The organism is Rhizobium sp. 05N49 (assembly GCF_056396805.1).
The window spans coordinates 275756-331601 of record NZ_JBFTME010000001.1; the positions used below are offsets into that span (position 1 = coordinate 275756).

At 61.6% G+C, this 55846-nt stretch carries 60 protein-coding genes (2 of these 60 cut by a window edge); 21 read left to right on the forward strand and 39 right to left on the reverse strand.

Annotation, left to right across the window (positions count from 1 at the left end):
- From AC1DF8_RS01460 to AC1DF8_RS01470, 3 genes are all read left to right on the forward strand, one after another.
- A protein-coding gene (locus AC1DF8_RS01460; RefSeq protein ID WP_112969382.1) for a L,D-transpeptidase family protein crosses the window boundary here: on the forward strand, window positions 1-1305 show its 3' portion. It extends 183 nt beyond the left edge of the window; 1305 of the gene's 1488 nt are visible here — the last part of the coding sequence; its start codon lies off the left edge, out of view; the stop codon is at window positions 1303-1305.
- Between the two features lie 259 nt (window positions 1306-1564).
- Window positions 1565-2065, forward strand: coding sequence for a DUF4405 domain-containing protein (locus AC1DF8_RS01465; RefSeq protein WP_477994747.1), 501 nt, complete (start codon window positions 1565-1567; stop codon window positions 2063-2065).
- 73 nt (window positions 2066-2138) lie between these two features.
- Window positions 2139-3104, forward strand: a complete 966-nt coding sequence (locus tag AC1DF8_RS01470; protein WP_477994749.1) for a DMT family transporter — start codon at window positions 2139-2141, stop codon at window positions 3102-3104.
- A 25-nt stretch (window positions 3105-3129) separates the two neighbouring features.
- Here AC1DF8_RS01470 and AC1DF8_RS01475 read toward each other — a convergent pair whose 3' ends face one another.
- Complete coding sequence (locus AC1DF8_RS01475; protein WP_477994750.1) at window positions 3130-3750, reverse strand: TetR/AcrR family transcriptional regulator; 621 nt, start codon at window positions 3748-3750, stop codon at window positions 3130-3132.
- A gap of 168 nt (window positions 3751-3918) precedes the next feature.
- On the opposite strand from AC1DF8_RS01475, the gene AC1DF8_RS01480 reads away from it, so the two are divergent.
- Window positions 3919-4950: an aldo/keto reductase gene (locus AC1DF8_RS01480; RefSeq protein WP_477994752.1), complete on the forward strand. Its 1032-nt coding sequence runs from the start codon at window positions 3919-3921 to the stop codon at window positions 4948-4950.
- Between the two features lie 149 nt (window positions 4951-5099).
- On the opposite strand, the gene AC1DF8_RS01485 is transcribed toward AC1DF8_RS01480, so the two are convergent.
- Entirely contained in the window at window positions 5100-5840 is a 741-nt protein-coding gene (locus AC1DF8_RS01485; RefSeq protein ID WP_112969378.1) for a gamma-glutamylcyclotransferase, read from the reverse strand.
- A 204-nt stretch (window positions 5841-6044) separates the two neighbouring features.
- Between AC1DF8_RS01485 and AC1DF8_RS01490 the strand changes: the two genes are divergently transcribed.
- The 3 genes from AC1DF8_RS01490 (at window position 6045) to AC1DF8_RS01500 (ending at window position 7492) form a co-directional block, all read left to right on the forward strand.
- Complete coding sequence (locus AC1DF8_RS01490; RefSeq protein ID WP_477994754.1) at window positions 6045-6791, forward strand: phosphotransferase family protein; 747 nt, start codon at window positions 6045-6047, stop codon at window positions 6789-6791.
- A gap of 77 nt (window positions 6792-6868) precedes the next feature.
- The gene (locus AC1DF8_RS01495) at window positions 6869-7057 is read left to right on the forward strand and encodes a hypothetical protein (protein WP_477994756.1); all 189 of its coding nucleotides are present in this window, start codon (window positions 6869-6871) and stop codon (window positions 7055-7057) included.
- Between the two features lie 168 nt (window positions 7058-7225).
- Entirely contained in the window at window positions 7226-7492 is a 267-nt protein-coding gene (locus AC1DF8_RS01500) for a hypothetical protein (protein WP_018113951.1), read from the forward strand.
- Between the two features lie 33 nt (window positions 7493-7525).
- On the opposite strand, the gene AC1DF8_RS01505 is transcribed toward AC1DF8_RS01500, so the two are convergent.
- From AC1DF8_RS01505 to AC1DF8_RS01515, 3 genes are read right to left on the reverse strand one after another with little or no spacing between them, the layout of a single operon-like run.
- On the reverse strand, window positions 7526-7924 hold the full coding sequence (locus AC1DF8_RS01505; protein WP_477994759.1) for a Fur family transcriptional regulator: 399 nt from the start codon (window positions 7922-7924) through the stop codon (window positions 7526-7528).
- Window positions 7921-8736, reverse strand: coding sequence for a zinc ABC transporter permease subunit ZnuB (gene znuB, locus AC1DF8_RS01510; protein ID WP_112546870.1), 816 nt, complete (start codon window positions 8734-8736; stop codon window positions 7921-7923). Before znuB ends, AC1DF8_RS01505 begins: the two co-directional genes overlap by 4 nt.
- Window positions 8729-9706, reverse strand: a complete 978-nt coding sequence (locus AC1DF8_RS01515) for an ATP-binding cassette domain-containing protein (protein ID WP_477994761.1) — start codon at window positions 9704-9706, stop codon at window positions 8729-8731. Before AC1DF8_RS01515 ends, znuB begins: the two co-directional genes overlap by 8 nt.
- A 102-nt stretch (window positions 9707-9808) precedes the next feature.
- Here AC1DF8_RS01515 and AC1DF8_RS01520 point away from each other — a divergent pair, with 102 nt between their 5' ends.
- The 3 genes from AC1DF8_RS01520 to AC1DF8_RS01530 all read left to right on the forward strand — a co-directional run bounded on the left by AC1DF8_RS01520 (window position 9809) and on the right by AC1DF8_RS01530 (window position 12911).
- The gene (locus AC1DF8_RS01520) at window positions 9809-10804 is read left to right on the forward strand and encodes a zinc ABC transporter substrate-binding protein (RefSeq protein ID WP_477994763.1); all 996 of its coding nucleotides are present in this window, start codon (window positions 9809-9811) and stop codon (window positions 10802-10804) included.
- Between the two features lie 177 nt (window positions 10805-10981).
- On the forward strand, window positions 10982-12187 hold the full coding sequence (zigA, locus tag AC1DF8_RS01525; RefSeq protein ID WP_477994765.1) for a zinc metallochaperone GTPase ZigA: 1206 nt from the start codon (window positions 10982-10984) through the stop codon (window positions 12185-12187).
- 424 nt (window positions 12188-12611) lie between these two features.
- On the forward strand, window positions 12612-12911 hold the full coding sequence (locus AC1DF8_RS01530) for a hypothetical protein (RefSeq protein ID WP_112546865.1): 300 nt from the start codon (window positions 12612-12614) through the stop codon (window positions 12909-12911).
- A 26-nt stretch (window positions 12912-12937) separates the two neighbouring features.
- Here AC1DF8_RS01530 and AC1DF8_RS01535 read toward each other — a convergent pair whose 3' ends face one another.
- Window positions 12938-14059 (reverse strand): HPP family protein, encoded by a 1122-nt coding sequence (locus AC1DF8_RS01535; protein ID WP_112969368.1) that lies wholly within the window; start codon window positions 14057-14059, stop codon window positions 12938-12940.
- A gap of 45 nt (window positions 14060-14104) precedes the next feature.
- On the reverse strand, window positions 14105-15001 hold the full coding sequence (locus AC1DF8_RS01540) for a LysR family transcriptional regulator (RefSeq protein ID WP_477994767.1): 897 nt from the start codon (window positions 14999-15001) through the stop codon (window positions 14105-14107).
- A 117-nt stretch (window positions 15002-15118) separates the two neighbouring features.
- Here AC1DF8_RS01540 and AC1DF8_RS01545 point away from each other — a divergent pair, with 117 nt between their 5' ends.
- Complete coding sequence (locus AC1DF8_RS01545; protein WP_477994769.1) at window positions 15119-15790, forward strand: 5-formyltetrahydrofolate cyclo-ligase; 672 nt, start codon at window positions 15119-15121, stop codon at window positions 15788-15790.
- 77 nt (window positions 15791-15867) lie between these two features.
- Here AC1DF8_RS01545 and AC1DF8_RS01550 read toward each other — a convergent pair whose 3' ends face one another.
- The 11 genes from AC1DF8_RS01550 to AC1DF8_RS01600 form a co-directional block, all read right to left on the reverse strand.
- Complete coding sequence (locus AC1DF8_RS01550; RefSeq protein WP_112546861.1) at window positions 15868-16200, reverse strand: RcnB family protein; 333 nt, start codon at window positions 16198-16200, stop codon at window positions 15868-15870.
- A gap of 379 nt (window positions 16201-16579) precedes the next feature.
- Window positions 16580-17080: a GNAT family N-acetyltransferase gene (locus AC1DF8_RS01555; protein ID WP_477994770.1), complete on the reverse strand. Its 501-nt coding sequence runs from the start codon at window positions 17078-17080 to the stop codon at window positions 16580-16582.
- Between the two features lie 6 nt (window positions 17081-17086).
- Window positions 17087-18700, reverse strand: coding sequence for a glycoside hydrolase family 43 protein (locus AC1DF8_RS01560; RefSeq protein WP_113016694.1), 1614 nt, complete (start codon window positions 18698-18700; stop codon window positions 17087-17089).
- Window positions 18701-18789: 89 nt separating this feature from the next.
- Window positions 18790-19821 carry an L-glyceraldehyde 3-phosphate reductase gene (mgrA, locus tag AC1DF8_RS01565; RefSeq protein ID WP_477994772.1) on the reverse strand — a complete coding sequence of 344 codons (1032 nt, stop codon included), beginning with the start codon at window positions 19819-19821 and terminating at the stop codon, window positions 18790-18792.
- A gap of 330 nt (window positions 19822-20151) precedes the next feature.
- Window positions 20152-21285 (reverse strand): Gfo/Idh/MocA family protein, encoded by a 1134-nt coding sequence (locus AC1DF8_RS01570; RefSeq protein WP_477994774.1) that lies wholly within the window; start codon window positions 21283-21285, stop codon window positions 20152-20154.
- Window positions 21286-21293: 8 nt separating this feature from the next.
- Complete coding sequence (locus AC1DF8_RS01575) at window positions 21294-22058, reverse strand: sugar phosphate isomerase/epimerase family protein (RefSeq protein WP_113016693.1); 765 nt, start codon at window positions 22056-22058, stop codon at window positions 21294-21296.
- 39 nt (window positions 22059-22097) lie between these two features.
- Window positions 22098-24563: a beta-mannosidase gene (locus AC1DF8_RS01580; RefSeq protein WP_477994776.1), complete on the reverse strand. Its 2466-nt coding sequence runs from the start codon at window positions 24561-24563 to the stop codon at window positions 22098-22100.
- Window positions 24564-24688: 125 nt separating this feature from the next.
- A complete protein-coding gene (locus AC1DF8_RS01585; protein WP_183877870.1) occupies window positions 24689-25780 on the reverse strand; it encodes an ABC transporter ATP-binding protein in 1092 nt (363 codons plus the stop codon).
- A 4-nt stretch (window positions 25781-25784) separates the two neighbouring features.
- Complete coding sequence (locus tag AC1DF8_RS01590) at window positions 25785-26717, reverse strand: carbohydrate ABC transporter permease (RefSeq protein WP_112969564.1); 933 nt, start codon at window positions 26715-26717, stop codon at window positions 25785-25787.
- Window positions 26718-26721: 4 nt separating this feature from the next.
- Window positions 26722-27627, reverse strand: a complete 906-nt coding sequence (locus tag AC1DF8_RS01595) for a carbohydrate ABC transporter permease (RefSeq protein WP_113016691.1) — start codon at window positions 27625-27627, stop codon at window positions 26722-26724.
- Between the two features lie 209 nt (window positions 27628-27836).
- Window positions 27837-29072, reverse strand: coding sequence for an ABC transporter substrate-binding protein (locus AC1DF8_RS01600; protein ID WP_112546853.1), 1236 nt, complete (start codon window positions 29070-29072; stop codon window positions 27837-27839).
- A 454-nt stretch (window positions 29073-29526) separates the two neighbouring features.
- On the opposite strand from AC1DF8_RS01600, the gene AC1DF8_RS01605 reads away from it, so the two are divergent.
- Together AC1DF8_RS01605 and AC1DF8_RS01610 are read left to right on the forward strand one after the other, a co-directional pair.
- On the forward strand, window positions 29527-30567 hold the full coding sequence (locus tag AC1DF8_RS01605; RefSeq protein WP_112546852.1) for a LacI family transcriptional regulator: 1041 nt from the start codon (window positions 29527-29529) through the stop codon (window positions 30565-30567).
- 539 nt (window positions 30568-31106) lie between these two features.
- The gene (locus AC1DF8_RS01610) at window positions 31107-32726 is read left to right on the forward strand and encodes a tetratricopeptide repeat protein (RefSeq protein WP_477994780.1); all 1620 of its coding nucleotides are present in this window, start codon (window positions 31107-31109) and stop codon (window positions 32724-32726) included.
- A gap of 79 nt (window positions 32727-32805) precedes the next feature.
- On the opposite strand, the gene pyrE is transcribed toward AC1DF8_RS01610, so the two are convergent.
- The 4 genes from pyrE to gndA form a co-directional block, all read right to left on the reverse strand.
- Complete coding sequence (pyrE, locus tag AC1DF8_RS01615; protein ID WP_477994782.1) at window positions 32806-33345, reverse strand: orotate phosphoribosyltransferase; 540 nt, start codon at window positions 33343-33345, stop codon at window positions 32806-32808.
- A 116-nt stretch (window positions 33346-33461) separates the two neighbouring features.
- Window positions 33462-34163 (reverse strand): lysozyme inhibitor LprI family protein, encoded by a 702-nt coding sequence (locus tag AC1DF8_RS01620; RefSeq protein WP_477994784.1) that lies wholly within the window; start codon window positions 34161-34163, stop codon window positions 33462-33464.
- A gap of 169 nt (window positions 34164-34332) precedes the next feature.
- Window positions 34333-34731: a VOC family protein gene (locus tag AC1DF8_RS01625; protein ID WP_477994786.1), complete on the reverse strand. Its 399-nt coding sequence runs from the start codon at window positions 34729-34731 to the stop codon at window positions 34333-34335.
- Between the two features lie 94 nt (window positions 34732-34825).
- A complete protein-coding gene (gene gndA / locus AC1DF8_RS01630; protein WP_477994788.1) occupies window positions 34826-36256 on the reverse strand; it encodes an NADP-dependent phosphogluconate dehydrogenase in 1431 nt (476 codons plus the stop codon).
- Between the two features lie 155 nt (window positions 36257-36411).
- On the opposite strand from gndA, the gene AC1DF8_RS01635 reads away from it, so the two are divergent.
- The 3 genes from AC1DF8_RS01635 (at window position 36412) to AC1DF8_RS01645 (ending at window position 38020) form a co-directional block, all read left to right on the forward strand.
- Window positions 36412-37194 carry a DUF6597 domain-containing transcriptional factor gene (locus tag AC1DF8_RS01635; RefSeq protein WP_477994790.1) on the forward strand — a complete coding sequence of 261 codons (783 nt, stop codon included), beginning with the start codon at window positions 36412-36414 and terminating at the stop codon, window positions 37192-37194.
- 63 nt (window positions 37195-37257) lie between these two features.
- Complete coding sequence (locus tag AC1DF8_RS01640; protein ID WP_112546846.1) at window positions 37258-37665, forward strand: SRPBCC family protein; 408 nt, start codon at window positions 37258-37260, stop codon at window positions 37663-37665.
- Complete coding sequence (locus AC1DF8_RS01645) at window positions 37658-38020, forward strand: VOC family protein (RefSeq protein ID WP_112546845.1); 363 nt, start codon at window positions 37658-37660, stop codon at window positions 38018-38020. The genes AC1DF8_RS01640 and AC1DF8_RS01645 overlap by 8 nt, the downstream gene beginning before the upstream one ends.
- On the opposite strand, the gene AC1DF8_RS01650 is transcribed toward AC1DF8_RS01645, so the two are convergent.
- The 8 genes from AC1DF8_RS01650 to hemN all read right to left on the reverse strand — a co-directional run bounded on the left by AC1DF8_RS01650 (window position 38017) and on the right by hemN (window position 45795).
- Window positions 38017-38721: a PAS domain-containing protein gene (locus AC1DF8_RS01650; protein ID WP_477994793.1), complete on the reverse strand. Its 705-nt coding sequence runs from the start codon at window positions 38719-38721 to the stop codon at window positions 38017-38019. The two genes, AC1DF8_RS01645 and AC1DF8_RS01650, sit on opposite strands and share 4 nt — an antisense overlap.
- Before the next feature lie 200 nt (window positions 38722-38921).
- Entirely contained in the window at window positions 38922-39857 is a 936-nt protein-coding gene (locus tag AC1DF8_RS01655; RefSeq protein WP_477994795.1) for a lipid A biosynthesis lauroyl acyltransferase, read from the reverse strand.
- A gap of 5 nt (window positions 39858-39862) precedes the next feature.
- The gene (locus AC1DF8_RS01660) at window positions 39863-40891 is read right to left on the reverse strand and encodes a zinc-binding dehydrogenase (RefSeq protein WP_113016684.1); all 1029 of its coding nucleotides are present in this window, start codon (window positions 40889-40891) and stop codon (window positions 39863-39865) included.
- Between the two features lie 56 nt (window positions 40892-40947).
- Window positions 40948-42234, reverse strand: coding sequence for a beta-ketoacyl-ACP synthase (locus tag AC1DF8_RS01665; RefSeq protein WP_477994797.1), 1287 nt, complete (start codon window positions 42232-42234; stop codon window positions 40948-40950).
- Between the two features lie 12 nt (window positions 42235-42246).
- The gene (locus AC1DF8_RS01670) at window positions 42247-43452 is read right to left on the reverse strand and encodes a beta-ketoacyl-ACP synthase (RefSeq protein WP_477994798.1); all 1206 of its coding nucleotides are present in this window, start codon (window positions 43450-43452) and stop codon (window positions 42247-42249) included.
- Complete coding sequence (locus tag AC1DF8_RS01675; RefSeq protein WP_477994800.1) at window positions 43453-43947, reverse strand: 3-hydroxyacyl-ACP dehydratase FabZ family protein; 495 nt, start codon at window positions 43945-43947, stop codon at window positions 43453-43455.
- 115 nt (window positions 43948-44062) lie between these two features.
- Window positions 44063-44380 carry an acyl carrier protein gene (locus AC1DF8_RS01680; protein ID WP_112546838.1) on the reverse strand — a complete coding sequence of 106 codons (318 nt, stop codon included), beginning with the start codon at window positions 44378-44380 and terminating at the stop codon, window positions 44063-44065.
- Window positions 44381-44448: 68 nt separating this feature from the next.
- Entirely contained in the window at window positions 44449-45795 is a 1347-nt protein-coding gene (hemN, locus tag AC1DF8_RS01685) for an oxygen-independent coproporphyrinogen III oxidase (protein ID WP_477994802.1), read from the reverse strand.
- Window positions 45796-45986: 191 nt separating this feature from the next.
- Here hemN and AC1DF8_RS01690 point away from each other — a divergent pair, with 191 nt between their 5' ends.
- Window positions 45987-46709 (forward strand): Crp/Fnr family transcriptional regulator, encoded by a 723-nt coding sequence (locus AC1DF8_RS01690; RefSeq protein WP_112546837.1) that lies wholly within the window; start codon window positions 45987-45989, stop codon window positions 46707-46709.
- A 5-nt stretch (window positions 46710-46714) separates the two neighbouring features.
- On the opposite strand, the gene AC1DF8_RS01695 is transcribed toward AC1DF8_RS01690, so the two are convergent.
- The gene (locus AC1DF8_RS01695) at window positions 46715-47143 is read right to left on the reverse strand and encodes a L,D-transpeptidase (protein ID WP_477994805.1); all 429 of its coding nucleotides are present in this window, start codon (window positions 47141-47143) and stop codon (window positions 46715-46717) included.
- Window positions 47144-47337: 194 nt separating this feature from the next.
- On the opposite strand from AC1DF8_RS01695, the gene AC1DF8_RS01700 reads away from it, so the two are divergent.
- Window positions 47338-47652 (forward strand): hypothetical protein, encoded by a 315-nt coding sequence (locus tag AC1DF8_RS01700; protein WP_113210650.1) that lies wholly within the window; start codon window positions 47338-47340, stop codon window positions 47650-47652.
- Between the two features lie 219 nt (window positions 47653-47871).
- Window positions 47872-48192 carry a DUF6959 family protein gene (locus AC1DF8_RS01705; RefSeq protein ID WP_113210651.1) on the forward strand — a complete coding sequence of 107 codons (321 nt, stop codon included), beginning with the start codon at window positions 47872-47874 and terminating at the stop codon, window positions 48190-48192.
- Here AC1DF8_RS01705 and AC1DF8_RS01710 read toward each other — a convergent pair.
- From AC1DF8_RS01710 to AC1DF8_RS01725, 4 genes are all read right to left on the reverse strand, one after another.
- Window positions 48155-49663: a winged helix-turn-helix domain-containing protein gene (locus tag AC1DF8_RS01710; RefSeq protein ID WP_477994807.1), complete on the reverse strand. Its 1509-nt coding sequence runs from the start codon at window positions 49661-49663 to the stop codon at window positions 48155-48157. The genes AC1DF8_RS01705 and AC1DF8_RS01710 overlap by 38 nt on opposite strands.
- A gap of 77 nt (window positions 49664-49740) precedes the next feature.
- A complete protein-coding gene (locus tag AC1DF8_RS01715; RefSeq protein WP_477994809.1) occupies window positions 49741-50652 on the reverse strand; it encodes an arginase family protein in 912 nt (303 codons plus the stop codon).
- 19 nt (window positions 50653-50671) lie between these two features.
- Window positions 50672-51127, reverse strand: a complete 456-nt coding sequence (locus tag AC1DF8_RS01720; RefSeq protein ID WP_183885812.1) for an SRPBCC domain-containing protein — start codon at window positions 51125-51127, stop codon at window positions 50672-50674.
- A gap of 1 nt (window position 51128) precedes the next feature.
- Window positions 51129-51455 (reverse strand): ArsR/SmtB family transcription factor, encoded by a 327-nt coding sequence (locus AC1DF8_RS01725; protein WP_112969351.1) that lies wholly within the window; start codon window positions 51453-51455, stop codon window positions 51129-51131.
- A 184-nt stretch (window positions 51456-51639) separates the two neighbouring features.
- Between AC1DF8_RS01725 and AC1DF8_RS01730 the strand changes: the two genes are divergently transcribed.
- Together AC1DF8_RS01730 and AC1DF8_RS01735 are read left to right on the forward strand one after the other, a co-directional pair.
- Window positions 51640-51864 (forward strand): DUF1127 domain-containing protein, encoded by a 225-nt coding sequence (locus AC1DF8_RS01730; RefSeq protein ID WP_477994811.1) that lies wholly within the window; start codon window positions 51640-51642, stop codon window positions 51862-51864.
- A gap of 101 nt (window positions 51865-51965) precedes the next feature.
- Window positions 51966-53090, forward strand: a complete 1125-nt coding sequence (locus AC1DF8_RS01735) for an MFS transporter (protein WP_477995057.1) — start codon at window positions 51966-51968, stop codon at window positions 53088-53090.
- On the opposite strand, the gene AC1DF8_RS01740 is transcribed toward AC1DF8_RS01735, so the two are convergent.
- The 4 genes in view from AC1DF8_RS01740 to AC1DF8_RS01755 are tightly spaced (at most 7 nt apart) and all read right to left on the reverse strand, a layout consistent with a single transcriptional unit that may run on beyond the window.
- Complete coding sequence (locus AC1DF8_RS01740; RefSeq protein WP_477994813.1) at window positions 53087-53443, reverse strand: hypothetical protein; 357 nt, start codon at window positions 53441-53443, stop codon at window positions 53087-53089. The two genes, AC1DF8_RS01735 and AC1DF8_RS01740, sit on opposite strands and share 4 nt — an antisense overlap.
- 7 nt (window positions 53444-53450) lie before the next feature.
- The gene (gene cbiB / locus AC1DF8_RS01745; RefSeq protein WP_112969347.1) at window positions 53451-54431 is read right to left on the reverse strand and encodes an adenosylcobinamide-phosphate synthase CbiB; all 981 of its coding nucleotides are present in this window, start codon (window positions 54429-54431) and stop codon (window positions 53451-53453) included.
- Complete coding sequence (gene cobD, locus AC1DF8_RS01750) at window positions 54428-55447, reverse strand: threonine-phosphate decarboxylase CobD (protein WP_477994816.1); 1020 nt, start codon at window positions 55445-55447, stop codon at window positions 54428-54430. Before cobD ends, cbiB begins: the two co-directional genes overlap by 4 nt.
- Window positions 55444-55846: the final stretch of a cobyrinate a,c-diamide synthase gene (locus AC1DF8_RS01755; protein ID WP_477994818.1), read on the reverse strand. Its footprint extends 905 nt past the window's final position; the window shows 403 of its 1308 coding nt (coding positions 906-1308); its start codon lies off the right edge, out of view — the gene reads right to left on this strand; it ends in the stop codon at window positions 55444-55446. Before AC1DF8_RS01755 ends, cobD begins: the two co-directional genes overlap by 4 nt.

Here is a 55846-nt window from a genome sequence, read left to right on the forward strand (position 1 = left end):
GCGTCGCTGTCGGCCCTCTTTGATTCAGCCAGCGGCAATCAGGCCAAGGTGCTGAACGAGATGGACGGCCTCCAAGTCTTGATGAACAACGACATCGCCGAGGCGGTCGAGGCCTATTACGCCCAGCCGAAGGCAAAGCTCATCTGGGTCGATGGCAAGGGACCGACCCCCAAGGCCGCGCAGGCGCTCAGCCTCCTGAAGCAGGCTGAGGACTGGGGATTGAATGCCGGCGACTATGCCGTTGCTCCTCCTCAAGGATCGGACCGCGCGAGAGCACTGGCCGAGTTCGAAGCCTCCCTCTCGGGCAAGATGCTGATGTTCCTGCAGGATAATTTCCGCGGCCGCATCGATCCCAACAAGCTGTCCAACTATTATGACTTCAAGCGCAAGCCGGTCGATCTGAGGGCGACGATCGCCCAACTCTCGGCCACGCCCGACCTCATGGTGGTCTTCGACCGCCTTCTGCCGAGCAATCCGAAATTCGCCCAGCTTGCCGCTGAGTTGCATTACCTGCGCACATCGGGCCAGGGCGGTGACACTGCCGCCAACATCAACAAGGTGATCGTGGCGATGGAGGAAATGCGCTGGCTGCCGCAGGAATTCCCGGAGCGCTACGTCTTCATCAACCAGCCGGCCTACATGGCCTATTATTACGAAAACGGCACGCTGACACTCTCGATGAAGGCGGTAATCGGACAGCAGGACCACCAGACCAACTTCTTCGACGCCTCGATCAAGACGGTCGAATTCAACCCCGACTGGGGCGTGCCGCAATCGATCATCCGCAACGAGATGCTGCCGCATCTGAAGCGCGACCCCGCCTATCTCGACAAGGAAGGCTATGTGGTCTCGGTCAAGGGCAAGACGATGCCATCGGCCAAGGTCGACTGGTCGCAGCCACTTGAGAATATCGGTGTCGTCCAGCCGCCCGGTCCCGATAATGCGCTCGGCCAGCTGAAGATCCTTTTCCCGAACTCGCACGACATCTACATGCATGATACCCCTGCCCGCGGTAAATTCGCCTCGCAGGACCGCATGTTCAGCCATGGCTGCGTGCGCCTGGAAAACCCGAAGGCGATGGCCGCCGCCGTCCTCAAGACCTCGGTCGAGTTCGTCGACCAGCAGATCGCCGATGGCGCCAAGAAGGACATGCCGGTTCCGGAACAGGTTCCGGTCTACGTCTCCTATTTCACCGCATGGCCGACGGATGATGGCGTCATCCACTATTTCGACGACATCTACGGCCGCGATGCGGAAACCTTGACGGCGATTTCAGCGACGACCGCAAGTCGCGCTCAATCGTAACTCGGCCGGGGCTGTGCCAGCCCCGCCCCTTCATCGCCAGCTGCCCCTCTGCCAATCCTCTCGTCGTCCCTGCCGACAATCGTCGGCGGATGAAGATATGTGCATTTTACACATATTAATTGACGGCATGCTCCGCCCCTGATATATGTGCATTATACACATAATGGAGTGGATATGGCACAGCAAATCTCAACCGGCGCACGCAAGTGCGGCGCCGGCGCAGCAGAACCGCGCGCGGCGATCATCGGGAGCAGCTCCGATGGCCGCTAGGATCACCACACGCAGCTGGGCGACACCCCTGACGATCGGCTCCTTCCTGCTGATGGCAGGCACGGGCGTCATGATGTTCTTCGAATGGGAACGAGGCCTGATGACCGTCGTCCACCAATGGTTCTCCTGGTTTTTCGTCATTGGCGCCATCGGCCACATTGTCGCCAACATCAAGCCCTTCCAGTCGCATCTGAAGGCGCGCTGGGGCCGCTACAGCATTGCGGTTTTCGCGACGGTACTTGCCGCTTCCGTTTTCAGCTGGGGGCAGATCACCGGGCCGCAGCTGGAGCGCCCGATCGAACAGGCGCTTGTCTACGCCCCTCTCTCGGCCCTTGCCGATGTCACCGGTCAGTCACAGGCCGATCTCCTGGCCAGGCTCAGGCAGCGGGGCATAGAGGCGGAGGCGGATCAATCCGTGGGAGATCTCGCCCGCCTGCACGGCATCGATGAGAACCGCGCCCTCGCGATCATCTTCGGCGTTGAAGGATAGGCCTGCGCCTACCGCTTATTGCCGAAAGCGCCTTCACCTGTGCGGCGCCCGGAATTTGTGGCATAACTGGGCGATGGCGATACATGTCTTGGCAGTCCATGGTGATAGTGTCGGGACGGAACGGGCGGCGGGCGGCTCGCTTGCAGGCGCCTATTCCGTGGGCGTTCTCTGCTGGCTCCTCTCAGCCGGCGTCTATATCGCCGCCAAATGGGTCTCCACCGAAATGCCGCCCTGGGCGCTCTGCTTCTGGCGCGTGCTGATCGCCTTCGCGATCCTGCTGCCGATCGTCCAACGCCATTTTTCAGAGATGCTTGCGCTGGTGCGGGCGCGCGGCCTGGAATTGCTTTTCATCGGCGGCATGGGGCTTGCCATCTGCCAGGGCATGATCTTCGTCGGCCTCGAACATGCCGATGCCACTACCGCCGGCATCATCATCGCACTGATCCCGATCATCACCATGATCCTTGCCCGCGTCATGCTGTCAGAGCCGATGGGAACCTGGCAGGTGGTCGGCTCCATCCTTGCCTTCCTCGGCATCCTCCTCATCATCGTCAAGGGCAGCCCCGATGCGCTGCTGCGCCTCGACTTCAATCCCGGCGAACTCTGGATCGTCGCCGGCGCCTTCTGCTTCAGCCTGTATACGGTGCTGCTGCGGCGCGCGAAATTCGACCTGAACCGCCTTGCCCTGCTCGTCCTGCTGCTCGGTGCCGCGGCGCTGACCGCACTGCCCTTCTACCTCTACGAGCTCGCCGCCGACGAACGCACGACGCTGAATACGAGCGGTCTCATCGCGCTCGCCTATGTGGCAATCCCCGGCGGCGCGCTCATGTACTATCTCTTCAACCGAAGCATCGAGGCACTGGGTGCCGCCCGCGCCGGCGTGCTCCTCTACATCCAGACGATCTTCATCGCCGTGCTCGCCTATCTGATCCTCGGCGAAAAACTGCAGCGCTATCACCTCGAAGGCGCGGCCCTGATCATCGCCGGGTTGCTGCTGATCATTTTGCTGAAACCGAAGGAAAAGACAGCGACGGCCTGAAGACAGGCGGCGAGGATCAGGACCCTCAGCCCTTCACGCCCGCCCCATATCGCAGCCCGTCCACCAGCAACGCAAGCATCCGCCGCGTCGTCGCCGGATCATCCCCCTGCCCGAGATTGGAAAGCTGTGCGCCGGCGCGCAGGAGTTCGCTCGCCTCGATATCGCCGCGTGCGGCTCCAGCGGCAACGGCCCTGTCCAGCAGGCCCTGCAACGCCGGGATCATGCGCTGCTCGAAATAGACGGGCAGCGCCTGATAGGCCGGATCGCCGGAATGGAGTGCCGCGGCCAGGCCGCGCTTGGCCATGATGAAATCCGTAAAGCGCAGCATCCAGCGCGACAACGCCTCTCCTGGCTCGTGTTCGGCGGCAAGCGTCACGGCGGCATCGGCGCAGGCATCCATCTCGTTGCGCACGACCGCCTTGATGAGATCCGAGCGCTGCGGAAAATGGCGGTAGAGCGTGCCGACGCCCACCCCTGCCTTGTCGGCGATCTCGCGCACCGGCGCATCCACGCCGGAAGTGGCAAATACCTCCAAGGCGGCTTTCAGCAGCGAATCCAGGTTGCGCCGCGCATCCGCCCTTACAGGCCTTTCATGGCCGCCATCAGCCTCACGCGCCTCGCCAGGGCGGTCCGTCCCGTCAGTCACATCAACACCTCTTGCAAAGCGGAACATTGTTCCGTATAAACGGAACCGCGTTCCGGATGCGCTCTTATACCTCGTTTGCCAGGACTTTGCCAGCCGCAAAGCCTGCCTGACGGGCAGCTCAAGATTCACCTGCTCCCGCGAGCAGTCCAAGATTCGAAGGAAACGAAGATGCAATACCGTCCCCTTGGCCGCACCGGCATCAAGGTCAGCCCCTATTGCCTTGGCGCCATGATGTTCGSCGCTATCGGCAATGCCGATCACGATGACTCCATCCGCATCATCCACAAGGCCCTAGACGCCGGCATCAACTTCATCGACACCGCCGATATGTACAGCCACGGCGAATCCGAGGAGATCGTCGGCAAGGCGCTGAAAGGCCGGCGCGACAATGTGGTTCTCGCCACCAAATGCTTCATCCCGATGGGCCAGGATCCGAACCAGCAGGGCAGTTCGCGCCGCTGGATCTATCGCGCCGTAGAAGACTCTCTGCGCCGCCTGCAGACTGATTATATCGACCTCTTCCAGATGCACCGCCCGGCGCCGGACACCGATATCGAGGAAACGCTCTCGGCTCTCACCGACCTGATGCGCGTAGGCAAGATCCGCGCCATCGGCTCCTCCACCTTCCCCGTCTCCGAGATCATCGAGGCGCAATGGGTGGCCGAAAAGTGGGGGCTCGCCCGCTTCCGCACCGAGCAGCCGCCCTATTCCATCCTGCATCGCGGCATCGAGCGCGAAGTTCTCCCCGCCCTCGAACGCTACGGCATGGGCGCGCTGGTCTGGAGCCCTCTCGCCATGGGCATGCTGACCGGCCGCTACCGCAGGGGTGCGGCCCAGCCGGACAGCACCCGCGTTGCCTATTTCCCGAAGCAGATGTCGAATGAGAACAGCCTCGATGCGGTCGAGCAACTCATCCCGCTCGCGGAAGGCGCCGGCATCTCGCTCACTCACATGGCGCTTGCCTTCGTCATCGCCCATCCGGGCGTCACGTCGGCGATCCTTGGGCCGCGCACCATGGCACAGCTCGACGATCTCCTGGCCGGCGCGCAAGTGCGCCTGAGCGACGAACTGCTCGACGCCATCGACGCCATCGTACCCCCAGGCACCGAAACCGGCCCGCTGGAGGCCAATTACCAGCCGCCGGCGATCAAGACCGCGAGTTTGCGCCGCCGCCCGCCCGCCGAACGCGCCGCCGGCTGATCGGCAACACAGGTTGAAGGCTCCGCTATTCCGGCGGGGCCTTCAGCACATCGGCAGTATGGTCGGGAACAAGGCCTTGTCGGCCGCAGCCAGTTCGCTGGAACCAGGTTCGGTGCATGCTTGCCGAACGATCTCGAAAATCGGGCTGATCAAAGGTCTGCGGCAGGCAATTGCTGCAGCCGGCGCTGCGCCTCTTCCACCTCGATCGCAAGCCCTTCCAGAAGCTCGTCCCACATATCGAGCGCCCGCAGGCCTTCACGTGTACGAAACAGATAATCGGCGGAACTGCCAATACTGCCTGCCGCCGTGGCAAGCCGCTGTACGGTCGCTTCCCTGGAAAGGCCGCCGGCATAAGTATTTGCCAGCGGGTTCATGGTGAAAGCGATACCGCTTCCAAAACGCGCGCCGTCTTCGTCAAGCAGATCGACCCAGCGCGGAATATAGGCCTCGGCCACCATCTCCCGCCGCCACAGCAGTTCGAGCTCGTGCAGGAGATCGTCTTCCTCCAGGCGCAAGGCCACGCCGTCGCAGCTGCCGCCTGCATCCAGCCCGAGCACGAGGCCCGGATTTTCCGGCGAGCCGCGTCCGGATGCGGTGGCAAGGCAAAAGGACCGGCGCCAGCCCTCGATACGGGCTTTCCGGCTTTCCACACTCAGAATGATCGGATTCCAGATCAGCGACCCATAGGCGAAAATCCAGACAGGGCCTTCCGGCCGCTCGGCAAGGATCGATGCGAGCGACGCCTGCCGCTCCTCGTCGCTCAGAAGCCGGAGCGTCGGCGCCGCCCCGGCAATCAGGTCTGCGAAAACGCCGCTCAGCAGCAGTTCGCGCGACAGGATTTCCTCGCCGCAGCAGGCGACCGTTTCCGAGTTTTTATTCTTGATGGTCATGACACCCCCAAATACCGGCCGCGGACATCGTCAACGGCCTTATTTCGTCGCCATCATCCACGCCTCGCGCGCCGGATAAAGCCCGTCGGCACAGACACAGTGTCTCCGCAGCCGCAACAATCGACGCTTCGGCGCCTCCCTCTTCCCGCCGCAAAGATCAGCACCACATGTTTCTCGAAGAGACTCAATGAACGGGAGCCCGACATGAGCGAAATCGGCCGTCTGCTCGGCGCCGGCAAGGAAGCGGAAGTCTTTGAACATGGCACGCTGGCGCTGAAGCTCTATAAGCCCGGCCGGCCGAAAGCCCCCGCCTTTCGCGAAGCCGCCAGTCTGGCGATCGCCGAGAAACTGTCGCTGCCAGCGCCCAGGGTTCACGTCGTCGGCGATTATCACGGCCGTTGGGGCCTTTTGATGGATCGCGTGACCGGGGCAAGCCTTGCCGATGAGATGGCGCCCGAGCCGCCATTGTCAGCCATCAAGGAAATGGCCGCCCTGCACCTGCGCCTGCACCGCGAACCCGGCACCGGCCTCCCCTCGCTGAAATCGAGGCTGTCGGCCAATATCGAAAGCGCGGAACCCCTGACACAAGACCTGCGCGACCGGCTGCTTCTCACACTTGCCGCCCTGCCCGATGGTGACAGGGTCTGCCACGGTGACTTCCACCCCTGGAATATCCTCGGCTCCGGCGAGGACATCATGATCGTCGACTGGCTCGATGCCTGCAGCGGCAACCCGGCCGCCGATGTCTGCCGCACCTACCTCCTGATGCGCCGCGTGCTCCCGGCAATCGCCGAAGCCTATGTCGTCACCTATGCGAAGGCGGCCGAATTACCCGCGGACGACATCTTCACCTGGCTGCCGGTTATCGCCGCAGCCCGCCTGGCAGAGGACGTGCCCGAGGAGAACGAAGATCTCTTGCATCTTGCAGCGCTCGCCCCTGTCGACGGATAGGGTCACTTCCTGATTCGCATCGCCTTTCGCCGTCTGCACCTGCTCCTTGYCAAGCTGCCTCAGCCTGGAGAGGAATAGTGCCAGCATCGGCGATGCTGTTCGGCCTCTTATGGCCGACGGCAAGGTCGATCGTCGGCGGTTCGCCCTTCAGCGGGCGGCTGGTGACGGACCAGGGAAGGACGTTTTCGGCACAGGCGGTCAAGAGCGCCACACCGCTCAGGCGGTGGTACGCGGCGGTCTCCGCCCGCCCCAGCGCCAGCGCTTGATCATGAGAGACCGGACGGCCCTCTCCCCTTCCCGATTACACCTTCGGTTCGGCAGGGCCGCAGATTCCTTCGTTTTCTGTTGCGAATAGTTCGCAATTATGTTTTGCTAATGCAAGTGATTAGCAATCGCATTTCAAGCAGATTCCGGATTGATCGTTGGGGGCGGTCGTGGCTGAGACCAAGGGTATCGACGAAATGACGAGGGAAGAGATCGAGCGGCTGCTGCTGAAGCTCAGCAACATGCTCCACGCCTCTTCGACCGCCCTCGGGGAAAGCAATAGCCTGTCACAGGCAATGGAGAACATTGCCGACCTGCTGCAGAACTACGAGACCATTTCAGGCGACGCGGATGAGGTCGCAAACCGGATCGCTGAAGCGATCAAGATGGTCGGACAGGCCGATTTTATCCGCCCTGATGAATCGACGGTTCACTGAGCATCGGCCCTGTAACCGGGCCCCGCTTCTGGTTCAGGCCGCACAAGCCTCGCAGGTGCCGCGGATTTCGATCGTCGTTTTCGCCGGCTTGAACTTCTGGCTGCGCACCCATCCCATCAGCCGATGGTCAACCTCATGGTCGTGGAATTCGATCACCTGGCCGCAGCTTTCGCAGATCGCGAAGGCGACGATGCCGTGGCTGTGGCAATCCTCGCCCGGATGGGCGCAGGCGACGAAGGAATTGATGCTTTCGAGGCGATGCACGACGCCATATTCGAGCAGCTTTTCCAGCGCCCGGTAGACCTGCAGCGGCGCGCGAAAACCCTGGTCGCGCAGCTTGTCGAGGATCGTATAGGCGCTGAGCGGCCCCTCGGCCTTTTCGAGCACCTCGAAAACGAGCGCCTGGTTACGGGTCATTTGCGGTGCGGTCATGAGCCTTGTCCTTGCAGGTCCCTGCGCCCGCGCCAGGCGGGAAGCAGGCTCAGAATGAAGAGAATGAGGGCGGCCACCACGATCGACGGGCCTGATGGCGTGTCATAGGTCAGCGAGCCGAAGAGCCCGCCGACAACRGCGACAGCGCCGATCAGCGAGGCAAGCACGGCCATCAGTTCCGGTGTCGAGGAAAAGCGCCGCGCGGTTGCCGCCGGAATGATCAAGAGCGAGGTGATCAGCATGATGCCGACGATCTTCATGGCAATGGCAATGACGACCGCCATCAACAGCATGAAGAACAGCCGCGCGCGCTCCGGCTGAAGGCCTTCGGCCTCAGCCAGTTCCGGATTGACGGTGGCCGCAAGCAGAGGCCGCCACAGCCAGGCGATGGCCGCCAGCACGAAGATGCCGCCGCCCCAGATCAGCGCGATATCCGTGGTGGAAACCGCCAGAATATCGCCAAACAGGAAGGCGATGAGATCGATACGCACCCAGGTCATGAACGCGACCATGACGAGGCCGATCGCAAGCGTCGCATGTGAGAGAATGCCGAGCAGCGCATCGGCCGACAGCGCCTGACGCTTCTGCAGGAAGAGAAGCAGGATCGAGACGACAGCGGCCACCACGAAGACGGCAAGCGTCAGGTTGAGTTCGAAAAGCAGAGAGAGCGCCACGCCGAGCAGCGCCGAATGGGCGATCGTATCGCCGAAATAGGCCATTCGCCGCCAGATGATGAAGCAGCCGAGCGGCCCGGTCGTCAGTGCCAGACCGACGCCGGCAAGAATGGCGCGCACGAAGAAATCGTCAAGCATGACGGTCCTCCCCGCTGCTGGCCGTGCTCTGCGCCCCACTCTGAGAATGCGTGTGCGTATGGGCGTGAGCCTCGGCATGCGCATGCCCGTGGTGATGATCGCCATCAGCCTGCGCATGAGCATGAGCGTGCGAATGCGCGTGCCCGTGATCATGATGATGCCCATCCTCGGGATGGCAATGATCGGTCACCGAGCCGTCTTCATGCAGCACGCGCCCGTCGGGCAGATGCGTATGGTCGTGATGGTGGCTGTAGACGGCGAGCGTCGGCGCAGCCCGGCTGCCGAAGAGGCGCACATATTCCGGGCTCTGGCTGACGGCCTGCGGCGTGCCGCGGCAGCAGACATGGCCGTTGAGGCAGATCACGGTATCCGTTTCCGCCATGACGACATGGAGATCGTGCGAGATCAGCAGGATACCGCAGCCGGTCGTGTTGCGGATCGACTTGATGAGCTCGTAAAGCGCGATCTCGCCGGCGAAATCGACGCCCTGCACCGGCTCGTCGAGCACCAGAAGATCGGGTTTGCGGGCAATGGCGCGCGCCATCAAGGCGCGCTGGAATTCGCCGCCCGAGAGGTGCTGCACCTGCGCATCCAGCATATGCGCCATGCCGGAGGCTTCAAGCGCGGCCGTGATGTCAGCCTCGGGCAGCGGCCCGGTCAGCGTCATCAGCCGCCGCACCGAAAGCGGCAGCGTCCAGTCGATGGCAAGCTTCTGCGGCACATAACCGACCTTGAGGCCGGCAATGCGCGTCACCCTGCCCTCATCCGGCTTCAGGACGCCAATCGCCGCCTTCGCGCTCGTCGATTTGCCGGAGCCGTTCGGGCCGATCAGCGTGACGATCTCGCCGCGAGAAACGGAGAAATCCACACCGCGCACCAGCCACCGGCCGCCGCGGCGAATGCCGACATTCTCAAGCGAAACCAGCGGTTCGGCCTTCATACCAGCAGGGGTATTTGCGGGAGAGAGCATCAAATTTTCCGAAAGTGCTGTTGCGTCCTGCTATTGCACACGTTATAGCATAACGCAATTGATGTAATAACATAACAATGGCAATTCAAGCGGAGCATGCTGATGAAACTGGCGATGGGCATTACCCTCGCGATCCCGGCCTTCCTCATCGCCGGGGCTCTTCAGGCGGCCGATGCACCTGTCGTCGTCACCTCGATCAAGCCGATCCATTCGTTGGTATCCGCCATCATGGATGGCGTCGGCAAGCCTGAGCTGATCGTCGATGGCGCCGCCTCCCCGCACACCTATAATCTGAAGCCTTCCAACGCCCGCGCCCTGCAGCAAGCCAAGGTGATATTCTGGGTCGGCCCCGGCCTCGAAGCCTTCCTCGAAAAGCCGCTGGAATCTTTGGGTTCCGACGCGATCGTCGCGCGCCTGGACGATGCGCCGGGCCTGGTGAAGCTGCCCTTCCGCGAAGGCGGCGCGTTCGAGGCTCACGACGACGACGGGGACCACGATAGTGCTTCCGCCCACGAGCACGGCGAAGCCGGCCATGACCACGCGTCTGATGCCCACGCTCACGATGAAGACGGCCACCACGGCTTCGATACCCATCTCTGGCTCGATCCCATGAATGCGAAAGCCATGGCAGCCGAGATTACCACTACGCTGGTTGCCGCCGACCCCGCCAACGCTCTGACCTACGAGGCCAATGCAAAGGCCCTGGACGACAAGCTGGATGCATTGGACAAGGAAGTTGCCGCGACCGTTGCGCCGGTAAAAGACAAGCCCTTCGTGGTCTTCCACGATGCCTATCAGTATTTCGAGCACCGCTACGATATCCGCGTCGCCGGCTCGATCACCGTCAGCCCGGAAACCATCCCGGGTGCGGAGCGCATCTCGGAGATCCACAAGAAGGTCGGCGATCTCGGCGCAACCTGCGTCTTCGCCGAGCCGCAATTCGAGCCGCGTCTCGTCAACGTGGTCATCGAGGGCACCAAGGCAAAGTCGGGCGTGCTCGACCCCGAAGCCGCCACCCTGCCTGCTGGCCCCGATCTCTACTTCTCCCTCATGCGCGGCATCGCCGACAGCATGCGGAACTGCCTTGCCAGCGCATAGTCCGAGCGAGCGTCGGCAGCAATGTGCGCATTCTACAAGTAGGGAAATGCCAAAAGGCACCCTGTCGAACTTGCAGCCCGCCCCCGCGAGCGCTGCGGCGAAAGAAGGCGGCGACACCCCCGTTCCGCCTTTTTTTGTCGGCGCATATGTTACGTTATAACATCATAGGATGATATCATGGACAAGAGACTTCCGGTTACTGTGCTCTCCGGCTTCCTCGGCGCCGGGAAAACGACGCTACTCAATCATGTGCTCGGGAATCGCGAAGGCATGCGCGTCGCCGTCATCGTCAACGACATGAGCGAGGTGAATATCGATGCCGCCCTTGTGCGCGATGGCGGCGCCAATCTCTCCCGCACCGAGGAACAGCTGGTGGAAATGACCAATGGCTGCATCTGCTGCACGCTGCGCGACGATCTTCTGAAGGAAGTCCGCCAGCTCGCCGAACAGGGCCGCTTCGACTACCTGCTGATCGAATCGACAGGCATTGCCGAGCCCCTGCCCGTCGCCACCACCTTCGAATTCCGCGACGAGGACGGGCTGAGCCTCTCCGATATCGCCCGCCTCGACACGATGGTGACCGTCGTCGATGCCGCCAACCTGCTTGCCGACTACGCCTCGGCCGATTTCCTCGCCGACCGCGGCGAAACCGCCGGTGACGGCGACAACAGGACGATCGTCGATCTCCTCGTCGAGCAGATCGAATTCGCCGATATCGTCGTTCTGAACAAGATCGGCACGGCAAGCGAGGAGCAAAGCGATGCGGCAAGAAAGATTATCACCGGCCTCAACCCCGATGCCCGCATCATCGAGACGGATTTCGGCAAGGTCGGGCTGAAAGATGTGCTTGGCACCGGCCGCTTCGATATCGACAGGGCCGAGACCCACCCTCTCTGGTACAAGGAACTGCACGGCTTCAAGGATCATGTGCCGGAAACCGAGGAATACGGCATCCGCTCCTTCGTCTATCGCGAAAGACGCCCCTTTCACCCCGCCAGATTGCAGGCCTTCCTCGATAAATCCTGGCCGGGAGTGGTGCGCGCCAAAGGTTTCTTCTGGCTTGCCACGCGCCCGCATTATGTCGGCGAAATCAGCCAGGCCGGCGCGATCGTGCGTACCGGCAAGATGGGCCTCTGGTGGGCGGCCGTCCCGCGTGAACAATGGCCGCAGGAGACCGGCTTCCTCAACGGCATCGGCCCCTATCTCGACCCTATCTGGGGCGATCGCCGCCAGGAAATCGTCTTCATCGGCGCCGATCCGATGGATGAGTCCTGGATCAGGCGGGAGCTCGACGCCTGCCTGGTGGAGAGCGCCAGCTTCACGCCGGAGCGCTGGCGCAATCTGCCCGACCCCTTCGCCAGCTGGAGCCGGCAGGCAGCATGAAGGCGACGGCGATCAGGCCCTATCGTTGCCTGTGCATCGAATGCGAACCGCTGCCGCCGATCGACGGGCTGCATCCGCTCACTTACGGAGATGGAACCGAGAATGAAGCGAGCAAACCGAAGCGAGTTCTAAGAACGATCGCCGAACTGGTCATGCCTTCGCGCCGGCGGGACTAGGCATTGAACAGGGTCGCACCTGCGCCTGCCGGGTCGAGCCTCGCCCTGGCAGGCTGCCCCTCGGATGAAACTTTGCGCAGATCGACTTTCTGATCTTTTTTTCATCATCCCAAATTCAATAAATGGGCACGAACCCCAAAACTCTGGGCCCTCCCCGAGCCGATCTCCCGCAGCCGCGGGGCACGGCCGAAATTCCCGCGACTGGCACACCGCTTGCAACGGTTTCACTCGAAACAATCGGATGTGCCATGCCGCCTGTCTTTACCGACCTCCTGCTCGGAGCCGCCCTCGCCCTCAGCCTGCGGCGCTTCATTCTCCCCTATGTGGTGGAGGATGACATCGTCCGGGCGTCGGCACCGGTGACGATGGTGGCAAGCGCGGTATTCCTCGCCGCCCTCGCGCTCACTTGCGCCGACAAGAGTTTCTGGAGCGCCAGCGTAACGCTCACCGGCGGAGCCTTGCTCGCCTTCGTCTTTGACGACAGGTGGCCGAAACTTGCCGTCACCGCTGCGGCAGCATGCCTTCTCGTCTATCTCGGCATGCGCTGATTGCGCGTCGCCCCCGCGGATTTGCTTTAGGCCGCGACTTCCGGCCGCTTGCCACCCTTCGGTAAGGCCCGTGCAACAGCGCTCAGCAGATCCGTCTGCGAAATCAATCCGAGAATACGCCTCTCCCCATCGACGATAATGACGGCATGGGTGCGCCCGTCCGTCAGATCCGGCAGCAGGCCCATCGCCACGTCATCGGCACGCGCAGTCGTCGCCGGCGAGACCAGCCGCTCGACCGAACCGGCGGCGACTGCGAGCTCCCGCAGACCGACGGTGCCGATCAGCTTTCCGGCCTCGTCGCGCACCGGCAATGTCCTGATATTGTGGTTCAGCAGCAGCCAGCGCGCCTGCTCGACCGTTGCATCGGCATCGATCGCGATCACATCGCGCGACATGATATCGGCGCATCGGATCTCGGCATTCGAACGGGCAACCGCCTCAAACTCCACCTGGCGCAACAGCCGGCCGAGATCGGCGCGGTCGATATCGAAGGTCTCGTTGAGCTTGGCGAGTGCCGCATCGATATCCTCCTCCTGAAAGCCGGTGCGTTCAGCCGCCGGCCGGTCCGCCGTCAGGTGCGTGTTGACGGGTACTGCCACCACATGCGGGTAATTGTGCCGCGACAGCTTGTGAAAAACGAGGCCGAGCACCACCAGCAGGCAGGAATTCAGCGCGACCGGCACAAAGGGAAAGAGCATGCCCCAGCTGGCGACAACCGGACCGCCGAGCACGGCCGTCAGTGCCGCCGCCCCACCGGGAGGATGCAGGCAGCGGGTGAAGGACATGGCGGCGATCGCCAGCGACACGCCGACCCCGGTTGCAATGATCGGATCATGGATCAGGCTCGCCGCCACCACCCCCATGATCGCCGAGATCGTATTGCCGCCGATGATCGACCAGGGTTGCGCGAGCGGGCTCGCCGGCACCGCAAAGAGCAGCACGGCAGACGCCCCCATGGGCGCCACGATCAGCGGCAGATGAGAACCTTCGCCGAAAAGCGCGCCGCAGAGCAGGCCCGTCAGCGCAATCGAGACGAGCGCGCCGAGACAGGCCAGCAGCCGGTCGCGCAGCGTCGCACCGGCAAGAATAGGGTGGAAGAGCCGCGAAATGGAGGACCGGCGGGGCTCGTCGGGATTTGGTAAGCGCATGAGAAACTCTTTGAAGACGACTGCGAACGAAATTGAAAGGCACTGCTATTGCAGCATGGCGGGCGGATTGGCCGACATGAGCATGACCTGCTCGAAGGCCTGCAACGGATCGGATCGCTGCTGCCGCCTGGAAATTAAGAGCGTATCGACCAGGCCGAGCCGGTGGATGGTGACCTCTTTGTTCCAGGGCAGCATGTCGAGCACGGAGCGCGGCATGACGCCGACGGCATTGCCGGCGATGACCTGGGCAAGGATTGCATGATAGGACGTCATTTCCACCGTCGGCAGATTGGCCCCGGCGCGCATCCATCGCTCGGCAATCTGCCGGTAGGTGCAGCCGGGCTCGAGCGCGGCAAGCGCCGGGAGGCGGATATCCTGAGGTACTGCGACCGAGGCATGATGCGGCGGCAGCACCAGCAGAAGGTCCTCCTCGTAGACGCGCGCAGAATGGAGATCGCCGGCATCCGGACCTGCGGATGACAGCCAGCCGGGTTCGCCCTGTGGCGTGGCAATCAGCGCGCAATCGAGATCGCCGGATAAAACCGCCTTTGTCAGCTCCCGCGTGGCGCCAAGCGTGAGCTTCAGGGCAATATCCGGGTTCTGCTCATTGAAACGGGCAAGTACAGGCGGAAGCCGGCTTGCGGCCGTGCTTTCCATTGTACCGAGACGCAGCACCGGCTGCGGACGGATACCCTTGAGCGCAAGCTGCGCCTCCCCGGCCAGTGCCGTCAGCCGTTTCGCATAGGAAAGGAAGGTCTGCCCCTCCGGCGTCAGCGTCATGCGCTTGCCATCGCGGCTGAACAGCACCGCATCCATCTGCCCTTCCAGGGCCTGGATACGGGTCGTGACGTTGGACGGCGCGCGCGCGAGCCTCCTGGCTGCGCGGGTCACGCTGCCCTCTTCGGCGACTGCAAGGAAAATTTCCAGGGAAGACAGATCCACATCGATCTCGCTTGATGAACGAACTTGTCTATTATTCTAAATCAGAGAATGATCGCAATCGTCCCACGGCCCAAAATCGTCACATGAACTGAAAACTTCTTCCGATCGGACCGCCAGATGCAGAAAGACGAACCAGAGGCCTATGCCTCGCCCGCATGCCTGATGCACGAAGTCGATCCCGCCTATATGGGTCTCGAAGAGCCGTGGGAGGTGGTGCGGGAATGGCGCCGCGGCGAGCGCAGGCGGCTGATCGACGCCCGAAAATCGATAGGATCAACCGATCGGGAACAGAAGACGGCGCTGATATCGGCGCAGCTCGACCGGCTTCTGGGTCCTGTCGTCGCGGGAAAATCCGTCAGCGTCTACTGGCCCTTTCAGGGAGAGCCGGATCTGCGCGGCTGGATGACGAAAATCGCCGGGCGCGCGGCCTGCCTTCTGCCTGTCGTGGCAGAAAAAGCCGGTCCGCTGACATTCCGCGCCTGGACGCCGGGAGCCAAGCTGGAGCGCGGCGTGCTCGGCATTCTCATTCCCACCGGCGGCGAGGAGCAGCGGCCCGATATCGTCATTGCGCCTGTGGTCGGCTACGACCGCGGCTGTTATCGTCTTGGTGTCGGCGGCGGTTATTTCGACCGGACATTGGCGGCGCTCTCCCCCAAACCACTCGCAATCGGCATCGGATACTCGCAACAGCAAATCCGAACGATCAAGCCGCAGCCGCATGATATTCCAATGGATGCAATCGTCACCGAGGATGGCGTGATCATACGCCTCGGCGGTGCATTGGCCTGACGGCCAACGACCGCGATTCGCGCCGCGAACAAAAAAGGGCGGCCGAAGCCGCCCTCTTTTCGGGATTGCGCGTGAACTCAGCGATTGGCGGCGATGATGCTGGAGATCACGCCGCTGGCGATACCGACGAGAAGATAGTCGTTATCGGCCCTCACCCAGTGATAGCCGCGCGGCGGCGGTGCCAGGCGATAGCGGCGATAGTCGCGAACTTCGCCGTAGCGGCCACGCTCGGCAGCCGACATGCGGTAACCCCTGGCCCAGTAATGCGGACGGATGACCTTTTTGTGGACGATGACCTTCTCGTGAACGACGACCGGCGGACGGCGATGATCGGCGGCGCTGGCTTGCGATGCGACGATCGGCGAGAGCAGGAAAGAAGTAGAGAGAAGTGCTGCGAAGATCTTTTTCATGGGGTTTCCTCGTGTTGAACACGCCCCGAAATTACGTCCCTGAAAATGAACGGAATCTGAAAATAAAATTAAAGATCTGTAATGGAATCGGGCACTTATGCGCGATTCCTAATATCCTAATTTCAGGATAACGGAAGGTGGCGAGATCATGTTGCCGGATATCACGTCTGCGTAATCGGGCGTGATGAAACGGTGTTTTGAACGGGCGGTTTTCCCCGCTCCCCAGCGGGGTCCGAAAGACGGGTCGAGACCCGTGGCTCGACCCTGGTCAGGTGGCGCCAAGCGTCGGATGAGGAGACCACGCCCATTGCTTCCACAGCCCCTGCAGGCACGGTCTCTCCGATGGGGAAGCGAAAACCCGGCAGCCGCCGCTCGAAACCTATCGCGCAATCAACGCCATTTCGATCACGTCCTTATAAGCCCCATCGACGCAAAACGCATCGCGGCTCACCCCTTCGCGTACGAAGCCGATCCCCTCGTAAAGCCGGATCGCCCTTGCATTGTCGGCATGCACGCCAAGTTCGATACGAAGCATGCCCACCTGCTGCGCGCCCTCAATCGACGCCTCGATCAGCCGGCGGCCGAGCCCCTGTCCGCGGTAGGCGGGAAGCAGGCCCATGCCGAGCGTGCCGCGATGGGCGTGGGAGGGAAAGTGATGCCGGCGGATGTCGCACCAGCCGATCACCTCGCCGCCATCGAGGGCGACGAAGTGCACGTTGCCGCTGGCAATGGAAGACAGCGCAAACCTGCGCGTCTCCTCCGGCGGCGGGGCTTCAAGCAGGCTGAGATATTTCCGCTCGCGCGCCACAATGTCGAGAGCCCGGTGAAAGCCCTCGACATGCGTTTCGTTCAGCCGCTCGATGCCGGTATCGACAGCCATAAGCCCTCAAAGCTCGTCGTAATTGAACCAGTCGAAATCGGCCGTCTTTGCCCGGCCCGACGTATCGAAGGCGAAAACGCCGGCAAAGGCGCCGGTAAAGGAGCCGTGCTCGCCGCGCCCGCCCTCGTCCGAGATGACGCCGGCATCGAGAACCGGACCGATCGGCTGCCAGGCGCCCTTGCCTTCCGTCTGCCAGAAGAATTGCAGGTCGTTTTCGCGGATCTCCATGGAGAGCTGCACGCGCCCTTCAGCCGGGATCGCGACGCCGGCTTCCGCCGGGAAGCTCATGCGCCCATGCGGATAATCGCCGTCGCAGGAGAAAATCGTGACACAGCGGCCGAGCTTTTCATGCAGGGTTACGACGACGGCATGGAACTTGTGGCGGTTATAATAGTGTATCAGGCCGGCGACCTGCTGATAGGTATCCGGCGCAAACTCCACCACCGTTTCCGCGCGAAAACTGTGATGCTCCTGCCGGCGGGCGACGAGCGCCTGCTCGAACCAGGAACCGATGCTCTCGCGGCCGATCAGGCGCAGATGGCCGGGGCGCTCCGTCAGGTTGAAGATGCGCTCCGGCTGCGGCGTGCGCAGCCACTGGAAATCACCCGGCAACTTGCCGCCATCGAAGGAATACTCGCTGCGAACAGGTTTTTCAGCGCGCTTTGCATCGCCAAGACCCGGCACCTCGACATCGGGAACAACAGTGCCGTTTTCCAGATAGAGCCAGCCATCCTCACGCCAGACACATTTCTGCAGAGCCGTCTCGCGCCCCAGCGTGCAGCGACGCTTCGGCGGCAGCGGCCGGCCGCAAAGATGCGTGTGATAGACCTGGCCATCTGGTGTCTCGACGTACTGCCCGTGCCCTGCCCTTTGCAGCGCCGCTTCCGGATTGTCCTTCGAGGTGATCAGGTGCCGGTTCGGATGCAGCTCATAGGGGCCGTCGATATTGCGCGAACGCGCCATCGTCACCGCATGGTCGTAGCCAGTGCCACCTTCGGCCGTCGTCAGGTAGTACCAGCCGTTCTTGCGGAAGAGATGCGGCCCTTCGACCAGGCCGAGCGGGCTGCCGGCGAAAATGTTCTTGATCGGGCCCTTCAGCGCCTTCGTCTGCGGATCCCATTCCTGCAGCAGGATACCGTCAAAGGCTGGAGACTTCGGCGAGCCGCCATAGCTCTCGGTGCGGTGGTTCCACTGCATGTTGACGAACCACTTGCGCCCATCCTCGTCATGGAACAGCGACGGGTCGAAGCCCGAGGAATTGACGTAGACGGGTTCGGACCATTCGCCCTCGATCGTGGGCGAGGTCACGATGTAATTATGCGCGTCCTTGAAGTTGCCGTCGAAGCGCTTGACGTCGGTATAGACCAGCCAGAACTGTCCGTCCGCATAGGAAAGGCACGGCGCCCAGACGCCACAGCTGTCGGGATTGCCGCGCATGTCGAGCTGCGAAGCCCGCTCCAGCGGCCGGCGCACCAGCTTCCAGTTCACCAGATCGCGCGAGTGATGGATCTGCACACCCGGATACCATTCGAAGGTCGAGGTCGCGATGTAATAATCGTCACCGACGCGGCAGATGGACGGGTCGGGATTGAACCCGGGCAGGATGGGATTGCGGATCATGGCGGCTCCTCCGTTGAGCAAGGTTCTTGCTATACGTACGTCAAACTATACCAGAAAAACGCCCGGGGGTTTGCCCCGGGCGATCAAAACTATTCCAGCTCTGCGGACTTGGCCCAGAGGTTGATGTCGGCCTCCTTGGCATAGACATCGATCTGCTTCAGCTCCTCTGCCGAGAACTCGAGATTGCCGAGTGCGGCAACGCAATCGACGATCTGCGAGGAACGGCTGGCGCCGATAAGGGCCGAGGTCACGCGTCCACCGCGCAGCACCCAGGCGATCGCCATCTGCGCCAGCGTCTGGCCGCGCTTTTCGGCGATCTCGTTGAGCTTCTTGATATTGTCGATGATCGAAGGACGGATGAAGTCCTTCTTGAGGAAGTGGTTCTGCGCCGCGCGGCTGTCGGCGGGAATGCCGCCGAGATATTTCGTCGTCAGCATGCCCTGGGCAAGCGGCGAGAACACGATCGAGCCCATGCCGACCTCATCGAGCGTATCGAGCAGCTTGTCGTCCTCGACCCAGCGGTTGAGCATGGAATAGCTCGGCTGGTGGATGAGGCACGGCGTGCCGAGATCCTTCAGGATCGCGGCTGCCTCGCGGGTGCGCTGCGAATTGTAGGAGGAAATGCCGACATAGAGCGCGCGGCCCGAGCGCACGATATAGTCGAGCCCACCGCAGGTTTCTTCCAGCGGGGTCTCCGGATCGAAACGGTGCGAATAGAAGATGTCGACATAGTCGAGGCCCATGCGCTCAAGGCTCTGGTCGCAGGAGGCGACGAGATACTTGCGGCTGCCCCACTCGCCGTAAGGACCCGGCCACATGTCGTAGCCGGCCTTGGAAGAGATGATCAGCTCGTCGCGCAGGCCGGCGAAATCGGTGCGCAGGATCTCGCCGAACGCCGTCTCGGCGCTGCCGGGCGGCGGGCCGTAATTGTTGGCGAGATCGAAATGGGTAATGCCGAGATCGAAAGCCGTGCGGCACATGTCGACCTTGCGGTCATGCGGGGTGTCGCCGCCGAAATTGTGCCACAGGCCGAGGGAAACGGCCGGCAGCTTCAGGCCGGAACGGCCCGTGCGGTTATATTTCATCTTCGAATAACGGTCTTCGGCCGGTTGCCAGCTCATCTGAGGTCTCCTCAACCTGTAAAAGTGCTTCTCTTTCGTGACCGCATCAGGCGGCAGTCGAAAGCTGAAAACGTCGCTGCCCCTCGTATGGGGCCGGGCGCGACGGCACTATTGGATCAAGCACACCGATACGGCAAGCGCGTGGCGCGTGTTCTCGACAACTTCACGTGCATGCCTGTTTCGTGGACAGCGCTCTACCGTCCAATGTCGTCATCCTCGGGCTTGTCCCGAGGATCTACTGATGGCGCGGCAGATCCTCGGGACAAGCCCGAGGATGACGGAAAAATTGAGCAAGCGCGCCACACGACGAACGCACGGCGCGCCCTCCCCTTACTTCAGCAGCGCCTGCGCCTCTTCGATACCGAGCGCCGCCGGCTGCGTGCAGGTCGTGGTGAGATCCACGAACCGGCCTTCTGCACCCGACTTCAGGATCGAAGTCATGATGTCGACGCCGTGCAGCGTGCGGTCGAGTGAGCAGCGTGCATCGCGGCCCTCGATCAGCGCCATGGCCATGTCGGCAAGGCCGGCCGTGCGGTAGTTGGCGCGCGGGCCGTTCGGGCTTTCCTGGTTGAACTTGCCGAACGGGTGGTCCCAGGCTTCCAGCGCCTTGATGTCCTTGTCGCGGCCGCTGGCCTCTACGACGCCGCCGAAGAAGTTCGGGTCCGGCACGTAGAKCGARCCATCSGTGCCGTAGAGCTCCATATTGGCATGGCGGTGCGACCAGACATCCCAGCTTGCCGTCAGCGTGATGGTTGCGCCGGAAACGAATTCCAGGAGCGCCTGGATCGTCGTCGGCGTCTTGACCGGGATGATCTCGCCATTGCGCGGCTGGCTGGTGATGGTGCGGGTTTCCGATGCCATCGACGTCAGGCCGGCAACGCGCTTCACCGGACCGACCAGGTTGATCAGGTTGGCGATGTAATACGGCCCCATGTCGAGGATCGGGCCGCCGCCCGGCAGGAAGAAGAAGTCCGGGTTCGGGTGCCACATTTCCATCCCCGGGCCCATGACGTAGCAGGCGCCCGACGTGATGCGGCCAATACCGCCGTCGTCGATAAATTTGCGCGCAAGCTGGTGCGCGCCGCCGAGGAATGTATCGGGCGCGCAGCCGACGGCGAGGCCCTTTTCCTTGGCGATGCGGCGAAGCTCTTCGCCCTGCTCGAGCGTCAGCACGAGCGGCTTTTCCGAGTAAACGTGCTTGCCGGCTTCGAGCGCTGCCTTCGACACCGGATAATGCGCATCCGGGATCGTCAGGTTGACGACGACGTCGATCTCGTCATTGGCGAGAAGCTCTTCGATCGTCTGCGCGACAACGCCATATTCTTCGGCGCGCTGCTTTGCAGCCTGCGCGTTGATATCGGCGCAGGCCAGCACCTTCAGCCCCTTGAAGAGCGGTGACAGCGAAAAGTAGGTGGTGGAGATGTTGCCGCATCCGATGATGCCGACGCCAAGTTCCTTGGTCATGATCTGCCTCAGTAGGTCTTGAAGGAAGCGATCGAGCGCGTGATGTTGCGGTCGATATCATTTGGATTGTCGTGCTCGACGACGAAATGCTTGGCCTTGGTCTTTGCCTTGACGACCGGAAGCAGCTTCGCCCAGCCGATCGTGCCATGGCCGACATCGGCCCAGCCGCCTTCGTCCGTGGCTTCACCAGCCGGTGCGATATCCTTGACATGGACGGCGCTGATACGGTCACCGAGCTTTTCGACCCAAGCATAGGGATCGGCACCGCCGCGAACGACCCAGGCGATATCCGCTTCCCAGGTGATGCCGGGCGCACCTTCGAAGATGCGCTCGATCGGCAGCGAACCGTCCGAAAGCTTCACGAATTCGAAGTCGTGATTGTGCCAGCCGAATTCATAGCCCGCATCCTTGTAGGGCTTGCTCATTTCCTGCAGGCGCTTGCCGAAAGCGAGCCAGCCGGCTGCATCCGTCGGGCGCTGGTCGGGCATCAGGTGCGGCGCATAGATCGAATCCATGCCGAGGATCTTGGCGATCTGCAGCGACTTCTCGACATTGCCGTCGAGGAAATCGGGGCTGAAATGGCCGGTCGCCATCACGAGGCCATTCTTGTCGAGATCGGCGCGCAGGCTCTTGAGGCCAGCCTCATCGAGTTCCGCATAGATGCCGCCGAAACCTTCGACTTCGGCGTAACCGGCCTTGCCGAGCTTTTCGAAGATCGCCGAAAGCGGCGGGAAATTGCGGGCGCTATAGAGCTGATAGCTGAGCTTGGTCATGTCATCCTCCTCGGGCCTCGTGCCCGTTCTCACGTAAGATCAATCTGCCGACTGGCAGGAATGCAGGTCATAGAAGCGGAATTCCGGCAGCTTGCCCTTTTCGAGAGGCTTTGCCGGGGTGAAGGTGATGCGGCGGCTTTCGCCGGCAGCCAGGTCGAAGGCATTGTCGGAATATTTGCCGTCAACATCTGTCTCGATCATCACGAAGAGCGCCAGGCCCTTGGCGGTGACGTCGAGGTCGATCGAGCCGTTCTCCTCGACGAATTCGCGGACGACGGAAAGACCCGCCGGCTCCAGTTCCAGCGCCTTGTAGGTGCCGTTGACGAAATGCCCCTCGCCGCCCATGCCATTGGAGGCGGTGAAATGCCAGGCAAGCAGTGTGCCCTCGAGAATCTCCGACACGTCGAGCGTGGTGGCAGTGCAGGCCGCATCCGGCGCGCACATGGCCTGCACGTTCTTCAGATGCTTGCGCTCGCCCTTCATCGTCAGGATCGAGATCGAAAGATCGACGCTGACATCTTCGAGCGTGTCATTGACCAGCGAGAAGCGGATCGACTTACCATCCTCCGAGGGGATCGCGGCCACCGCCACCGGCTGGAAGAAGCGCTTGACGAGATAGTGCATCGCCTTCCAGCGCCCGCCGTAATCGAGGCTCGACCAGGACGCGACCGGCCAGGTATCGTTGAGCTGCCAGTAGATCGTGCCCATGCAATGCGGCTTCAGCGAACGCCAGTATTCCACCGCCGTCTTGATCGCGAGACCCTGCTGGATCTGCGAGAGATAGACGAAATTCGGGAAATCCTTAGGGAAGCGGAAGTATCGGAACATCGTGCCGGCAATACGTTCGTTGCCGCCGGCATTCTTCTGGTGCAGCTCCATGACGGGCGACGCCACGTTCATGTCCTTGGCGTCGGCATAGGTCTTGATGACGGGCAGCGACGTATAGGACTGGAAGCCGAATTCCGAGCAGAAGCGCGGGCGCACCGAGCGGTAATTGTCGAACGACTTGTTCTCGTGCCAGACCGACCAGTAATGCATGTCGCCGGAACCATCGGCATGCCAGGCATCGCCATAGTCGAGATAGCCGGAGGCCGGACTCGACGGCCACCAGAGGGCGCCGGGCAACGCCTTCTTCACCGCCACTTCGATGGTGCGATTCAGGCGATCGTAGGAAACGAGATAGCGGTCACGATCCTTGCGGGACTCCTCGAACCAGGTGAGCGCGCCGACGAGCTCGTTATCGCCGCACCAGAGTGCGATCGAGGCATGCGAAGAGAGCCGGCGGACCTGATAATCCACTTCGACCGCAACATTCTCCAGGAAATCCTCGGTCGAGGGATAGAGGTTGCAGGCGAACATGAAGTCCTGCCAGACCATGAGCCCGAGCCGGTCGCAGATATCGTAGAACCAGTCGTGTTCGTAGAGGCCACCGCCCCACACACGGATCATGTTCATGTTGGCGGCCTTGGCCGACTGCAAGAGATCCTCTGTCTTTTCCTCCGAAGATAGCGAGAAGAGCGCGTCCGCGGGAATCCAGTTGGCGCCGCGGCAGAAGATTTCACGGCCGTTGACCTTGAAGGCGAAGCGGCTGCCGGCAGCATCCGGCGTGGTGATGAGCTCGATGGTGCGCAACCCGATCTGCTTCGTCACGCTGTCGGACGGCAGTTCGACGGTCAGCGTATAGAGCGCCTGCTCGCCGCTGCCCGAGGGCCACCAGAGGCGCGGATTGTCGATCTGGAAGACGTGGTTGACGTTCGTCTCGCCGGCACTGACGCCGACATCGAGCCTTACGCGCTCGCCGTCGAGATCGAAATAAAGCTGCGCGATGCCGGGATCCTTGGCAAAAAGCGTCGCCGTGACCTGCAGTTCCACCGAACCGTCGGAATTGTGCGTCTGGCGCGTCAGAACATGCTCGATGCGCGCAGTCTCCAGCTTCTTCAGCGCAATCGTGCCGTAAAGCCCGAGCGGGGCGATCGCGATATTCCAGTCCCAGCCGAAATGGCACTGCGCCTTGCGCAGCATGTTGCCGTCAGGGATCGGCGAGTTGCCGGTGCTGTAGGGAATATAGAAGGGCTGCTGCTTTTGCCGCGCAGCACCGGCTGCGACGTTAGAGGCAAACACGATGCGGATCGTGTTCTCACCCTTCTTCAGCATGCTCGAAACATCCGGCCGGTAGCGGCGGAAGCTGTTATCGGCTTCGAGCGCCAGGAAGCCGTTGACGTGGACGCTGGCGACCGTGTCGAGATAATCGATGTCGAGATACCAGTCGCCCTCGGCGTCAGGAAGCGTGAAGCTGCGCTCCACCGTCCATTCGCGCTCGGCGACCCACTGCACCTTTTCCTCGTTTCGGCCGAAATAGGGATCCGGGATCAGTCCCGCGCGGTGCAGCGCCGTGTGCACGTCGCCCGGCAGCGTGATGACGCTGCGGATCTCGCCATCGGCGGAAGCAAGCTGCCACGAACCCGAAAGTTCGATGTTGAAACCGTTCTTCGGCAAGGATGTCATAGTCTTATCCTGATCGCGCCGCTCCTGGGAGTGCCGGGCAAGCCGGACTGCGGCCGAAATTGGCTGGCCAGACGGCCAATTGGAGGATCGGGCGACGCCGTTTCCGGCGCCGCCCGCAGAACTTTCTAGAGGCGCAGCTCGCTTTCGGCATCGAAGACCGAGGCGAGCGCCATGTCGAAGCTGAGCTTCACCTTGCTGCCGACATTGAAGCGGCGCGCACCATTGATGCGTACCGACATGGTGTGACCGGCATGTTTCAGCCAGAGAAGATTGTCCGCACCCATCGGTTCTTCGATGTCGACGGTGGCGTCGTGCTCTTCGCCGCCGGTATTCTCGTTGACCTTGATATGCTCGGGGCGAACGCCGAGCACCACCTTGCGGCCGGGCTGCAGCTTCTCCACGCCGTCATAGGCGGCGAGCGAGAAATTCACGCCGTTGGCGGCAAAAGCAATGCCATCGCCTGATTTCACCAGTTCGCCCTGCAGGAAATTCATGGACGGCGAGCCGATGAAGCCGGCGACGAAGAGATTGCGCGGCCTGTTGTAGATCGTCGTCGGATCGTCGAGCTGCTGGATGATGCCGCTCTTCATGATGGCGATACGGTCGGCGAGCGTCAGCGCCTCGATCTGGTCGTGCGTGACGTAGATCATCGTGTTCTTCAGCGACTGGTGCAGACGCTTGATTTCGACGCGCAGTTCCGAGCGCAGCTTGGCGTCGAGGTTCGACAGCGGCTCGTCGAAAAGGAAGACGTCGACATCGCGCACCAGGGCGCGGCCGATCGCCACGCGCTGGCGCTGGCCGCCGGAAAGCTCGGCCGGCTTGCGCTTCAGGAGCGGCTGGATCTGCAGGATCTCGGAGGCACGCGCCACGCGCTTGTCGATCTCGGACTGCGGCACCTTGGCGACGCGAAGGCCGAAGGAGAGGTTCTTCTCGACAGTCATCTGCGGATAAAGCGCGTAGGACTGGAACACCATGCCGATGCCGCGGTCCTTGGGCTCTTCCCAGGTGACGTTCTTGCCCTTGATGAAGATCTGCCCTTCCGAGGCGTCGAGCAGCCCGGCAATGCAGTTCAGCAGGGTCGACTTGCCGCAGCCCGAAGAGCCGAGAAGCACCAGGAATTCGCCGTCGTTGATGTCGAGGTTCAGATCCTTGAGCACGCTGACCGCACCGAAGTTCAGCGACAGGTCCTTGATGGAGACACTTGCATTCATGTTCATTGGATCAACCCTTCACTGCGCCAGCGGCGATGCCACGGACGAAAAGTCGCCCCGACACGAAATAGACGACGAGCGGCACGAGTCCTGTCAGGATCGTTGCGGCCATGTTGACGTTGTATTCCTTCACGCCCTGGACGGAATTGACGATGTTGTTGAGCTGTACGGTCATCGGATAGGTGTCCGGCCGGGTGAAGACCACGCCGAACAGGAAGTCGTTCCAGATGCCGGTGACCTGCAGGATCATCGCGACGACGAAGATCGGCAGCGACATCGGCAGCATTATCTGCAGGAAGATCTGCCAGAAGCCCGCCCCGTCGACACGCGCCGCCTTGAACAGTTCCTCCGGCAGAGACACGAAGTAGTTGCGGAACAGCAGCGTCAGGATCGGCATGCCGAAGATCGAATGCACGATGATGAGGCCGGTGAGCGATCCGTAGATGCCGATTTCGCGCAGGATGATGACGATCGGATAGATCATGACCTGATAGGGAATGAAGGCGCCGATGATGAGGACCGAGAAGAAGAATTCCGATCCCTTGAAGCGCCAGTTCGCCAGCGCATAACCATTGACCGAGGCGATCGCGATGGAAACGATGACCGACGGAACGGTGATGCGGACCGAGTTCCAGAAACCGCGCGAAAGACCATCGCAGTTCAGGCCGGTGCAGGCGGTCGCCCAGGCCTTGACCCAGGGTTCGAAGGTGATTTCCATTGGCGGTGCGAAAATGTTGCCGAGCCGGATCTCCGGCATCCCCTTGAGCGACGTGACGACCATCACGTAAAGCGGGATCAGATAGTAGACGGCGGCCACGAAAAGCGTGCCGTAGACGATGATGTTGCGGGCCGAAACCACCGGCCGCGGCTTTGGTCCGGCCGGACCGGAAACCGCCCCCTTCTGGAGGGAAGTATCGCCGTCGTTGACGGCCTTGAGAGCGATATTGTCAGCCACGTTTGCGCCCTCCGCCAAATTCCAGATATGCCCAGGGAACGATGATGATCGCTACTGTCACCAGCATCATGGTCGAAGCCGCGAAGCCCTGACCGAGATTCTGCGCCTGGAACATGTAGTCGTAGACGTATTTTGCCGGCACTTCCGACGAGATGCCCGGACCGCCGCTGGTCTGGGCGACCACGAGGTCGTAGACCTTGACGATACCGCTGGCGATGATGACGAGCGTGGTGATGAACACCGGGCGCATCATCGGAATGACGACGAAGAGATAGGTCCGCCACATCGGAATGCCGTCGACGCGGGAAGCCTTCCAGATATCCTCGTCGATGCCGCGAAGTCCGGCGAGCATCAGGCACATCACGAGGCCGGTGCCCTGCCAGAGGGCGGCGATCAATACCCCGTAGATGACGATTTCGGACGTATAGAGCGGATCGAAACTGAAACTCGTCCATCCCAGCGACCGCACGACCGCCTGGACCCCGAATTCCGGATTGAGGATCCACTGCCACACGAGACCGGTGACGATGAAGGACAGCGCGAAGGGATAGAGGAAGATCGTGCGGAACGTATTCTCGAAACGGATCTTCTGATCCATGAGAGCCGCCAGCATGAAACCGATGACCAGGCTGAAGATCAGCGACAGAACGCCGTAGATCGCCAGATTCTCGATGGACACGACCCAGCGCGGGGCGGCCCAGAGACGCTGATATTGCTCGATGCCGACGAAGTTCAATCGCGGCAGGAGCTTGGAATTGGTGAAGGAATAAACCACCGTCCAGACCGTGCCACCGAGAAAGATGACCATGGCGGTGAGGATCATGGGAATGGAAGCAATCTTCGAATTCAGATTGCGGAATAGTTTAAACGGTCGGCCGGCTTTCGCTTGACCTGTCATTGAGTTTCCTCCTGAAGCACGGTCGCTTCGGTGATCGGGGCTCCATCCGAAGACGGCCACCCTTCCCGCCCCCGTCTCGACCGCAACGCGGTCCTGGCGCGATCGCACCCGGGTGTGACGTGACGTCGCCGGAAGGACCGGAGATCAGGGCGGCGCGATCCGGTCCTGCAATGCGCAGGACCGGACCTGATGGGCTTGAGGACCGAGGATCAGTCGGCGGCGGCGATGATGTCGGCGAAGCGCTTCTGCGCTGCGTCGGGCGTCATCGTGGTATTGGCGAAGAACTCGGCGAAGAGGTCTTCGATCTGCTTTGTCGTATCCGGCGAAGCGAGCTGATCGGAGCTGGTGACGATATTGCCCTTGGCGAGGATTTCGAGACCCTTCTTCATGCAGTCGTTGGCGGCCGAGATATCGACGTCACCGCGAACCGGCAGCGAGCCCTTCTTCAGGTTGAAGGCAACCTGCGTCTTCGGGTCGAGAAGCGTGGCGGCAAGCACGTCCTGAGCCTTAGCCTTCTCGGCATCCTTCTGGAGCGGGAAGTAGAAGGCGTCACCGCTGGTCGAGATGATCTCGTTCACGCCGAGGCCCGGAAGGCAGGTATAGTCCTTGCCGGCAACCTGCTTGGCGACCTGGAATTCGCCCTGCGCCCAGTCACCCATGATCTGGCCGCCGGCCTTGCCGGTGATGACGAGATTGGTGGCCTGGTTCCAGTCCTGCACGTTGCTGCCCTTGGACATGCGGCGCGCATCGTCGGCAGCCTTGAACACCTTGGCGATCTCGGGGCCGGCTGCCACTTTGGCATCCTTGTCCTTGAAGACCTTCAGGTAGTTGTCCTTACCGCCGATGGCGATCATGAGAACGTTGAAGGCGCCGCTAGCCTGCCAGCCCTGACCGCCGACCGCGAGGGGAACGATGCCGGCCTTTTCCAGGGCCGGAGCGGCAGCGACGAATTCATCCCAGTTCTTCGGAACCGCAACGCCAGCCTTCTGGAAGGCTGCATTCGACAGCCACAGCCACTGCCAGGAGTGGATGTTGACCGGTGCGCAATAGATCTTGCCGTCGATCGTGCAGGAATCGAGCAGGGTCGACGGACGGATGATGTCCTTCCATTTGCCTGCGGTCGCCACATCGGTCAGGTCCTTCATCAGGCCGGCCTGGACGAGTTCCTCGGCCTGGCGGCCGTGGTTGAACTGGGTCGCACCCATCGGGTCACCGCCGGTGATGCGGCTGATCATGATCGGGCGTGCGGTGCTGCCGGAACCGGCAATTGCGCCGTCCACCCAGTGGTTGCCGGTGGCGTCGAATGCCTTTGCCAGCTCAGCCACGGCGGCAGCTTCGCCGCCAGAGGTCCACCAATGGGTGACTTCGAGATCGGTAGCCTTTGCGGCGCCAAAAGGAATAGCTACGGAAGCGGCAAGCACAGCCGCCATAATACGGATTTTCATGAGTTCTCCTCCCTCACTGAAACGTTGCCGGAAAAACTTAGAGCAATCGATTTATCCGCGCAACCGCCCGCTCGTAAAATTTTCTGTGAAAGTCACCATTACATCCTATGAGGGCAATTAACGGCTCTACCTTTGCTTCACAAGAAAAGCGTAAGCAAGCAATTTCGCAATTGCGGTATTGTATTATACATTTGATTTGGCTGACTAATTTTTGATTAATCTGATAATTTCAACCTTTCCTGGCTTCGCAGGTGCAAAAAATCGTGTGCGGGACAGGCGATTCAACCAGAGAGGATCCCTATGCAACGCTGGTCAGAAAAAGCGCTCGACATTTCTACTGTATCGTTACAGATTGTCTGGCTCAGGGAGGAGAGCTTTTCCGCGGCGGCGTACTTACAGCGCGGCGAAAAGCCTCTATAAGGCGAAGCAAATCGCGCGAGGCGGGCCTAGAGGGATGGAAAACAACGGAAATTTCGGCGGAGCGGCATCCGGTTCCGTTCCGCGCGAGCGCCCGACATTGAAGACGATCGCCTTCATGACGGGCCTTGGCGTGACCACCGTATCGCGGGCACTGAAAGATGCACCGGATATTGGCGCGGAAACCAAGGAACGCGTGCGCATGGTCGCCCGTCAGCTCGGCTACCAGCCGAACCGGGCCGGCGTGCGCCTGAGAACCGGCAAGACCAATGTCATCGCCCTCGTGCTCAGCATCGACGAGGAGATCATGGGCTTTTCCAGCCAGATGGTCTTCGGCATTTCCGAGGTCCTGACCGGCACCCCCTACCATATCGTCGTCACCCCGCATTCGCACAGCAAGGATCCCATGCTGCCGGTGCGCTATATTCTCGACACCGGCTCGGCGGACGGCGTCATCATCTCGCGCGTCGAGCCTGACGATCCGCGCGTGCGCCTGCTCGCGGAAAGCGGCATGCCCTTTACCACCCATGGCCGCACCGATGCCGGCCTCGTCCACCCCTATCACGACTTCGACAACGAGGCTTATGCCCACCAGGCAGTCGAGAAGCTCGTCAAGCGCGGCCGCAAGCGCATCGCCCTGCTGCAGCCGCCGAGCAAGCTCACCTACTACACGCACACCCGCATAGGCTTTCAGACCGGCCTGCACGATTACGGCGCCGAGGAAGTGCCGCTGCGTGTCAACATCGACGCCCCGCTCGCCGAAATCCGCAACGCCGTGGAGCAGCTGATGCGCTCCCCCGGCGCCCCCGATGGGATTGTCTCGTCGGCCGGCAGCGCCACCATCGCCGTCAACGCCGGCATCGAAGCCGCCGGCAAACGYCTCGGCCACGACGTCGACCTCGTCTCCAAGCAATCCGCGTCTATCCTCAACTGGATCCGCCCCGAGATCATCACCGCCCACGAAGACGTCCGCCACGCCGGGCGCGAGATGGCCAAGCAGGTGATTGCGCGCATCGATGGCGTGGACGCCGAACTGCTGCAGAGCATCAGCAAGCCGGAATGGCCGGACGGGCGGTAGAGAACGCCAATCTGAGGATTTGCCGTACGGCCATTCACATTCCGGCTGAGGTTCGGGTGCGGGCACGCATGGAACAAATTCGAAGCTCCGCTCGCCCGTGGTAATGTCGTCCACCCGTTCGCGCAATTTTTCGACTCCAGGCGAGCCTATGTAAACGAACTGTTTGCTTAATCGGCAACAATAGCTGCAGCCCACCCTGCCGCACTCTTGTAGCACCATCCAGCTTGATACAACGTAGGCTTGCGGAATATCCCGATCTCGGCGGCTCCTGTCGGGCATATATTCCCCTGGGCTGGACCACATGGCGACGATCAACGCAGGACGAAATCCATTGATGCTTTTCCTGCTGGCCGCGGTCGGCGTGGGCATCCTGGTGACCGGCATATGGGTGGGAGAGCGGTTCATGCCCTCCGCCGCCCTGTCCAGGCTGGAGGCATCAAACTGGTCCCTGCGGGGGCATTTCCGACAGCAACCAGGATGCGACTGGCGCACGTCCAACCGGTCAACGAAACAAGCTTCCCTTCATCCGCGCCAAGCTGGTGCAGGATGCTATCAAGCAGGGAGATTTTGACACCGCGACAAAGCTCTCGAGCGAGACGCTTTCGGCGAGCCGCGCCAAAATCTGGACGTTCTATCCTTTCGACGACTTCGTCAAAGCCATTTCCGATCTCAGCGACACGTCTTTCGAGCGCAATCTTTCGGCTTGGGTTGATCACGCTCCGTTGGATCCGCTGCCACGCCTCATCCGCGCGCAATATTATTACGACCTCGCATGGTACAAGCGCGGTCACAGATTCAGCACGGAAACGGACAAACAATCACAAGACGCCTTTGCCAGCATCCTGCAAAAAGGCACCGCCGATGTTACCCAGGCCCTGAAGCTCGACCCGAGTTCGGCATACGGCCTGTATTTGCAGGTGAACATGCTGCGCGGCTATGGCGCGACATCGCAACTCAACGACGCTCTAGACCAGGCGACAGCGGTCTATCCGCACTACATGCCTCTCTACAAGGTCGTGCTTTCAACCTTGCAGCCAAAATGGGGAGGCGACATCAACATGATGTACGCCTTCGTCGACCGGTATGGCGCAAGCGCACCGGATGGCTCACCACTGAAATTGCTGTCCCTGCAGCTCTATCAATATCTGCTCGAGACGGCCGGAACGACCTGTCACGGCCAGCAGGGCGACGCTTATGCGTCCTGCTTTGAGGATTTCATGAAGCAGACTCTTCGGCCGGGTCTCGATGCTGACGCGGCAAAGACTCTGCGGCAGTTCGGCCAGATCAATGAGTATGAAACGAACGCGGCGGTCGCCGATATCCTGTCGCATATGATTTCGGAATCGGGCGGAGAATCCTACTCAGGTCGTTTGCTGCAGATTGCGGCCGACAGCTATGGTGCCGATCCACGCCTTGTAGAAACGGACGGCGGCAAGCACAACTTCATCATCGATGAGCTTGTCGCGGGATCCTGGCTCAACAAGAGATTTTATGACAACGCGATCACCAAATACAAGGAAGCCCTGTCGAACATAGAAACTGCTCCGTTCCCGACGCAGGAGCAGAAAGACATGGAGATCGCCGAAATCCATGAAAGCCTGGCCTGGATCTACTCACGGTATCGACGGCCGGCCGAGATGATCGATTCGGCAAAGGCTGCGCTGGCACTCAATGGCAAGGCTTCCAACCGCGTCTATCTTTGCTTCGGCAACTATCAGATCAAGCAATATGAAGCAGCACTCGACGAGTGCTCGCAGATTACTGCCGATCCGCAGAGTGCCGTCGAAGCGCGTTACTGGCGTGGCCTCGTGTATCAGGCCATGAAGAATGACGAGAAAGCCATAGAAGACCTGACGGAGGTCGCGAACTCGCAGGACGACAGACGCGCGCAGGCAGCGATCGAGCTTTCGATGATCTATTTCAACCGAAAGGACAACAAAGGCGCGCTCGACCTTCTCAATAGGTATCCCTACCTCTACGACACCCGTGTCACCGCCAAGGACAATGTGGCAGTGAGCTACAACAATCGCTGCTATGCCTATATGGAGCTGGGCGAATTGCAGAAGGCACTGGACGATTGTAACGCCTCGCTTGCAAACGGCAGCATCCCCGACGCTTTCAAGAAAAAGGAAGAACTCATCGCACGCCTTTCGCGGTAGGCGCACGCGGTCTGTGCTTGCGCCGAAAAGCGCCTTCCGCTCGCCGTTTTCGCACGGCAGAACCCGGAGCCGTACTTGCCTACCGCGCGTTCTCCAGATCCGCCCGCGTAAACACCGGGAATACCCCAAGCTCGGGCACGCCATCGATGCGCGCGGCGCCCTCGCCGCGCCAGATCGCGCAGACGACACCAAGCACCTCTGCCTTCTCCCCAATCGCCAGCTGGTAGGCATCCTTCACGGCACCGCCAGTGCTGATCACATCCTCGATGAAGGTCACGCGCCGGCCAGCCACGTCCTGCCCCTCGATCGCCCGGCAGGTGCCATAGGTCTTGGCCTCCTTGCGGATGAAGGCGGCGGGCAGGCCGGTTTCCAGCGAGATCGCAGTCGCGAGCGGCACACCGCCGAGTTCCAGCCCGGCGATGATTTCGGTATCGGCGGGCAGAAGGGCTGCCATTGCCTGCGCCAGCGGCTTCAGGAGAGCCGGCGTGCCTTCGAAACGGTATTTGTCGAAATAGCGGTGCGATACCTGGCCCGAACGGAGCACGAATTCGCCCTCCAGCGTGGCGATGTCGGCGATCTGCCGGGCCAAAGCCGCGTGGTCGATGGATTCCCTGATCATTTTATCCCCTGCCAAAATAAGTCCGGACGGCGCTTGCTCGCCTTAAGCCATAAGATCCCGGCCCTGCCCTTTCAGAATAGGCAGCGCGCGGCAAGAGACGAGATACGGAAAGCCGTTCAGCCCCCGCACTTGTGCTGCGCATCGGGCAGTATCCAGCTTTCTTTCGTCCTGCCATTGGTGACGAGGAAAAGCCGGCCATCCTCATCCGGCTCGCAGTCGCGATCGATCTCTACCAGGCATTGGGTGACCGGATCGCCGGGCTTGGAGCGGATCAGCATCTCCTCGCGGTTATACGAGACCTGGTAGCCGTCATTGGCATAATCGATGCCCGTGCCATTTCCAAAATCCTCATCGGTCACAGGTGCGTCGCCACTCTCGACGCGCGGATGCACCGCCAGGATCGTGGTTGCAGCGCATTGCCCGGCTTTTGTCGGGATGTCCGAAGTCCCGGGCTGCTTGCCGCCCGTCAGCGACTTCGCGGAGATGCCCTGCATGAAGCTGCTCTTGTCCGGTGATATCTCCCAGAGAATGGCGAGATAGGCGCCGAGGATACAGGCCCGGTCGTTACCGCAATCACGCCGGTCGGCCAGGAAATTACGGGCCGAGTGGACGACATCATCCTCATCGGGAGCTGTCTTCCGTGCCGCGCCATAGCGGGCATTGAAGACATCGTCGAGGTGGGAAAGCTGAGTATCGCCGCAGACGATCTTTTCGTCGGCGCTGGCTGCCTTGGCGCAATTGAAGCCCGCGGCTTCTGCTGATGCGGTGAAGAGGAGGCCGAGGCAGAAGGTAATGAGAAAGGTGGAAATCGGTCGCATGATGGTCCCCTCTGTCCGGCGGGTCGGCCTCAACCTAAATGCGGCGGCGAGCTTGTGCGAGTGTTGTGCAGCGTCGTTCTAATGTCTGGCGGGGGTATTCCACATCACAACGTGAACTGCGGCGTACCGGATATACGTCCGCAGCTCTGTTCCACTCGGCGCGCCAGCCTCACTTCACCTGCTTGAAAACCGCCTCGATACGATATCCATCGGGATCGATGACAAATGCAGCAAAGTAATTCGGCCCGTAGTGCTGCCTGAGCCCCGGCGCACCATTATCGACGCCACCCTGGGAAAGCGCTGCGGCATGGAAATCAATGACCGACCGCTGATCCGGCGCGGCAAAGGCCAGATGGAAGCCCGYACCCGGCGCACCCTGCCCCGCCTCGACCGATTTGATCGCCAGCTTGTCGCCGCCGCCGGGCACACCATAGCCGACGGCCTGTCCGGCCTCGCCGGGGCGCAGATCCTCCCAGACCCTGACATAGCCAAGCGCGCCGAGGGCGGCATCATAGAACCGCGCGGCTCGTTCGATATCGGCCACCCCGAAAGATGCATGGTGGAGCATATTATGGACCTCCCGATTACAATCAGCCGCTTCGAGGCAGGCTAACAAAAAGCCCGGCACAATGGCCGGGCTTTCAACTCTGTTTTCGCAAACCTCAGAAGGTCGATGCACCACTGCCCCAGGGGCCGTGGTGGAAGTCCTTGCCGTCGAGGCGGTCGAAGCCGTGGGCGCCGAAGAAGTCGCGCTGCGCCTGGATCAGGTTGGCAGTGCCGCGGCCCTGGCGGTAGGCGTCGAAATAGCTGAGCGCCGAGACCAGCGCCGGAACCGGCAGGCCGGCGGCCAGAGCTGCGGTGACGACGCGGCGCAGTGCCGGGATCGATTCCTTGACCATGGCCGAGAAGGCCGGCGTGACGATGAGGTTTGCCGCGTCAGGCGCATCGGTGAAGGCCTTGGTGATCTCATCCAGGAACTGCGAGCGAATGATGCAGCCTGCGCGCCAGATACGGGCGATGACAGGCATCGGCAGCGACCAGTTGAACTCCTTGGAAGCTTCCGCCATCACCGCAAAGCCCTGCGCATAGGCGCCGATTTTGCCGGCAAACAGCGCCAGTTCCAGATCCTTGTTGAACTCGGGGCCGTAGGCGACCGGGAAGGCAGTACCGAGGTCACCGAAGATCTTCTGGGCGGCTTCGCGCTGGTCCTTCATCGAGGACAGGCTGCGGGCGGCAACGGCAGCTTCGATACCGGTTGCAGGAATGCCCATGTTCTGCGCTTCGATCGCCGACCACTTGCCGGTGCCCTTCTGGCCCGCCTTGTCGAGGATCATGTCGACCATCGGCGTCTTGGAGATCGGGTCGGTGGCGGCCAGAACCTTCTCGGAGATTTCGATCAGGTAGGAGTTCAGGCGGCCCTTGTTCCATTCGCCGAAGATGCTGGAGATTTCCGATGCGCTCTTGCCGAGGCCGTCGCGCAGGATGCCGTAGATTTCGGCGATCATCTGCATGTCGGCATATTCGATGCCGTTATGGATCGTCTTGACGAAATGGCCGGCGCCGTCATTGCCGAGCCAGGCAACGCACGGATCGCCATCATACTTGGCGGCAATAGAGGTCAGAACCTTCTCGACACGCTTCCAGGACTCTTCCTTGCCGCCGACCATGATCGACGGACCGTGGCGGGCACCTTCCTCACCGCCCGAAACGCCCATGCCGATGAAGGTCAGGCCGGTATCCTTGAGGCGGTCGAAGCGGGCAACCGTGTCGCGGAAATTGGCGTTGCCGGCATCGATCATGATGTCGTTCTTTTCCAGATGCGGGCGCAGCGCCTCCATCTGCTGGTCGACAGGCTCGCCGGCCTTGATCATGATGATGATCGGACGCGGCGGGCGGATCGCCTCGACGAACTCCTCGATCGTCTTGCAGGGAATGATCTGCTTCTTCAGATCGCCGGCGCTCTCGTAGAATTCATCCGTTTTTTCAGGCGTGCGGTTGAAAACCGCGATCTTGTTGCCCTTTTCCGCAATGTTGAGAGCCAGGTTGGACCCCATGACGGCAAGGCCGATCAGTCCGATTTCTGCCTTTTCCACGACAAACCTCCGATGAGTGAAATGGTGCGATGTTGTGGCACTCTCTCGGTCAAACGGCAAGGTCGAAGACGGCGATTCGGGTCGAAAAAAGGCTGTCGGAACAGGCTTTTCGAATGGCCGGGGAAGCACCATATGCATGGGTTTGGGAGGCTGAAATGACTGTTGCGGCAAGGCAAGTCGATATCGGGCCGCTGCTCGCAAAGAGCGCCGGGCGCTACCGCGAATATGCGCCCCCGCCTGCCCTTGCGCCGCATTTCCGCTGCCTCTGGTCGCACGAGATTCGAACCGCAGGCCCGATCGCCATTGTGCCCGATGGTTATTGCGACCTGCTTTTCGCGAATGGTCGCCTCTTCGCTGTCGGGCCGGACCGCACCGCCGCCTTCCCGCCGATGGCGCCGGGCATGCGCATTATCGGCGCGCGTTTTGCACCAGGCGCCGGCGCCGCATGGCTGAAGCTGCCCCTGTCGGAGATCACCGGCCTCTCCATTCCCCTCAGCGATCTCGCGCCCAAAAAGGCTGCCCTCATCGAACCACGCCTTTCCGACTGTCCGGATGGCGCTGCCGCCCTCTCGCTCTTCGCCACGCTCTTGAGCGAACTGGCAGGGGAAGAAGCGGAGCCGGACCCCGAGGCGCGCCTGATCTTTGCCGCCGCCGACCATGGGCCCGGCCGCATCGGCGAGCTGCAGCAGAGGCTCGATATCGGCGAACGGCAATTGCGCCGCCGCGCCCACCACCATTTCGGCTACGGCATCAAGACGCTGGAACGCATCCGTCGGCTGCAGCGTTTCATGGCCTTGTGCCGCGCAAGCGAGACCCTGTCCCTGGCCGCCCTCGCCCTCGAAGCCGGCTTTTCCGACCAGGCGCATATGACCCGCGAGATCGGCGACCTGACGACACTGACGCCATCAGCCATGCTGGCTCAATTGACGGCCCGCTGACCGTTTTGTTCAAGACGGTCCGTGCCGGCCTGCTAGTCTGACGCAAAGCAAAAGGACAGACCGATGAACACAATGCCCGCACGTATCGTCCACATCACGATCAAAAGAGACTGGCGCGATGTCTATGATTTCGCCGGCAGGCCGGAGAACATGCCGCTCTGGGCCTCCGGCCTTGCGAGCGGCCTGGAACCCGATGGCGAGGACTGGATCGCCCACGGACCGCTCGGCAGCGTCCGGGTGAGCTTCGTGCCACCGAACGAATTCGGCGTCATCGACCATACCGTCACCATCGAATCCGGCCTGCGCGTCTATAACGCGCTGCGCATCGTGCCGAATGGCGACGGCTGCGAGGTGATGTTCACGCTGCTGCGCCTGCCGGGCATGACCGACGAACAATTCGCAGCCGACGCCGCCCATATCCAGAAGGATCTGGCGTCCCTGAAATCGATGATGGAGAAGTTAGATGGCTGAGAACGATGCTCGAAATGACCGCCGCATCGACTATGTCGAGTTCAACGTGAAAGATATCGGCGCTTCAAAAGCCTTTTACGGTGCGGCCTTCGGCTGGCGCTTCACGGATTACGGCGAGAACTATTGCGAGTTCGACGACGGAAGATTGAAAGGCGGCTTTACCAATCTCGGCCCGGTGCGAGCCGCAGGCGGCCCGCTCGTCATTCTCTATGCCGAGAAGCTGGAAGACGTGCTGGCAAGCGTCGAAAAGGCCGGCGGCACCATAGCAAAACCGATCACGCCCTTCCCCGGCGGCCGGCGCTTTCATTTTCTCGACAAGGACGGCTACGAACTCGCCGTCTGGAGCAAGGATTAAACGTCCGCGGATACGGGGCCGTTCATATTCTGGATGGTGATCAGCGCGCCGATCACCTTCCTCGCAGCATCATGCAGCGGCAACATGCGGCAGCGGCTGCGCCGCRCCGAGCGCTCGTAGATGTAGTCGACCGTCGCGCCGTCGAAGCAGGCGTCGAGCTTTTCCTTCACCTCGCCGGCAAAGCGTTCTTCGCCGATGAATTCGAGGATATGCCGGCCGATGAGCTGCATGGCATTCTTGCCGAGATGGGCGCAGTTGACGGGATTGGAATAGAGGTAGCGGTAATCCTTCGTCAGCACCGCCACGCGGTCCGGCAGCGTCTGCAGGATCGCCGCATTGAGGAACTGGCCATTGTCGGTGTCGGGAACATAGGCGGGCGGCGGCCTGAGTTTCATTTCCACCGGCAACGGCACCCGCCAATCCGGCGCATGGGCGCCGAAATAGCGGTCGAGCAGATAGGAGAGCACCGCGGCATATTGCATCACGAAAGCACCGTCATCGGCGTCTTGAGCGATGAGGTAGCTTACAAACTGAAGTTGCATATAGACTTCGATGAGATTGGATGCCCTGCATGCGAGGATCGCCTCGACAAGCGGCTGGATATCACGGTCGAGCGCCTCCACGCGCCCATCATCCCCTAGCCTTATCGCTTCCTCGATCTGCGCGCAGCGCAAGGAAAAGGCCCTGAACAACTCAAGCAAGATACCCCCAATATCCATTTCCTGAGAAACGTTCCGAACACCGGTCGAGGCCTATGCTTCATGCAAGATTACGCCTTACGGTAGGCACTTTACGCGCCCTAGTAGAGACGCGTAACATGAACCGTGCTCATTTTCAACTGACGCAAACCTGTCGCTTTTCACCGATTATAAATCGGGAGCAAAAACTTACAGGCAGAATCTTACAGGCTGACGGAACGTTTGATATCCCACCGGTCGTGATACCACAGCCATTGGGCCGGGTATTCGCGCACCCAGCTTTCCACCTTGTCATTCATCATCTGCGCCGTGGCGGGAAGGTCCAGGTTGCCCTTCTCGTCGCGCGGCATCTCCATCTTCGGCTCGATTTCCAGCCGGTAGCGATTGCCCGGAAGACGGATGCATCGGGCCGGATAGACCTCGCAATTGAACTGGCGCACCAGCTTCGGCAGCAGCGGATTGGTCTTGGTTTCCAGACCGAAGAACGTCGTCTTCAACCCGCGGCTGAATTTCTGGTCGACGAGCACGCCAACGCCCTGCCCTGCCTCGAGCTGACGGGCAAGCGCAAAGGAAGAGCCGGCATGCGAAGGCACCAGCTTGCCCATGCGGCCGCTGCGGAAATCGAACACCTTCTGCGCCACATAAGGATTGTTCGGCGGGCGAAAGAGCACGGTTACACTGAGACCGAAAGCGTTACCGGCGACCGGCAAGAGCTCGAAATTGCCGGTATGGCCGGTAAAGACGATGAAGGGACGCGGATTGTCGCGCAGTTCCAGGAAGATCGGAATGCCCGAGACTTCCACTCTGCCCGGCCTGTCGCTCGTTGGATCGAAATCGAATAGCTGGTCGAGAAAAACATATTCGGCCGCGAGCCGGCCCATATTGCCCCAGCTTTCGAGCGCGATCTCTTCCAGCTCGGCATCGCTCTTTTCCGGGAAGGCCCGGCGCAGATTGTAGAGCATCAGCTTGTGGCGCTTCAGCCGCTTGCCGACCCGGCGCGTCAGCCAATCGGCAAAGCGCATGGCGCCGTCAGCCGGGAAAAGCTTGAGGAAGTTCAGGAAGCCGAACATCAGCTGCGCCACCAGCCATTGCTGGAAGTGCCGCAGCGCCAGAACGATCCTCGTGATGAAAAGCTTCACGCGGATCAGTCCATCTTCAGGATGATCTTGCCGAAGATCTGGCGGGTTTCCATGCGCTCCAGCGCGCGGTCGATATCGTCGAAGCTGACTTCGGTATCGATGACGGGATGGACGAGGCCGCGCCCCATCTTCTGCATGGCGTCGGCCATGTTTTCCATGCGGCAACCGAAGGATCCCAAGAGCTTAAGCTGCTGCTGGAAGAGCATCATCAGGTTCATTTCGGTCGAAACACCCGAGGTCGAGCCGCAGGTGACGAGACGCCCGCCGCGCTTCATGCAGAGCATGGAGCCCGCCCAGGTATCCTTGCCCACATGTTCGAAGACGACATCGACGCCCTTCTTCTTGGTGAGCTTGCGCACCACGCCCTCGAAACGATCGGTGCGGTAATTGATGACGTGATCGGCGCCGAGCGCCTTGGCCTTCTCGATCTTGTCGTCGGAGCCGACGGTGGTGATGACGGTGCAGCCGATCTTCTTGGCAAGCTGGATCGCCGCCGTGCCGATGCCCGAACCGCCAGCATGAACGAGGATCGTCTCGCCCGGCTCGAGCTTGGCATTGTCGAAGAGCATATGCTCGACCGTGCCGAAGGTGACGGGTGCAAGGGCTGCGCCGATCGCATCGACGCCGGGAGGCGCCGGAACAAGCAGACGCGCCGGCAGGTTCACCTTCTCCTGGGCGAAACCATCGAGATGGAAGCCGTGTACACCGGACACATGTTCGCAGAGATTGTCGCGGCCTTCGCGGCAGGGACGGCAGAGGCCGCATGTGCGCGCGCCATAGATCGACACGAGCTGGCCGGGCAGCACGTTGGCTACGCCCGGACCGATCGCCTCGACGACGCCAGAGGCTTCCGCGCCGATGACGAGCGGCATCTTGCGCTTGGCAAATGCCATGCCGCGCCAGCCCCAGACATCGATATGGTTCAGCGCAACTGCCTTGACGCGCAGCGTCACTTCGCCGGCCGACGGTGCATCCGGTTCCGGCAGGTCGGTGATCTCAAGCTTGCGGTCATCGATCAGTTGCAAAGCGCGCATGGCAAAACCTCTCGCCTCTGGGGCGTTTTTTTATCGGTTGATTTGTCGGGAACCGCTTATGCCGGTTCGAGCGCCATGACAAGGCTTGCGTTCTGCCCGCCGAAGCCGAAAGAGTTGGAAAGCACGGCCGAAACCTGGGCTTCCCGCTTCTTGTTCGGCACGACATCGAGAACGATCGACGGATCCGGATTGTTGTAGTTGATCGTCGGCGGCAGCGTGCCGGATAGCATCGTCTGCAGCGAGAACACCGCCTCGACCGCTCCTGCCGCCGTCAGCGTGTGTCCGATCATCGATTTGTTCGAGGATACCGGAATGCCGACCAGCCTTTCGCCGAAGACGGCGGACATGGAGCCATATTCCATCTTGTCGTTTTCGGGCGTCGAAGTGCCGTGCGCATTGATATAGCCGATATCGTTCTCGCTCATGCCGGCATCGGCGAGCGCTGCGCGGATCGTGGCAATCGCCGGACCGCCATCGGGCGAAGAGCGCGTGCGGTGGAAGCTGTCGGCCTTGTCGCCGGCACCCTTCATGATGCCGAGCACCCTGGCGCCGCGTGCGATGGCGGATTCAAGCGATTCCAGCACCAGCGTCGCCGCACCCTCGGCAATGACGAAGCCGTCGCGATCCTTGCTGAAGGGCTTGGAGGCCTTGGTCGGCGGATCGTTCTGCGTGGAAAGGGCCGAAAGCAGCGAGAAGCGGATCAGCGCTTCCGCACTCAGCGAACCGTCGGTCGCAACCGTCAGCGCGCGCTCCGTGCGGCCCTGGCGGATCGCCTCGATACCGAGCTGGATCGCCGTCACACCCGATGCACAGGCCGTCGACAGCGTCACCGGCAGGCCGCGCGTGCCGAAGCGGTCGGACAGACGCTCGGAGATCGCGCCGAACAGCGCTGCCTCATGGAAGGCCGGATCGGGACGCTGGCGCATGGCGGCTAAAAATCGCTCATAGGCATCGCCGGGATGATCGGCGGCCGGCGAACGGTCGGCAAGCTCGAAACGGGCGCTCCATTCCGGCTCGATCGGCGGTGCTGCCAGGAACAGCGGACCGTTGAAATCGCCGGAAAGACCGGCATCGGCAAGCGCTTCGATCGTCGTCTCGCGCGCAAAGGCATAGGAGCGCTCGACGGCGTTCGGCACCGGGATGCCGATGAAATCGACCGTGCCGGCAATGCGTGTCGAAAGACCGTCGGTCGGGAAGCGGGTGATATCGTGAATGCCCGATGTGCCTGACGAAAGGGCTGCCCAATTGTCCTTCAAACCCTGGCCGAGCGAAGTGATGATGCCCGTGCCGGTGACCGCGACGATCGGACGGCCGAGATGATCCTTATAAGCGGATGCTGTCATTTCAGTCACTCCTCACGCTTCTGCCGAGAGAACGGCGACGCCTTCGCCGCGCTGATGTCCAACTGTCGTCACGACGGCAGCCTTCGTAGCTGATTTCATCGGTGCCTCTTGCGCGGCATCGAAAGGCGGAACCTTGGCCTTGGCATCGATGGCAAGCGCTGCGAGTCCCAGACCGAGCGTGAACTGCGCCTCGAGCGTGTGACCGGAAACGCCGCCGAAGCCGCGGATCGCGGCGCCCGGAAGCTGATGCTCGAGCACTGCCTTTTCGCGGGCAGCAAGCTCATGCATGCCGGTCGAGCCGGAGAAAACCGCCGTGCTCTCGGCCGGCAGATCGGCAGCAGGCTTCAGCAGCCGCTCCATGCGCACTTCGAAATTGCCCCCGGCGCGATTACCGCGATCGCCTTCGACGGCACCAATCGTTGCATAGATATGCGCGCCGCGCTCTTCTGCATGTTTGCGCGATTCCAGCACCAGGAAGGCACCGGCGGAACCCAGGATTATGCCACCGCCCTCAAGGCCGGTGCGCGACCAGAGCGGCGCCCAGTCGCCGCGCGTATTGGCGCCGATCGATTCGGTCAGCAGGATCATGTCCTGACGCTCGGCAGCAAAGGCGGCGCCGACGAGCGCATGGGTGGATTCGCCCGACTTGATGCGCCAGAAGGCCGTCTCGACGGCGGAAACACCGGATGCTTCCTCACCCATGAAGGTGCGCGAGGAGCCGGTGACCTTGTGAACGATGGAAATATTGCCGGCCAGCAGGTTGGAAAGCTGCGCCAGGAACAGCGTCGGGCGCAGCTCCGTCGTCAGCTTCTCGTTGAGCAGCAGCTCGCGGTCGTTGCGCTTCAGGCCCTCGTCGACGATCAGCGTGTCGACATTGATGTCGCGTTCGCCGCCGCCGGCCGCAACGATCATGTCCATCGTGCCGCAGGCTTCGAGATCATCCTTGAAGCCCGCATCGTCGAGCGCCAGACCGGCCGCAAAAACGCCGATGCGCTGCCAGTTTTCCATCTGGCGCTGGTCGCCGCGCTTGGCGATCTGCTGCGACCAGTCGATCTCAGGCAGCGGATGGACCGGATAGGGCTTGAACTTCTCGGTTTCGACAATGGTCGCGGGCGCGGCATCGGCCGTCAGCAGCGCAATATGCGCATCCTTGCCGACGCCCTGACAGGTTACGATGCCGACACCGGTGATGACGACGTCATTGGCGGCCTTGCTCATCTATTCACTCCCCTGGGCCTTCGCCCGCTGCGCAGCGATGGCGGCCATCAGGCCCACCTCTTCGGCACGTTTCTTGACGATATCGCCGAGCGGAATTTCGCTGAAATTCATGGTGCGCAGTTTCAGCTGCGCGTCGCAGACCTTCTTGCCGCCGCTGGTGATCTTTGCCTTGGTGACGGCAAAACCGGAGCCGTCATGTTCGAGGAAGGCCTCGATATCGAGCACCGCTTCCGGCTCGACGAAGGTGCGCATCTTGGCGCCATCGACCGACATCAGGAAGGGCATGGACGTAAAATCGGTGGCGGCAAGCACCAGCATGCCGGAAGCCTGCGCCATGGTCTCGATGAGAAGCACACCGGGAACGAGCGGCATGCCCGGGAAATGCCCTTCGAAAACGGGGCTCTTGGCCGGCACGACCGAGCGCGCAACGAGCGTGCGCTTCTCAAGGTCCACCGCCTCGACGCGGTCAATCATCTGGAAATATTCCAGCAGCATCAGACTTCTCCGGCGCGACGCGCAAAAAGCCCGTCGGAAGGCCTACTTAGGAACAAAATCGCCCGGCCGCCATATCAATGGCGGCAGGGCGTGAAAAAAACCTGATGACTTGGCGTCAAGCCTTGGCGGCGCGCAGCTCGTCGATCTTGGCACAGAGGTTCTTCAGCACGAAGTATTCTTCGGTGGAAACCTTGCCTTCATTGACTTCCTGCGTCCACTTCTCGAGCGGAATTTTGATGCCGAATTCCTTGTCGATGGCGAAAACGATATCGAGGAAGTCGAGGCTGTCGATACCGAGGTCGTCGATCGTGTGGCTCTCCGGCGTGATCGTTGCGCGGTCGATCTCGCTGGTTTCAGCAATGATGTCGGCAACTTTATCGAATGTAGCGGTCACTCGCTCTACCTCTTGGGAAATGAAGATTCCCCTCCTCATAGGCAAATCCATTTCAAAAGCCAATGCTTTCGTCCCGGTTGCAAGCCAATTTGACGAACAGGTGTTGCTTAAACAGCAATGGAATGGCGCCCTTTGCCCACGGTGAGATAGGCATCGAACCATGAAGCGAGCACCCGGCTAAGGACTTTTCCGCTCTCCGTGATGCAAAAACAGTCCGTCTCGACGGCACAAAGACCGTCCTGATCCATGGCTGCAACGCGCCGCGCCTGCGATATCAGCGGCTCGGCCGCAGCACCGAATCTCTGCCTGAGATCACGGAAGGAAAAGCGGAAATCACACATCAGCCGCTCAATCACATGGCCCCGCAGCCGGTCATCGTCGGAAAGCGCAATGCCGCGCACCACGGCAAGCCCGCCGGCGTCGGCCATGCGCTGATACTCGCCCGTCGCGGGTATGTTCTGCACGTAACCCTGCGGCAATCGCCCGATCGAGGATGCGCCGAGCCCGATCAATACCGGCGCCTCGTCCTCCGTATAACCCTGAAAATTGCGGTGCAGGCGCCCCTCCCGGGCTGCAACCGCCAGCCCGTCGTCAATCTTGGCGAAATGGTCGATGCCGACGGGCTGGTAGCCTGCCGCGCACAGCATTGCGGCCGCATGCGACATCTGCCGGAAGCGTTCGGCCGCATCGGGCAAAGTCTCCTCTGCGATCATCGTCTGGTGCTTCTTCATCCACGGCACATGGGCATAACCGAAGAGCGCGATCCGGTCGGGGTCGAGTGTCAGGATATCGGAGACGGTGCGCTCAAGGCTTTTGAGCGTCTGGTGCAGCAACCCGTAGAGCAGGTCGCAATTGACGGAGCGAACGCCCCTCGCCCTGACGGCATCGACGACATCCTTGGTCTGCTCGAATGTCTGCAGCCGGTTGATCGCCTGCTGCACGACGGGATCGAAATCCTGCACGCCGAGGCTTGCCCGTGTCAGGCCGATCTCCGAGAGCGCCTCGTAGCGCGCCTCGTCGAGATCGTTCGGGTCCATCTCCACACTGATGGAAGCATCCGCTTCGAACCGGAAGCGTGCCTTCAGATGGCCGACGAGGTCGATCATATCCTCGGGCTTCAGCATGGTGGGCGAGCCGCCGCCCAGATGCAGTGCTGTGATGCGCGCCTCGGGGATCAGTTGCGCCACCATGTCGATCTCGCTCTTCAGCGAGCGCAGATAGGCGGCAATCGGCTCGTAGCGCAGCGACTGCTTCGTATGGCAGGCGCAGAACCAGCAGAGCCGGTCGCAATAGGGAATATGCACGTAGAGCGAAACCGCGGAGCCGGGCGCAATCTCGTCCAGCCACAGCGCATATTCGCCGGCTCCTATACTTGCGTTCAATTGCGGCGCTGTCGGATAGCTCGTATAGCGCGGAACAGGGCCGGAATATTTCTTCAGCAGATCTGTTTTCAAGGCCGGAATTTCCTTCACGGATGTTCCCCTTCAAATAAACCTGCTGAAAAAGGAAACTTTGACATGGATCAAATCGGATCCGTGGCGGAATTGATAAAGATCAAGACGTAACCGCAAGAAATCGGGATAGATGACCAGCGGGCCAAGGCGTATCACGAACGCAGGCCGAATGGTCGGATCGGGGCATCGACATGGATATCGCGCGCAGTGAAGATCCAGACATAAGCATTCCCGCAGCGTGCCGCGTCTGCGAGGCACGCCACGGCGTCGTCTGCAGCGCGCTGACGACCGCACAGCTTCGCGAACTCTGCAAGCATTCGATGCGCCGCAAGATCGATGCAGGCAGCGAGATCGTCGCCCAAGGCGAAGAAGTTTCGTCCTATTCCAACATCATGAATGGCGTGGTGAAGCTCTGCAAGGTGATGCCCGATGGCCGCCAGCAGATCGTCGGCCTGCAATTCGCGCCCGATTTCATCGGTCGCCCCTTCCTGCCGGAAAGCACGCTGTCGGCCGAAGCGGCCACGCCGGCGGAAATCTGCGTCTTTCCCCGCCGCCTGCTCGATCGCATGATCACGGATACGCCGGAACTGCAGCATAGCCTGCACGCCCAGGCGCTGAAGGAACTCGATGCTGCGCGGGAATGGATGCTGACACTCGGCCGCCGCACGGCCCAGGAAAAGGTCGCAAGCCTTCTCTATCTCATCGCCACGCATGCGGAGCCGGAAACGACCTGCAGCACGGCTTTCGATCTGCCGCTCTCACGCGCCGAAATCGCTGATTTCCTGGGGCTGACGATCGAAACCGTCAGCCGCCAGATGACGAAGCTGCGCAAGCAGGGCGTCATCCGCATCGAAAACAACCGGCATATCACCGTTCCCGATATGGACGAGCTGGAGCGTCTCATCACTGCGTGATGTGATTACCGCGTGATGACCACGCGCGTATTGGCGAGACCGTTTTCCCGCGTCATCGAGAAGAACTCGGCCGCATTGGCAGGATCGAGGCGCACGCAGCCATGCGAGGCCGGTGTGCCGAGCCGCTTGCGCTCGAAGGTGGCGTGAACGGCATAACCGCCGTTGAAGAACACGGCGAACGGCATCGGYGCATTGTCGTATTTCTTCGAGCGGTGATCGCGCGACAGCCACTTGGCGCTCCACGAACCCGTCGGCGTGGAATAACCCTTGCGCGCGGTGGAAACCTTCCAGCGATACTTCACCCAACCATTCTCGGTAACGGTCATCGTCTGCTTGCTGAGACTGACATTGGCAACCAGCGTTGCTGCCTCAGCCGCAACGGGAGCAAATTGCAATAACAATACTGCGGTCGCCACCGCCAAAAACGTCTTCATGGTCGTCCCTCTATCGAACCTTTAAAGGCTTTTTTCTGCCTAACGAGAGAAGACAGTACGGCAATACTCACTATTTTGCTTTAAGCCGAATGGTAATCACATTTTTAACAAGTGAGGGCGAATTACGGCACCGGGCAATGTTGGCAACACTGGATTTCAATCAATTCTTGCAGTTAAACGGAGCATAATTCTTCATGGAAATGTCAGAAGATATTAAAAACTTGGTCGACAGGCTCTTCCAGGAGGGAGAGTCGTGGGAGCGCCTGATCAAGGATATCAGAGAGGCATTGGGGGTTGGGATCGTCGAGGCGCAAAGGATCGCGCTCCAGCACAAAGGCTGGCGGCGCCTATGCAACTACCGCATCAACCATGAGCGTCAATGCCGCAAACAGGCACTCTCACATATCAAGCAACATGGACCGGATGCGTTCGTAGCCGCGCATGGCAATATACTTCTCGTGGTAGAGGAAAAATTAGGTAAGGACGCAGCCACTTCAGAGATTAGCTGACGCACTCACTCCGGAAACCCGGCCTTGCGATAGCGATCGATGAAATGCGCAAGCGTGGCTTCGTCGTCACGGGCGGCATATTGCGCCCGTCCGAGTATGAGATAATACCAGCTGGCCGGAGACAGGTTCAGCTAGAGGGCAGCCCTTCATCGATGTAAGGCGTTGCCGAGCAAAGTCCTTTATGTTCCAACAACGCAGCCAGTTGATCCCGAGGTGCCAATGCGCAGTGAAAACGTCGAAATACTGTCGGACAAGACCAATGCTGCCATCATGCGCCATCCTGATCGCGCCTTCCCGGGCGTCCTCGTCCAGGGCGACAACCTCTACGCCATGTGCTGGAAGGCGGACCTGATCTGCAACGAGGTCGGCAGAGCCGCGCCGGGCTATAAGAAACTCAACGAGCTTCGCAACACTCTATGGGCCTATCTGAACCACTATAAGGTAACGCTGATCGAGCACGGCCACAAATTGCCGTTCGACGACGCGCAATCAGCTGACGCATTCACTCCGGAAATCCGGCCTTGCGATAACCATCGATGAAATGCGCAAGCGTGGCCGCATCGCGGAAGGGCTCCATCTCGGCCCAGTGGCCGATCGAAAATTGCGGATTGGCGACGAGAAACAGCTCGACCTCGGCGCGCGCCTCTTCGATCTGCCCGAGCTGTGCCAGGGCTGCCGCCAGAAACCGGCGTGAACTGGTGCGATAGGTCTCGTCGCGCCGCAGCGTCTCGACGACGGCTTCATAGTTGCGGCAGGCATATTGCGCCTGACCGAGCGTCAGATAATACCAGCTGGCCGGAAACGGGTTCAGCCGAAAGGCCTTGCCGATCTGTTCGAGACCTTCCTCGATCCGCCCGGCGAGAACGGAAATGTCCGACAGCGCCGCCCATGTGTCGGCCTCGTTCGGGTCGAGTTCGATCGCCTTTTCGAACTCCGCATCTGCCTCCGTAAAACTCCGCTCATAGGCAAGGAGATAGGCAAGCACCCAGCGGCAGCCGGCATCGTTGGCATCGAGCGCCACCGCCTTGCGCGCCAGCTCCAGCGCCCTGCCGCGATCGGCCTTGGTCGGACCGCCGCTATGCACCCACCCCATCCAGTGGTTCAGCGCAAGCCAGCGATGCGCCTCGGCATAATCAGGATCGAGCGCAATCGCCCGCGTCAGCATCAGCTGCGTTTCCCGCGCAGTTTGCGGCACATCGTCCATCAGCGTGCGCGCCCGCACGCAGAGATCATAGGCCTCCAGATTCTTCGGCCGATTGCGTGGCGGCAGAGGGCGCAGCCTGCCAAGCAGCGCTTCGACGATCTTGCCGGTGACTTCGTCCTGAACTGCAAATATATCCTCAAGGCTGCGATCGAAACGCTCCGCCCAGAGATGATCGCCGCTTTCGGCATCGACGAGCCGGGCATTGATACGCACGCGCCCGGCGGCCCGTCTGGCGCTTCCGTCGAGCAGATAGCGCACGCCGAGTTCGCCTGCGATATCACGCACATCCATCGCCCTTCCCTTGTAGGCGAAGCTCGAATTGCGGGCGATGACGAAGAGATCGGAAGTCCGGGAAAGATCAGTGATCAGGTCTTCGGTCAGCCCATCCGCAAAATCTTCCTGCTCCGGATCGCCGCTGACGGTGACAAAGGGCAGAACGGCAATCGAGGGTTTGTCCGGCAGCGCCAAATGCTTCCGCTTCTCGCCGCCAAGCTGTCTTATAGTGCCGGTGAAGCGGTAGCCGATGCGCGGAACCGTCGAGATCCATTCGCCGCCATCCGCGGCAGGCCCCAGAAGCTTGCGCAGCTGCGCAATCTGGACGGTGAGATTGCCCTCCTCGACCGCCGTGCCCGGCCAGGCCGCGTCCATCAGCTCGGTCTTGGCCAGGATTTCGCCGGGCCTCCCGACAAATGCGGCAAGCAGCCTTACCCCGCGATGCCCGACCGCAACGGGATCTTCGTTCCGCAGAAGCGTTCCCGCCTCCGGATCAAGCACGAACGGACCAAAGGCAAAACGCGCTCCCTGCATGGCGCGCATCCTAGAGGCTTTCATGCCAGGTTGGAACCGCTCTGCCTGGTGCCGATGCTACGACAGCAGGCAGTGCTTCAGCCCTGCCTGACGATGGCGCCGATCGCGTTGACGAGCAGGCGCGATGCGGTGAGCGCCGACAGTCCGTCAATGTCGGCCGGAGGATAAAGCTCCACGAGGTCGAAACCGGCGATGCGCGCCCGCCTGCCGAGCCCGGCGATCAGGTCGATCGCCTGCGTATAGGTGAGCCCACCCGGGCTGCGAGCCGCTACTCCCGGCATGATGCCGGGATCAAGGCCATCGCAATCGAGAGTGACGACGACCCGCGCGCCCTCGGGAATATGCTGCAAGGCAGCTTCGACACCGCCGGCATGAACCTCGCGCGCCGTGACGAGACGGCTGCCATAGCTTAGTGCGGCTTCGATCTCGGTCGGGCGTGCACTGCCGACGCCACGCATGCCGACCTGGACGATGCCGGCGACATGCCGCATCTCGCTGACCCGTCGCATCGGGTTCGAATAGCCATGGCGCTCGCCATGAAGTTCGTCGCGCCAATCGATATGGGCATCGATCTGCAAGACCCAGACAGGCCCGTGATCCGCAAAGCCCGCAAGGAAGGGAATGGGCACGGAATCATCGCCGCCGAGCAGGATCGGCACGGCCGGCAATGCCAGGATCTCACGCGTCTTCGCCTCGATCCGTCCCCGGTTGCCGGCATTGTCATGCATGATGGTCTCGATGTCGCCGGCGTCCACGCAGGAGACCGGCCCGCCGCCAAAGAGCGGGCCGCCGAGATCGAAATCCCAGTGCTCGACGAGACCAGCATCCTCCCGGCTCGCGGCGCGAATGGCGGCGGCCGCGAGCGCATAGCCGCTGCTGTCCTTGCCGGGATAGGTGCTGCCGTGCGCGGCCGAGAAGATCACCGCATGCGGCGTGCGGCCATCGGCGAAGTGATCGGGAAGACCAAGAAAGGAAGATGGGGCCGTCATGTCCTGATGTCCTGATGCGTCATGCCGATAGTCTCGTATCCGTTGCCAGGAAGTCCTCCAGCGATTTCAGCAGCGACGTCCATCCGTGTTTGCGGCCGTCTGCGCCGTCACTCGGGGGAATGACACACATCTGTTCGGTATATGTCATCCGGGTGCCGCCGCCGTGGTCTGCAAATATGACTGTGGCAAGCGACACGGTATGAACTCTCCCATTCAGCGCCATCGAATAGGCAAAGACGATCCGTTCACGGTCCTTGATCTCGAAATACCGCGTTTCGTTGGTGTGCGTGCCCATATCCGAGACATGCGTGAGATGCTCGGCCCCGCCGGGCCAGAATTCCAGTTTGGTCATGCCGTGGCCGAACCACGCTTTCTTTTTCTCGATCAACGCCCAGGCGGACCAGACATGGTCGCGGCAATTCGGCAGGACGCGTTCAATCACTATCGTTTCGTGAACTTGTTCCGGACTCGTCATCTCATTGCTCCTGATTAAGAAACGTGGCCAGGCGATCGAAGCGATCTTCCAAGGCCCGGCGATGCGTGTGCACCCATGACTCGACCCAACCCAGTGCATCCGGCGAAAGACTGACGGTCCGAACCCTGCCCGATTTGACGGATGTTACAAGCTCGGCCTCCTCGAGAACCCGCAGGTGCTTGAGAAAGGAAGGGCGTGCGAGATCAAAGGGTTCGGACAGTTCGGAGACCGACGCCGGGCCCCTCACGAGCCTTTCGACGACCGCGAGCCGCGTGGGATCGGAGAGAGCGCCAAAGATACGGGGCAAGTCTGGTTGATACGTAGCCATATGGCTACCTAAGCATGGGGCGGCCTCGCTGTCAATATAGGTAGCCAAATGGCAACCTTTCGACGGTTTGGAAATTTTTGAGAACTTTTTGGAAGCGCTTAATTACGGGGCCCGCCGCATCGTCCAGACTCCAGGCTCGTTCGAAGGCGAAGGTTGCGAACCTTCAAAGCCAATGGAGGTAATCATGAGCGATTGCTGCACCCTTGCATGCGCCCCGCATCGCAGATCGTCGCGTCGGTATCAGGGTCCGTTCATCCCGGCAGGCGTGATCGCACGCTGGTTCCGGCAGATCCTCATCCGCCGGCAATGGAAACAAAGGTCGAAGATCAGCCCCGCTCTGCTCGACGACATCGGCCTGACGCCGCAACAGGCAGGGTTCGAGGCCACCGGGTTCTTCTGGCACGTGTGAGGAATGTCGCGATGATGGATGATCGCCAGTTTTCGCTGGCAGCAACAATCGACGGGTCGGCAGCGACACCGCCACAAGATGCGCGCCTCCCATGGGCCGCGATGACAGGCATCATCGCCACCGTCACGGTCTTCGCCATGGCGCAGGGCCTGACCTATCCGCTCCTGAGCTTCATCCTTGAGCGGCAGGATACACGATCCGGCCTGATCGGCCTGTCGGCAGCGATGACACCGACAGGCTTCATCGTCTCGGCCCCCTTCATTCCTGCCCTGTCGCGCCGCTTCGGCGCCATCAGGCTTGCCATCCTCTGCTCGGTCCTCGCAGCCCTGAGCCTGATCGCCATTGCCGCGATCCAAGACGTCTGGGCCTGGATGCCGCTGCGCTTCCTGCTCGGCGTCTTCGCCAATCCGCTCTACGTCATCAGCGAAACCTGGCTGCTCGCCATCACGCCCGCCGCGCGCCGCGGCCGCATCCTGGGCCTCTATTCCTCGGTCGTATCAGGCGGATTCGCCCTCGGCCCGCTATCCCTCGGCCTTGCCGGCACGGAAGGCTGGCCACCCTTCCTGATCGGTATCGTGGCCTTCCTCCTCTGCGGCCTGATCGTTTTTGCCGTCGCAAGGCGCCTGCCCGCCATGCCCCAGGAGGGCGAAGCAACATCGGTCGCCGGTTTTTTCAGGCGGGCACCGCTCCTGCTCCTTGCCGTTTTCGTCGCCGCCGGTTTCGAACAGGTTCTGCTCGCCCTTTTCACCGTCTATGGCGCCGCCCTCGGCAGCCCCGAGCAGCGCATCGCCGCGCTGATCACCTGCTTCATCGCAGGCAATGCGGCGCTGCAGATCGTGCTCGGCCGCCTCGCCGAATTATCCGGCTCGCGCCGCACACTTTTCGCCTGCGTGCTGACTTCGCTCGCCGGCTGCCTGCTCCTGCCCGTGCTGTTCGACACATTGCTCGTCTGGCCCCTGTTTTTCGCCTGGGGCGGCGTCTCCTTCGGCATCTACACGCTGTCGCTGATCCAGCTCGGTGAGCGCTTCACCGGCCAGTCCCTGATCGCCGGCAACGCCGCCTTTGCCCTCGTCTGGGGCCTCGGCGGCATCGCAGGCTCGCCCGCAACGGGCATGGCGATGCAGTTGATCGGCCATCAGGGCCTGCCATTGTCGCTCGGCCTGTTGAGCGGAGTGCTGGTGATGTTGCTGATGGTTAGGGGACGGCGTGCCCCCCAAAATTCCTAGGAATTCGGATATCTGCCTAGGATCGGCGGGCTCGCCCAGGGGCCAACATCACTTCCGGTATCCAGCACATCGAGCTGCCGCTGGACAGCCTCGTCCAGCCCATCCTGCAGGGATTGGAAGTGATCGATCACACCATATTGCGTCCATGTCGATCGATTGAAGCCATGTTCGAACTGATTGTAATAGATCACCGTCGAACCGATCAGCGCCACGACCCAGCACCGGTCGTAGCCAGGCAATTTCCATTCCTCGGGCGGCCGGCGGATCGCATCCCAGAAACGCCGCTGCCGGAAGGACATGGAAGTCCAGCCATCATTGATCTTCTCCCACAGCTGTTCTTCCGGATAGGACATTCCTGGCTCACAGCAGGCAGACGAAGGCCACGAAGGTAAGCAGCGTCAGCGCCATGCAGCTTGCCTGGAAGACCGAAATCCCGTCCTCCACATCGCCTGCCGTCGCCACATCCCGGCCCGTGCCGTTGATCATCGGCTCGCGCACGACCACGCCCGAATAGACGCGTGGGCCGGCAAGCTGGAGATCGAGCGCGCCGGCCATGGCCGCCTCCGGGCGGCCGGAATTCGGCGAACGGTGCAGCTTGCCATCGCGGACACCCACGCGGAAGGCATGGCTGAAGGCGGTTGTGCCGCGGCGGATGCCTGCGCCGACGGCGATCAACAGGATGGAGAGGCGCGCAGCCGGCCAGTTGGCGATATCGTCGAGCCGGGCCGATGCCCAGCCGAAATCGACATATTTCTCCGAGCGGTGGCCGATCATTGAATCCGCGGTATTCAGCATCTTGTAGAAGAACAGGCCCGGCAGGCCGAAGATCGCATACCAGAGCGCCGGTGCGACGACGCCATCGGAGAAATTCTCGGCGAGGCTCTCGATCGCCGCACGGCAGACACCCGGCTCATCCAGCGTTTCCGGATCGCGCCCGACGATGCGCGACACCGCCTTGCGCCCGCCGACGAGACCTTCGGCCCTGAGCGCGGTTGCGACAGCCGCGACGTGATCCGACAGGCTCTTCTGCGCCAGGAAGATCGCCACGCAGAAAACCTCGAGCAGGATGCCGACAGGGCCGAAGAGCATGAGAAACCAGTGCAGCACCAGCCCGGTGACGACGGCGAGCACCGACAGCGCCAGGATCACCACAACACCATTCTGCCGGCGTTGTGCCTTGCTCAGGATCTCGCGGTTGAAATGCTGGTCGAAATAACCGATCGCCTTGCCGAAGATCGCGACGGGATGCGGCACGCGCATCCACAGCCATTGCGGATCGCCGATGATGCGGTCGAGCAGCAGTGCCAGAACCAGCACCAGAAAATGTTCATCGAAATTCATCGGTCAATGCTCCGAAGGGCCGCGGCAAGTCTTGCATCATCGGCAGCGTCGGGGGCAAGGCCGAAGCGCAGCCAGTCCGGCGCATAATCGAACCGGCGGACGAGAATATGATGGCGGCAGAGAGTCGTGTAAATGTCACCGGCCCTGGCGTCGGCAACAAGGGTAAAAAGCGGTGTACCGCCGGCAATGACAAGGCCGGCCCCGGCCAGCACCGCATGCAGGCCCACCTGCCGCTCGGCAATCGAGGTGGCGATCCCGGAGACATCAGAACTCAACAGCAAACCGGCAATCGAAAGAGCCGGCCCCGATACGGCCCAGGGGCCGAGCCAGTCCTCGAAACGCGCAAGAATATCGCCCCGCGCAATGGCAAAGCCGAGCCGCAGCCCCGCCAGCCCGAAGAATTTTCCGAAGGAGCGGAAGATGATCAGGTTCGAAAGCCTAGCTGCACGCGGCGCAAGGCTCGTGTCCGGGCTTGTATCCCCGAAAGCCTCGTCGACGACAAGGAAACCGCCGCCCGCCTTCAGCCGCTCATGCAACGCTTCCAGCCTGTCGGCAGCATGGATCCGGCCATCCGGGTTGTTCGGATTGACCACGACGGCCAGCCTGTGCTGCGCGCCGATATCATCGATATGATCAACCGCATCGACGACGAAACCGGCCGCCGTAAAAGCTCGCGCATACTCTCCATATGTCGGGGAGAGGATCGCCACGCGCCGGCCCTCAGCGGAAAGCCCGCCGACCGCAACCAGGCGCGGCAGAAGCTGGATGACGGACTGCGTGCCCGGAACCGGCAGGGGAAGGATTCCGCCGCTGCGATAGTGGTCCCGCGCCGCATGCCGCGCCGTCTCGATAAGATGCCGATCCGGCAGCCGATGCCAGACCCTTGCAGGGATTTCCGGCAGCGCCACCGGGTTGGGATTGATGCCGGTCGAAAGATCGAGCCAGTCCTCCAGCCGGCCGCCGAAGCTTGCTGCCGCCGCGGTAATGCCGCCGCCATGCACCATGGGCGCGTTCATGCGGCTGTCCCGGCAAGATCGATCAGGTGCATGTAGGAGCCGGCCACCTGCCCGCGCCTGAGACCCGCCGCACCGAGATCGTTTCCAAGCGCATCCTGCGTCGCAAACAGCCGGTCGCCCTCGCCTTCGGAGACGATGGTGGAATAGTGAAATTCATGCGCCGTCATCGCCTTGTCGAAGAAGGCGCCCGCAAGCGGCGTCACCTGCCGATAGCCGAGGTGCCGCTGGCGCGTCTCATAGCTGGTGACGACCGGCAGCAGGCCGAGCATTTCATGGCGCACGCCTTCCCCATCGATCAGTCCGTCGCCGAGCACCATGTAGCCGCCGCATTCGCCGTAGATGCGCAGGCCGCGGGCCGCCGCGGCCTTCATCGCCCTGGCAAAATTCTGCGCGGCCGCC

Excerpts from the sequence above, each read along its gene's own strand:
- AC1DF8_RS01465 (WP_477994747.1), top strand. The coding sequence starts at position 1,565 with ATGGCCGCTAGGATCACCACACGCAGCTGGGCGACACCCCTGACGATC.
- AC1DF8_RS01470 (WP_477994749.1), top strand. The coding sequence starts at position 2,139 with ATGGCGATACATGTCTTGGCAGTCCATGGTGATAGTGTCGGGACGGAA.
- AC1DF8_RS01485 (WP_112969378.1), bottom strand. The coding sequence starts at position 5,840 with ATGACCATCAAGAATAAAAACTCGGAAACGGTCGCCTGCTGCGGCGAG.
- AC1DF8_RS01490 (WP_477994754.1), top strand. The coding sequence starts at position 6,045 with ATGAGCGAAATCGGCCGTCTGCTCGGCGCCGGCAAGGAAGCGGAAGTC.
- AC1DF8_RS01505 (WP_477994759.1), bottom strand. The coding sequence starts at position 7,924 with ATGACCGCACCGCAAATGACCCGTAACCAGGCGCTCGTTTTCGAGGTG.
- AC1DF8_RS01515 (WP_477994761.1), bottom strand. The coding sequence starts at position 9,706 with ATGCTCTCTCCCGCAAATACCCCTGCTGGTATGAAGGCCGAACCGCTG.
- AC1DF8_RS01520 (WP_477994763.1), top strand. The coding sequence starts at position 9,809 with ATGAAACTGGCGATGGGCATTACCCTCGCGATCCCGGCCTTCCTCATC.
- zigA (WP_477994765.1), top strand. The coding sequence starts at position 10,982 with ATGGACAAGAGACTTCCGGTTACTGTGCTCTCCGGCTTCCTCGGCGCC.
- AC1DF8_RS01530 (WP_112546865.1), top strand. The coding sequence starts at position 12,612 with ATGCCGCCTGTCTTTACCGACCTCCTGCTCGGAGCCGCCCTCGCCCTC.
- AC1DF8_RS01535 (WP_112969368.1), bottom strand. The coding sequence starts at position 14,059 with ATGCGCTTACCAAATCCCGACGAGCCCCGCCGGTCCTCCATTTCGCGG.
- AC1DF8_RS01545 (WP_477994769.1), top strand. The coding sequence starts at position 15,119 with ATGCAGAAAGACGAACCAGAGGCCTATGCCTCGCCCGCATGCCTGATG.
- AC1DF8_RS01550 (WP_112546861.1), bottom strand. The coding sequence starts at position 16,200 with ATGAAAAAGATCTTCGCAGCACTTCTCTCTACTTCTTTCCTGCTCTCG.
- AC1DF8_RS01555 (WP_477994770.1), bottom strand. The coding sequence starts at position 17,080 with ATGGCTGTCGATACCGGCATCGAGCGGCTGAACGAAACGCATGTCGAG.
- AC1DF8_RS01560 (WP_113016694.1), bottom strand. The coding sequence starts at position 18,700 with ATGATCCGCAATCCCATCCTGCCCGGGTTCAATCCCGACCCGTCCATC.
- mgrA (WP_477994772.1), bottom strand. The coding sequence starts at position 19,821 with ATGAGCTGGCAACCGGCCGAAGACCGTTATTCGAAGATGAAATATAAC.
- AC1DF8_RS01575 (WP_113016693.1), bottom strand. The coding sequence starts at position 22,058 with ATGACCAAGCTCAGCTATCAGCTCTATAGCGCCCGCAATTTCCCGCCG.
- AC1DF8_RS01580 (WP_477994776.1), bottom strand. The coding sequence starts at position 24,563 with ATGACATCCTTGCCGAAGAACGGTTTCAACATCGAACTTTCGGGTTCG.
- AC1DF8_RS01585 (WP_183877870.1), bottom strand. The coding sequence starts at position 25,780 with ATGAACATGAATGCAAGTGTCTCCATCAAGGACCTGTCGCTGAACTTC.
- AC1DF8_RS01595 (WP_113016691.1), bottom strand. The coding sequence starts at position 27,627 with ATGACAGGTCAAGCGAAAGCCGGCCGACCGTTTAAACTATTCCGCAAT.
- AC1DF8_RS01600 (WP_112546853.1), bottom strand. The coding sequence starts at position 29,072 with ATGAAAATCCGTATTATGGCGGCTGTGCTTGCCGCTTCCGTAGCTATT.
- pyrE (WP_477994782.1), bottom strand. The coding sequence starts at position 33,345 with ATGATCAGGGAATCCATCGACCACGCGGCTTTGGCCCGGCAGATCGCC.
- AC1DF8_RS01620 (WP_477994784.1), bottom strand. The coding sequence starts at position 34,163 with ATGCGACCGATTTCCACCTTTCTCATTACCTTCTGCCTCGGCCTCCTC.
- AC1DF8_RS01635 (WP_477994790.1), top strand. The coding sequence starts at position 36,412 with ATGACTGTTGCGGCAAGGCAAGTCGATATCGGGCCGCTGCTCGCAAAG.
- AC1DF8_RS01640 (WP_112546846.1), top strand. The coding sequence starts at position 37,258 with ATGAACACAATGCCCGCACGTATCGTCCACATCACGATCAAAAGAGAC.
- AC1DF8_RS01645 (WP_112546845.1), top strand. The coding sequence starts at position 37,658 with ATGGCTGAGAACGATGCTCGAAATGACCGCCGCATCGACTATGTCGAG.
- AC1DF8_RS01660 (WP_113016684.1), bottom strand. The coding sequence starts at position 40,891 with ATGCGCGCTTTGCAACTGATCGATGACCGCAAGCTTGAGATCACCGAC.
- AC1DF8_RS01665 (WP_477994797.1), bottom strand. The coding sequence starts at position 42,234 with ATGACAGCATCCGCTTATAAGGATCATCTCGGCCGTCCGATCGTCGCG.
- AC1DF8_RS01670 (WP_477994798.1), bottom strand. The coding sequence starts at position 43,452 with ATGAGCAAGGCCGCCAATGACGTCGTCATCACCGGTGTCGGCATCGTA.
- AC1DF8_RS01675 (WP_477994800.1), bottom strand. The coding sequence starts at position 43,947 with ATGCTGCTGGAATATTTCCAGATGATTGACCGCGTCGAGGCGGTGGAC.
- AC1DF8_RS01680 (WP_112546838.1), bottom strand. The coding sequence starts at position 44,380 with ATGAGGAGGGGAATCTTCATTTCCCAAGAGGTAGAGCGAGTGACCGCT.
- AC1DF8_RS01690 (WP_112546837.1), top strand. The coding sequence starts at position 45,987 with ATGGATATCGCGCGCAGTGAAGATCCAGACATAAGCATTCCCGCAGCG.
- AC1DF8_RS01700 (WP_113210650.1), top strand. The coding sequence starts at position 47,338 with ATGGAAATGTCAGAAGATATTAAAAACTTGGTCGACAGGCTCTTCCAG.
- AC1DF8_RS01705 (WP_113210651.1), top strand. The coding sequence starts at position 47,872 with ATGCGCAGTGAAAACGTCGAAATACTGTCGGACAAGACCAATGCTGCC.
- AC1DF8_RS01710 (WP_477994807.1), bottom strand. The coding sequence starts at position 49,663 with ATGCAGGGAGCGCGTTTTGCCTTTGGTCCGTTCGTGCTTGATCCGGAG.
- AC1DF8_RS01715 (WP_477994809.1), bottom strand. The coding sequence starts at position 50,652 with ATGACGGCCCCATCTTCCTTTCTTGGTCTTCCCGATCACTTCGCCGAT.
- AC1DF8_RS01720 (WP_183885812.1), bottom strand. The coding sequence starts at position 51,127 with ATGACGAGTCCGGAACAAGTTCACGAAACGATAGTGATTGAACGCGTC.
- AC1DF8_RS01725 (WP_112969351.1), bottom strand. The coding sequence starts at position 51,455 with ATGGCTACGTATCAACCAGACTTGCCCCGTATCTTTGGCGCTCTCTCC.
- AC1DF8_RS01730 (WP_477994811.1), top strand. The coding sequence starts at position 51,640 with ATGAGCGATTGCTGCACCCTTGCATGCGCCCCGCATCGCAGATCGTCG.
- AC1DF8_RS01735 (WP_477995057.1), top strand. The coding sequence starts at position 51,966 with ATGACAGGCATCATCGCCACCGTCACGGTCTTCGCCATGGCGCAGGGC.
- AC1DF8_RS01740 (WP_477994813.1), bottom strand. The coding sequence starts at position 53,443 with ATGTCCTATCCGGAAGAACAGCTGTGGGAGAAGATCAATGATGGCTGG.
- cbiB (WP_112969347.1), bottom strand. The coding sequence starts at position 54,431 with ATGAATTTCGATGAACATTTTCTGGTGCTGGTTCTGGCACTGCTGCTC.
- cobD (WP_477994816.1), bottom strand. The coding sequence starts at position 55,447 with ATGAACGCGCCCATGGTGCATGGCGGCGGCATTACCGCGGCGGCAGCA.